At 71.5% G+C, this 57,406-nt stretch carries 51 protein-coding genes (2 of these 51 running past the window's edge); 31 read left to right on the top strand and 20 right to left on the bottom strand.

The window, feature by feature from the left end; all coding sequences use genetic code 11:
* On the bottom strand, positions 1-187 hold the 5' portion of the coding sequence (locus IE180_RS09095) for a glycoside hydrolase family 9 protein (protein ID WP_190156264.1). It extends 1,961 nt beyond the left edge of the window; the window shows 187 of its 2,148 coding nt (coding positions 1-187); it begins with the start codon at positions 185-187; its stop codon lies beyond the left edge, outside the window.
* A gap of 380 nt (positions 188-567) precedes the next feature.
* Between IE180_RS09095 and IE180_RS09090 the strand changes: the two genes are divergently transcribed.
* The 7 genes from IE180_RS09090 (at position 568) to IE180_RS09060 (ending at position 9,001) form a co-directional block, all read left to right on the top strand.
* Positions 568-1,830, top strand: a complete 1,263-nt coding sequence (locus tag IE180_RS09090) for an SLC13 family permease (protein WP_373302709.1) — start codon at positions 568-570, stop codon at positions 1,828-1,830.
* A 3-nt stretch (positions 1,831-1,833) separates the two neighbouring features.
* Positions 1,834-2,352 (top strand): universal stress protein, encoded by a 519-nt coding sequence (locus IE180_RS09085; protein ID WP_190156263.1) that lies wholly within the window; start codon positions 1,834-1,836, stop codon positions 2,350-2,352.
* 738 nt (positions 2,353-3,090) lie between these two features.
* Positions 3,091-4,092, top strand: a complete 1,002-nt coding sequence (locus IE180_RS09080) for an ABC transporter substrate-binding protein (protein ID WP_190156262.1) — start codon at positions 3,091-3,093, stop codon at positions 4,090-4,092.
* Positions 4,093-4,157: 65 nt separating this feature from the next.
* Positions 4,158-5,717 (top strand): sugar ABC transporter ATP-binding protein, encoded by a 1,560-nt coding sequence (locus IE180_RS09075; RefSeq protein ID WP_190156261.1) that lies wholly within the window; start codon positions 4,158-4,160, stop codon positions 5,715-5,717.
* Positions 5,714-6,829, top strand: a complete 1,116-nt coding sequence (locus tag IE180_RS09070) for an ABC transporter permease (protein WP_190156260.1) — start codon at positions 5,714-5,716, stop codon at positions 6,827-6,829. Before IE180_RS09075 ends, IE180_RS09070 begins: the two co-directional genes overlap by 4 nt.
* Positions 6,826-7,833 (top strand): galactofuranose ABC transporter, permease protein YjfF, encoded by a 1,008-nt coding sequence (gene yjfF, locus IE180_RS09065; RefSeq protein WP_190156259.1) that lies wholly within the window; start codon positions 6,826-6,828, stop codon positions 7,831-7,833. The genes IE180_RS09070 and yjfF overlap by 4 nt, the downstream gene beginning before the upstream one ends.
* A 97-nt stretch (positions 7,834-7,930) precedes the next feature.
* Positions 7,931-9,001 (top strand): aldose epimerase family protein, encoded by a 1,071-nt coding sequence (locus IE180_RS09060; protein ID WP_190156258.1) that lies wholly within the window; start codon positions 7,931-7,933, stop codon positions 8,999-9,001.
* Between the two features lie 75 nt (positions 9,002-9,076).
* Here IE180_RS09060 and mmsB read toward each other — a convergent pair whose 3' ends face one another.
* The 3 genes from mmsB to chvE are packed head-to-tail and all read right to left on the bottom strand — an operon-like array spanning position 9,077 to position 13,076.
* Complete coding sequence (gene mmsB, locus IE180_RS09055; RefSeq protein WP_190156257.1) at positions 9,077-10,321, bottom strand: multiple monosaccharide ABC transporter permease; 1,245 nt, start codon at positions 10,319-10,321, stop codon at positions 9,077-9,079.
* Positions 10,318-11,970 carry a multiple monosaccharide ABC transporter ATP-binding protein gene (gene mmsA / locus IE180_RS09050; RefSeq protein ID WP_308434384.1) on the bottom strand — a complete coding sequence of 551 codons (1,653 nt, stop codon included), beginning with the start codon at positions 11,968-11,970 and terminating at the stop codon, positions 10,318-10,320. Before mmsA ends, mmsB begins: the two co-directional genes overlap by 4 nt.
* Positions 11,967-13,076, bottom strand: a complete 1,110-nt coding sequence (chvE, locus tag IE180_RS09045; RefSeq protein ID WP_190156256.1) for a multiple monosaccharide ABC transporter substrate-binding protein — start codon at positions 13,074-13,076, stop codon at positions 11,967-11,969. Before chvE ends, mmsA begins: the two co-directional genes overlap by 4 nt.
* A 262-nt stretch (positions 13,077-13,338) precedes the next feature.
* Here chvE and IE180_RS09040 point away from each other — a divergent pair, with 262 nt between their 5' ends.
* The 4 genes from IE180_RS09040 to araD all read left to right on the top strand — a co-directional run bounded on the left by IE180_RS09040 (position 13,339) and on the right by araD (position 19,137).
* Complete coding sequence (locus IE180_RS09040) at positions 13,339-14,349, top strand: LacI family DNA-binding transcriptional regulator (RefSeq protein ID WP_190156372.1); 1,011 nt, start codon at positions 13,339-13,341, stop codon at positions 14,347-14,349.
* 536 nt (positions 14,350-14,885) lie between these two features.
* Complete coding sequence (gene araB, locus IE180_RS09035) at positions 14,886-16,592, top strand: ribulokinase (protein ID WP_190156255.1); 1,707 nt, start codon at positions 14,886-14,888, stop codon at positions 16,590-16,592.
* Positions 16,593-16,855: 263 nt separating this feature from the next.
* Entirely contained in the window at positions 16,856-18,364 is a 1,509-nt protein-coding gene (araA, locus tag IE180_RS09030; RefSeq protein WP_190156254.1) for an L-arabinose isomerase, read from the top strand.
* Positions 18,365-18,423: 59 nt separating this feature from the next.
* The gene (gene araD / locus IE180_RS09025; RefSeq protein WP_190156253.1) at positions 18,424-19,137 is read left to right on the top strand and encodes an L-ribulose-5-phosphate 4-epimerase AraD; all 714 of its coding nucleotides are present in this window, start codon (positions 18,424-18,426) and stop codon (positions 19,135-19,137) included.
* Positions 19,138-19,223: 86 nt separating this feature from the next.
* Here the strand turns inward: araD and IE180_RS09020 are convergent, their stop codons facing one another.
* The 4 genes from IE180_RS09020 to IE180_RS09005 form a co-directional block, all read right to left on the bottom strand.
* Positions 19,224-20,663: an endo-1,4-beta-xylanase gene (locus IE180_RS09020; RefSeq protein ID WP_190156252.1), complete on the bottom strand. Its 1,440-nt coding sequence runs from the start codon at positions 20,661-20,663 to the stop codon at positions 19,224-19,226.
* A 283-nt stretch (positions 20,664-20,946) separates the two neighbouring features.
* Complete coding sequence (locus IE180_RS09015; RefSeq protein WP_190156251.1) at positions 20,947-22,386, bottom strand: glycoside hydrolase family 43 protein; 1,440 nt, start codon at positions 22,384-22,386, stop codon at positions 20,947-20,949.
* Complete coding sequence (locus tag IE180_RS09010) at positions 22,383-24,602, bottom strand: beta-glucosidase (RefSeq protein WP_190156250.1); 2,220 nt, start codon at positions 24,600-24,602, stop codon at positions 22,383-22,385. The genes IE180_RS09015 and IE180_RS09010 overlap by 4 nt, the downstream gene beginning before the upstream one ends.
* A 10-nt stretch (positions 24,603-24,612) precedes the next feature.
* Entirely contained in the window at positions 24,613-25,626 is a 1,014-nt protein-coding gene (locus IE180_RS09005; protein WP_190156249.1) for a LacI family DNA-binding transcriptional regulator, read from the bottom strand.
* Between the two features lie 245 nt (positions 25,627-25,871).
* Between IE180_RS09005 and IE180_RS09000 the strand changes: the two genes are divergently transcribed.
* The 9 genes from IE180_RS09000 to IE180_RS08960 are packed head-to-tail and all read left to right on the top strand — an operon-like array spanning position 25,872 to position 35,711.
* The gene (locus IE180_RS09000) at positions 25,872-27,164 is read left to right on the top strand and encodes an extracellular solute-binding protein (protein WP_190156248.1); all 1,293 of its coding nucleotides are present in this window, start codon (positions 25,872-25,874) and stop codon (positions 27,162-27,164) included.
* A 4-nt stretch (positions 27,165-27,168) separates the two neighbouring features.
* Positions 27,169-28,146 carry a carbohydrate ABC transporter permease gene (locus IE180_RS08995; RefSeq protein WP_373302699.1) on the top strand — a complete coding sequence of 326 codons (978 nt, stop codon included), beginning with the start codon at positions 27,169-27,171 and terminating at the stop codon, positions 28,144-28,146.
* Complete coding sequence (locus IE180_RS08990; protein WP_190156246.1) at positions 28,143-28,973, top strand: carbohydrate ABC transporter permease; 831 nt, start codon at positions 28,143-28,145, stop codon at positions 28,971-28,973. Before IE180_RS08995 ends, IE180_RS08990 begins: the two co-directional genes overlap by 4 nt.
* Before the next feature lie 36 nt (positions 28,974-29,009).
* Entirely contained in the window at positions 29,010-30,428 is a 1,419-nt protein-coding gene (locus IE180_RS08985) for a glycoside hydrolase family 30 protein (protein WP_190156245.1), read from the top strand.
* A gap of 43 nt (positions 30,429-30,471) precedes the next feature.
* Entirely contained in the window at positions 30,472-31,512 is a 1,041-nt protein-coding gene (locus IE180_RS08980; protein ID WP_190156244.1) for a glycoside hydrolase family 10 protein, read from the top strand.
* Positions 31,509-32,555: a Gfo/Idh/MocA family protein gene (locus IE180_RS08975; protein WP_190156243.1), complete on the top strand. Its 1,047-nt coding sequence runs from the start codon at positions 31,509-31,511 to the stop codon at positions 32,553-32,555. The genes IE180_RS08980 and IE180_RS08975 overlap by 4 nt, the downstream gene beginning before the upstream one ends.
* Positions 32,552-33,502, top strand: coding sequence for a DUF6807 domain-containing protein (locus IE180_RS08970; protein ID WP_190156242.1), 951 nt, complete (start codon positions 32,552-32,554; stop codon positions 33,500-33,502). Before IE180_RS08975 ends, IE180_RS08970 begins: the two co-directional genes overlap by 4 nt.
* A complete protein-coding gene (locus IE180_RS08965) occupies positions 33,499-34,242 on the top strand; it encodes a cupin domain-containing protein (protein WP_190156371.1) in 744 nt (247 codons plus the stop codon). Before IE180_RS08970 ends, IE180_RS08965 begins: the two co-directional genes overlap by 4 nt.
* A complete protein-coding gene (locus tag IE180_RS08960; protein ID WP_190156241.1) occupies positions 34,239-35,711 on the top strand; it encodes a non-reducing end alpha-L-arabinofuranosidase family hydrolase in 1,473 nt (490 codons plus the stop codon). Before IE180_RS08965 ends, IE180_RS08960 begins: the two co-directional genes overlap by 4 nt.
* Before the next feature lie 138 nt (positions 35,712-35,849).
* On the opposite strand, the gene IE180_RS08955 is transcribed toward IE180_RS08960, so the two are convergent.
* Together IE180_RS08955 and IE180_RS08950 are read right to left on the bottom strand one after the other, a co-directional pair.
* Positions 35,850-36,128, bottom strand: a complete 279-nt coding sequence (locus IE180_RS08955) for a hypothetical protein (RefSeq protein WP_190156240.1) — start codon at positions 36,126-36,128, stop codon at positions 35,850-35,852.
* Positions 36,129-36,294: 166 nt separating this feature from the next.
* A complete protein-coding gene (locus IE180_RS08950) occupies positions 36,295-37,095 on the bottom strand; it encodes an SDR family NAD(P)-dependent oxidoreductase (protein WP_190156239.1) in 801 nt (266 codons plus the stop codon).
* Positions 37,096-37,841: 746 nt separating this feature from the next.
* On the opposite strand from IE180_RS08950, the gene IE180_RS08945 reads away from it, so the two are divergent.
* The 3 genes from IE180_RS08945 to IE180_RS08935 all read left to right on the top strand — a co-directional run bounded on the left by IE180_RS08945 (position 37,842) and on the right by IE180_RS08935 (position 40,791).
* Complete coding sequence (locus IE180_RS08945; RefSeq protein WP_190156238.1) at positions 37,842-38,066, top strand: DUF5133 domain-containing protein; 225 nt, start codon at positions 37,842-37,844, stop codon at positions 38,064-38,066.
* A 115-nt stretch (positions 38,067-38,181) separates the two neighbouring features.
* Positions 38,182-39,351 carry a polysaccharide pyruvyl transferase family protein gene (locus IE180_RS08940; protein WP_190156237.1) on the top strand — a complete coding sequence of 390 codons (1,170 nt, stop codon included), beginning with the start codon at positions 38,182-38,184 and terminating at the stop codon, positions 39,349-39,351.
* Between the two features lie 30 nt (positions 39,352-39,381).
* Positions 39,382-40,791, top strand: coding sequence for an FAD-dependent oxidoreductase (locus IE180_RS08935; RefSeq protein WP_190156236.1), 1,410 nt, complete (start codon positions 39,382-39,384; stop codon positions 40,789-40,791).
* 341 nt (positions 40,792-41,132) lie between these two features.
* Here the strand turns inward: IE180_RS08935 and IE180_RS08930 are convergent, their stop codons facing one another.
* On the bottom strand, positions 41,133-41,468 hold the full coding sequence (locus IE180_RS08930) for a helix-turn-helix transcriptional regulator (protein WP_190156235.1): 336 nt from the start codon (positions 41,466-41,468) through the stop codon (positions 41,133-41,135).
* Positions 41,469-41,580: 112 nt separating this feature from the next.
* On the opposite strand from IE180_RS08930, the gene IE180_RS08925 reads away from it, so the two are divergent.
* The 4 genes from IE180_RS08925 to IE180_RS08910 all read left to right on the top strand — a co-directional run bounded on the left by IE180_RS08925 (position 41,581) and on the right by IE180_RS08910 (position 45,304).
* Positions 41,581-41,985, top strand: a complete 405-nt coding sequence (locus tag IE180_RS08925) for an STAS domain-containing protein (protein ID WP_190156234.1) — start codon at positions 41,581-41,583, stop codon at positions 41,983-41,985.
* The gene (locus IE180_RS08920; protein ID WP_190156233.1) at positions 41,982-42,176 is read left to right on the top strand and encodes a hypothetical protein; all 195 of its coding nucleotides are present in this window, start codon (positions 41,982-41,984) and stop codon (positions 42,174-42,176) included. The genes IE180_RS08925 and IE180_RS08920 overlap by 4 nt, the downstream gene beginning before the upstream one ends.
* A gap of 178 nt (positions 42,177-42,354) precedes the next feature.
* Positions 42,355-44,076, top strand: coding sequence for an aa3-type cytochrome oxidase subunit I (gene ctaD, locus IE180_RS08915; protein ID WP_190156232.1), 1,722 nt, complete (start codon positions 42,355-42,357; stop codon positions 44,074-44,076).
* Positions 44,077-44,488: 412 nt separating this feature from the next.
* On the top strand, positions 44,489-45,304 hold the full coding sequence (locus IE180_RS08910; protein ID WP_190156231.1) for a hypothetical protein: 816 nt from the start codon (positions 44,489-44,491) through the stop codon (positions 45,302-45,304).
* On the opposite strand, the gene IE180_RS08905 is transcribed toward IE180_RS08910, so the two are convergent.
* From IE180_RS08905 to rpmB, 3 genes are all read right to left on the bottom strand, one after another.
* Positions 45,264-46,100, bottom strand: coding sequence for an alpha/beta fold hydrolase (locus IE180_RS08905; protein ID WP_190156230.1), 837 nt, complete (start codon positions 46,098-46,100; stop codon positions 45,264-45,266). The genes IE180_RS08910 and IE180_RS08905 overlap by 41 nt on opposite strands.
* A 455-nt stretch (positions 46,101-46,555) precedes the next feature.
* A complete protein-coding gene (gene rpsN / locus IE180_RS08900) occupies positions 46,556-46,861 on the bottom strand; it encodes a 30S ribosomal protein S14 (protein ID WP_190156229.1) in 306 nt (101 codons plus the stop codon).
* The gene (gene rpmB, locus IE180_RS08895) at positions 46,861-47,097 is read right to left on the bottom strand and encodes a 50S ribosomal protein L28 (protein ID WP_190156228.1); all 237 of its coding nucleotides are present in this window, start codon (positions 47,095-47,097) and stop codon (positions 46,861-46,863) included. The genes rpsN and rpmB overlap by 1 nt, the downstream gene beginning before the upstream one ends.
* Positions 47,098-47,183: 86 nt before the next feature.
* On the opposite strand from rpmB, the gene rpmG reads away from it, so the two are divergent.
* The 4 genes from rpmG to rpsR are packed head-to-tail and all read left to right on the top strand — an operon-like array spanning position 47,184 to position 49,063.
* A complete protein-coding gene (rpmG, locus tag IE180_RS08890) occupies positions 47,184-47,348 on the top strand; it encodes a 50S ribosomal protein L33 (protein ID WP_190156227.1) in 165 nt (54 codons plus the stop codon).
* Between the two features lie 37 nt (positions 47,349-47,385).
* The gene (locus IE180_RS08885; protein ID WP_190156226.1) at positions 47,386-47,631 is read left to right on the top strand and encodes a type B 50S ribosomal protein L31; all 246 of its coding nucleotides are present in this window, start codon (positions 47,386-47,388) and stop codon (positions 47,629-47,631) included.
* Positions 47,631-48,782 (top strand): CobW family GTP-binding protein, encoded by a 1,152-nt coding sequence (locus IE180_RS08880; RefSeq protein ID WP_190156225.1) that lies wholly within the window; start codon positions 47,631-47,633, stop codon positions 48,780-48,782. Before IE180_RS08885 ends, IE180_RS08880 begins: the two co-directional genes overlap by 1 nt.
* Before the next feature lie 44 nt (positions 48,783-48,826).
* Positions 48,827-49,063, top strand: coding sequence for a 30S ribosomal protein S18 (gene rpsR / locus IE180_RS08875; protein ID WP_190156224.1), 237 nt, complete (start codon positions 48,827-48,829; stop codon positions 49,061-49,063).
* A gap of 209 nt (positions 49,064-49,272) precedes the next feature.
* Here the strand turns inward: rpsR and IE180_RS08870 are convergent, their stop codons facing one another.
* The 6 genes from IE180_RS08870 to IE180_RS08845 form a co-directional block, all read right to left on the bottom strand.
* On the bottom strand, positions 49,273-50,196 hold the full coding sequence (locus IE180_RS08870) for a serine hydrolase (RefSeq protein ID WP_190156223.1): 924 nt from the start codon (positions 50,194-50,196) through the stop codon (positions 49,273-49,275).
* 174 nt (positions 50,197-50,370) lie between these two features.
* Entirely contained in the window at positions 50,371-51,252 is an 882-nt protein-coding gene (locus tag IE180_RS08865) for a DUF4436 family protein (RefSeq protein WP_190156222.1), read from the bottom strand.
* A gap of 170 nt (positions 51,253-51,422) precedes the next feature.
* Positions 51,423-54,653, bottom strand: coding sequence for a fused isobutyryl-CoA mutase/GTPase IcmF (gene icmF, locus IE180_RS08860; RefSeq protein ID WP_190156221.1), 3,231 nt, complete (start codon positions 54,651-54,653; stop codon positions 51,423-51,425).
* Positions 54,654-54,995: 342 nt separating this feature from the next.
* Entirely contained in the window at positions 54,996-55,826 is an 831-nt protein-coding gene (locus tag IE180_RS08855; RefSeq protein WP_190156220.1) for a glycoside hydrolase domain-containing protein, read from the bottom strand.
* 142 nt (positions 55,827-55,968) lie between these two features.
* Entirely contained in the window at positions 55,969-56,754 is a 786-nt protein-coding gene (locus tag IE180_RS08850; RefSeq protein ID WP_190156219.1) for an ABC transporter permease, read from the bottom strand.
* Positions 56,751-57,406 carry the 3' portion of an ATP-binding cassette domain-containing protein gene (locus tag IE180_RS08845; protein WP_190156218.1) on the bottom strand. Its footprint extends 346 nt past the window's final position, so 656 of the gene's 1,002 nt are visible here — the last part of the coding sequence; the start codon falls outside the window, past its right edge — the gene reads right to left on this strand; the stop codon is at positions 56,751-56,753. The genes IE180_RS08850 and IE180_RS08845 overlap by 4 nt, the downstream gene beginning before the upstream one ends.

Raw genomic sequence — 57,406 nt, 5'->3', positions numbered from 1 at the left:
CCGTGGTGACGACGGTGGCGCGCTTGGGCCCGTCGGGCAGGTAGCCGACCTGGTTGACGCGTACGGCCGTGGTGGCCGCCGTCGCGGCGGTGGCGCTCGCCACGGCCGGCGCGGTCGTGAGGCCGCCGAGGAGGAGGGCGCCCGTCAGCAGGGCGGTGGAGAGGCGTAAGGGGCGAGAGGGCGGCATGTGCGGCTCCTGGGTGTCGTCGGGGGAATCGGCGGGGCGGGCCGGTCCGCGCGGGCAGGCCCGTCCGCCAGGAGGCGGAGGCGGTCGCCTCCGGCCGGCCGGGACGGCGCTGGGGGACCGCGCTCAAGCGAAGTGGGCATGTCAAACAATCCCTCTTCGCCTCCTGTGCGTGGGAGCGCTCCCAAACGAGGGTGCGTCGAACAGCGGTCGAGGGGGACGGAGATCTGAGCGCAGGTTAGTGAGGCCCGCCGCGCACCGTCAACGGGATCGACGCGGTGGCGCGAAGTCGACCGTCCGGCCGGTCCGCGGGAGGTGACGCCCGTGCGGGTAGCGTTCGGCACGATGGCGCAGGCGGTCGACCGCCGTTACGGAAGGACCCGATTCTGAACGCTCAGCTCGCGGAGGCCCTGTCCGCGACCCTGCTCGTCCTCGTGCTGGCCTGTGCGGTCGTCCGTCCCTTCGGGTGGCCGGAGGCGGTCGTGGCCGTCCCGGCCGCGGTCCTGGTGATCGCCACCGGGGCCCTCTCCCTCGACGACGCCCTGGCCGAGGCGGAACGGCTCGGACCGGTGATCGGCTTCCTGGCGGCCGTCCTGGTGCTGGCTCAGCTCTGCGACGACGAAGGGCTGTTCCAGGCCTGCGGGGCGTGGATGGCGCGTACGGCGGCGGGCCGGCCGCGTCGGCTGCTCGCCCAGGTGTTCCTGGCCGCGTCGGCGATCACGGCCGTGCTCAGCCTGGACGCCACGGTCGTGCTGCTGACCCCCGTGGTGTTCGCCACCGCGGCCCGCATCGGGGCCCGTCCCAAACCGCACGTGTACGCCTGCACCCACCTGTCGAACACCGCCTCCCTGCTGCTGCCCGTCTCCAACCTCACCAACCTGCTCGCCTTCACGGCCAGCGGGTTGAGCTTCACCCGGTTCGCCGCGCTGATGGCCCTGCCGTGGGCGGCGGCGATCGGCGTCGAGTACCTGGTCTTCCGGCGCTTCTTCGCCACCGACCTGGACGCCGGGGCACGGGCCCCCGCCGCCGTCGAACCGCCGCCGCTGCCCCTGTTCGCCCTGGTGACCGTGGGATGCACGCTCGCGGGCTTCGTGCTGACCTCGGCGGTCGGCGTCGACCCGGCGTGGGCCGCCCTGGCAGGGGCGCTCGCCCTCGCCGTACGGGCCCTCGTCCGCCGCCGCACCACTCCCCGCGCACTGGTCCGTGCCGCCTCCGTTCCCTTCCTGGCCTTCGTCCTGGCCCTCGGGATCGTGGTCCTGGCGGTGGTGGACAACGGTCTCGACGACGCCCTGGGGCACCTCGTCCCCGACGGCACCGGCCTGCCGGAACTCCTCGCCCTCGCCGGACTGGCCGCCGTCCTCGCGAACGTCATCAACAACCTGCCCGCCGTCCTGGTGCTCCTGCCGCTGACCGCCCCCTCGGGCCCCGGCGCCGTCCTCGCCGTCCTGCTCGGGGTGAACATCGGCCCCAACCTCACCTACGCCGGTTCGCTGGCCACCCTGCTGTGGCGGCGCATCGTCCACGCCCACGACGGGGAGGTGGAGCTGAAGGAGTTCACCCGCCTCGGCGTGTACGCGGTGCCCGCGAGCCTGGCCGCCGCAGTCCTGGCACTGTGGCTCTCACTGACCGTCACCGGAGGAGGCTGACCCATGGCCGTGGTCGTCTGGATCGTCGAGGGCACCTGGCCCGCCTGCGTGGACGCCGCCCGGGCCCACACGCCCGCGGATGCCGACATCGTCCTCCTGCACGTCACCCCCGCCGACGTCCCGGGCGCCGCGCACGGCGCCTTCGCCGGACTCCTCGGCCGCGGCCACCCCGGGGCGCACCGCCCGGCCGAAGGATGGGGGAGGGACCCCGGCACGCGCCTGGAACACGTCGCCGCCGCCTCCGCGCGGCAGTTGCTCCAGGACGCCGCCGACCGCCTGGGCCGCCCCTGCGCGCGCACCGAGCGCACCGGCCGCGTCGAGCGCGAGGTCGTCGCCGCGGCCGAGGGCGGCGACCTGCTGATCCTGGCCCGGGACGGCGACCGCACCCACCTCGGACCGCACAGTCTCGGCCCCGCCGCGCGCTTCGTCGTCGACCACGCTCCCTGTCCGGTGCTGCTGGTGTGGCCCGAGCCCGCGCCGGGGCTCCCCGCCCCGCCCCCTCCACCGGGTCACACCGACTGACGGGCGGCGAAGAACCGCGTCCCGGGCACCGGCGGAGAGGACGCCGTCGGCCGGCGGCGGGGGCGGGGCCGGATGCGCGCGGCCTGCTCCCTCGCGAGCCCGGCCATGGGCCGAGAGGCCTCCCGTGGCCGGACGGGGGCGGGGACGGGGCGGGGACGGGGGCGGGGACGCGATGCCGGCGCCGGACCTCGACCCGTGCTCGCCGGGCTCCGACCCGCGCCCGCCGGACCTCGACCCGTGCCCGCCGAGGGCCGACGACTTCACCGGGCCCAGCGGGCCCCACGGGCGGCACCTGTGGTGAGGGAGCCGGTTTCCGGGGGAAGGAAATGATCATGATTGTTAACGCTCACAACTTTCGGGTCGACGCCCTGGGTCGAGTGGTCGCATCGGGTCTGCGGGCGGGGGAGGGGCCCTTGGGTCCGGCCCAGGTCGCACGGGGGCGCCGGGAGGGCCGTACTTCCTCGGCAACTGCACGCCCCTGCGGGCTTCCGGGTCTCTCCGCGCCCCATCGCCGGCCGGCCCCTGCGCGTCAAGAACGGGTAACGGCCGTACGAGCCCTTGAGTTACGGCTCTGTTAGCGCTCACAATGTGTCGCGTTCGCCAGCTCGCCGGTCGTCGGGGCCGACGTTTCGTCCTGCCCCGCCCGGCTCGACCACCCCTGCGCAGCCACGCCTTCACGGTGCCCCTCGCCTTCAGGGCCCCGCCTGGTACGACGCACGTCCCGAGAGGAACCACGACATGGCCCACAGAGCCCTCCGCGTCATCGCCGCCGCCGCCCTGGTCGGCAGCGCGCTGACCGCCTGCACCACCGAGCCCGCGACCACCGGCAGCCCCGGCGGCACCGGCAAGGGCGCCTCCGACGGCAAGCTGGTGCTCGGGTTCGCCCAGGTGGGAGCCGAGAGCGGCTGGCGCACCGCCAACACCAGGTCCGTCCGCGAGGCGGCCGAGAAGGCCGGCATCACGCTGAAGTTCTCCGACGCGCAGCAGAAGCAGGAGAACCAGATCAAGGCGATCCGCACCTTCATCCAGCAGAAGGTGGACGTCATCGCCTTCTCGCCGGTGGTGGAGTCCGGCTGGGACACCGTCCTGAAGGAGGCCAAGAACGCCGGCATCCCCGTGATCCTCACCGACCGCGCCGTCGACTCGCAGGACACCTCCCTCTACCGGACCTTCCTCGGCTCCGACTTCGTCAAGGAGGGCCGGGAGGCCGGCGAGTGGCTCGTGAAGGAGTACGAGGGCACCTCGGCGCCGGTCAACCTCGTCGAGCTCCAGGGCACCACCGGCTCCGCCCCCGCCAACGACCGCAAGGCCGGCTTCGCCGACGTCATCAAGGGGGACCCCAAGTTCAAGGTCGTCGCCTCTCAGACCGGGGACTTCACCCGCGCCAAGGGCAAGGAGGTCATGCAGGCCTTCCTCAAGTCCCACGAGGACATCGACGTCCTGTACGCCCACAACGACGACATGGCCCTGGGAGCCATCCAGGCCATCGAAGAAGCGGGCAAGAAGCCGGGCGTCGACATCAAGGTGATCTCCGTCGACGGCATCAAGGACGCCTTCGTCGCCATGCGGGAGAAGAAGATCAACGTGGTGGTCGAGTGCAACCCGCTCCTCGGCGACCAGCTCATGGAACTCGCCAAGAAGGTCGCGGCGGGGGAGAGCGTCCCGCGACGGGTCGAGGTCAAGGAAGGCGTCTACACCCAGGACCAGGCCGCGGCCGCGCTTCCCGGTCGCCAGTACTGACCTTCCGCCCGCACCCGGTCGGGGCGGCCCTCGTGCCGCCCCGACCCCTCAGGAGAGGAGGGCGGATGGCAGCCCCACCCACCCCTCGCACGCCCACCCGCACCGGCCGGCCCGTCCTGGAGGCCCACGGCATCCGCAAGGCCTTCCCCGGCGTCCTCGCCCTCGACGGCGTGGACCTGCGCCTCTTCCCGGGCGAGGTCCACGCGCTGATGGGCGAGAACGGCGCCGGCAAGTCGACCCTCATCAAGGTGCTCACCGGGGTCCACCCGCCCGACGCGGGAACGGTCTCCGTCGACGGCGCTCCCCAGCGGTTCGCCGAACCGCTGGAAGCACAGCACGCCGGAATCAGCACGGTCTACCAGGAGGTGAACCTGTGCCCCAACCTCTCCGTCGCCGAGAACATCCTCATCGGCCGTGAACCCCGACGCCTGGGACTCGTCCACTGGTCGGCCCTCCACCGGCGCGCGGCACGGCTCATCACCGAGCTGGAACTCGACCTCGACGTCCGCCTGCCGCTGAGCGCGCACTCCCTCGCCGTCCAGCAGCTCGTCGCGATCGTGCGTGCCGTGGACGTCCGGGCGAAGGTGCTCGTCCTGGACGAGCCCACCTCCAGCCTCGACCGGGACGAAGTCGCCCAACTGTTCGCCCTGGTGCGCCGGCTGCGCGACCGGGGCGTCGCGATCCTCTTCGTCACCCACTTCCTCGACCAGGTCTTCGACCTGTGCGACCGGGTGACCGTCCTGCGGAACGGCCGGCTGGAAGGCGAGCACCGGATCGACGAACTGACCCCCGTCACCCTCGTGCACCGCATGGTCGGCGGCGAACTGCGCACCCTCGACGAACTCGCGGAGACGTCGCACACCGGCACCGCCGCCCCCGTCCCCGCGGACACCCCCTTCCTGAGCGCCCGCGGACTCGCCCGGGCCGGTGCCGTCCAGCCGTACGACCTGGACATCCACCGCGGCGAGGTCATCGGCCTGGCAGGACTCCTCGGATCCGGACGCACCGAGGCGGCCCGGCTGCTCTTCGGCGCCGACCACGCCGACGGGGGCGAGCTGCGGATCGACGGCGAGCGCGCCGTCCTGCGCTCGCCGCGCGCCGCGATCGCCCGCAAGATCGCCTTCTGCTCGGAGAACCGCAAGGCGGAGGGCCTGATCGGCGAACTCACGGTCCGCGAGAACATCGTGATGGCCCTGCAAGCCGCACGCGGCTGGACCAAGCCCCTCTCCCGCACCCGGCAGGACGAGATCGCCGCCCGCTGGACCGAGGTCCTCGACATCCGCCCGGCCGACCCCGAGGCGCAGGTCCGCAACCTCAGCGGGGGCAACCAGCAGAAGGTGCTCCTCGCCCGGTGGCTGCTCACCGACCCCCGGCTGCTGATCCTGGACGAGCCCACCCGGGGCATCGACATCGGCGCCAAGACGGAGATCCAGAAACTGGTCACCCGCCTGGCCGCGGAGGGCACCGCCGTCCTCTTCATCTCCGCGGAACTCGAGGAAGTGCTGCGGCTGAGCCACCGGGTCGGCGTGCTGCGCGACCACCGGCTCGTCGCCACCCTCCCCAACGACACGTCCCTGACGCCCGACCGGATCCTGGGCGCCATCGCCACCGGAGCCACCTCATGACACCACCTGACGACACCGGCTCCGGGGGGCGTCCGGCCCGGACGCCCGGCGTCCGGCGGCTCGCCGAGCACCGCCTGTTCTGGCCCGCCGCCGTCCTGGCCGCCCTCCTGCTGGGGAACGTCGCGCTCACCCACGACTTCTTCGCCGTCCGCGTCCAGAACGGGCACCTGTACGGCAGCCTGATCGACATCCTCCAGTTCGGCGCCCCCCTGGTCCTGGTGTCGCTCGGCATGACGCTGGTCATCGCCACCCGGGGCATCGACCTGTCGGTCGGCTCGACGGTCGCCATCGCCGGAGCCCTCGCGTGCGAGCACATCGCCACCGCGAAGGACCCCGGAAGTCCGCCCACCGTCCTGTCGGCGGTCGTGGTGGCGGTCGGCGTGGCCGCCGCGATCGGACTGCTGAACGGCTTCCTCGTCGCCCGGCTCGGCGTCCAGCCCATCGTCGCCACGCTGGTCCTCATGGTCGCGGGGCGGGGCGTGGCCCAGCTGATCACCGACGGCCAGATCATCAGCGTGTCCAGCGGCGCCTACAAGATGATCGGCGGCGGCTACTGGCTTACCCTCCCGTTCGCCGTCCTGCTGGCCGCGGCCCTCGTCGCGGTGACCTCCCTCGTCACCCGGCGGACCGCGCTCGGCATGCTGATCGAATCGGTGGGCGGCAACCCGGTCGCGAGCCGGCTCGTCGGGATCCGGGCGGCCGGGCTCCTGGTCACGGTCTACGTCGTGAGCGCCGTGTGCGCCGCGGTGGCCGGCCTGATGATCAGCTCCAACGTCTCCAGCGCCGACGGCAACAACGCGGGCCTGTGGATCGAGCTGGACGCCATCCTCGCCGTGGTCATCGGCGGCACCGCCCTCACGGGCGGTCGTTTCTCCCTCGGCGGGACGGTCCTGGGCGCGCTGGTCATCCAGACCCTCTCGACCACGATCTACACCCTCGGCGTACCGCCGGAGACCACCCTCGTCTTCAAGGCCCTGGTCGTCATCGTCGTGTGTCTCGTCCAGTCGCCCGCGTTCCGCGCGCGGCTCTCGCGCCGTCGCCGACCGGCCGCCCCGGGCCCGGCCCCCGCGACCGGCGACGTGGCGGCCCGCCGTCAGGAGGTCCACCCGTGAGCACCGCCCTCAGCTCCCTCACCGGGCCGCTCCAGCGGTTCTCGGCACGGCACGCCACCCGTCTGCCGCTCGTGGTGACGGCCACCCTGCTGGTCGCGATGTTCTCGATCGGCTCCCTGCGGTACGAAGGCTTCTTCTCCGCGCAGGTCCTGCTCAACGTCCTGATCGACAACGGCTTCCTGCTCGTCGTGGCGATCGGCATGACGTTCGTCGTCCTCGCCGGGGGGATCGATCTGTCCGTCGGCTCCATGGTGGCCCTGTCGACCATGCTGACGGCCTGGCTCGTCGAACGGAACGGCGTGCCGCTCGCCCTGGCGGTGCCGCTGGTCCTGCTGGTGGGAGCAGGAGGCGGCGCCCTCATGGGCTGGGTGATCCACGCCTTCGAGATCCAGCCCTTCATCGTCACCCTCGCGGGCATGTTCCTCGCCCGGGGCCTCTGCTACACGATCAGCACGGAGTCCATCCCCCTCACCGACCCGACGGCCACGCGGATCGCCCAGACGCGGGTGCTCCTGCCCGGGGGGCTGTTCGTCTCACCCGCCGTGGTCATCGCCCTGACCGTGCTGGCGCTCGCCTTCGTCGTCCTCCACCACACCCGCTTCGGCCGCACCGTCTACGCCCTGGGCGGCAACGAGTCCTCGGCCCGTCTCATGGGCCTGCCCGTGGGACGCACCAAGATCGCGGTGTACGCCGTGAGCGGCCTGTGCTCCGCCCTCGGCGGTCTGCTGATGACCTTCTACATGCTGTCCGGCTACGCCCTGCACGCCGTCGGCATGGAACTCGACGCCATCGCGGCCGCCGTCATCGGGGGGACGCTGCTGACCGGGGGCTCCGGCTTCGTCCTGGGGACCGCGCTGGGCGTGACGGTCCTCGGCCTGATCCAGACCGTCGTCAGCTTCCAGGGCACGCTCAGCTCGTGGTGGACGCGCATCGTCATCGGCGGCCTGTTGTTCGTCTTCATCCTCCTCCAACGGCTCTTCGGCGGTTCCCGCCCGGCGGAATGACCTCCCGGCCGAACCCGCCCGCGTACGTCCGTCCCCGGGAGGGGCAGGGTCCCCCCTGCCCCTCCCGGGCGTACCCCACTCCGGACAAGGAACTCCCATGAACCCTTCCCCGCCCCCCTTCTCCGGCGGTCCGCCGGTCCGCCGCCCCGGCAGGGGTGCCGGGCACCGATGGACCTTCGGCTTTCCCGGCGGACTCACGGCGGAGGTGGACACCCGCGGCGCCCGCCTCCACGGACTGTGGGTGCCGGACCGGCACGGCATCCCGGCCGACGTCGTCCTCGCTCCCCGCGACCCGGCTCAGACGGCCGCAGCCGCCCGGTACTTCGGAGCCACCGTCGGCCGCTACGCCAACCGCATCGCACGAGGCCGGTTCTCCCTGGACGGGAAGACGTACCGGCTGACCGCCCAGGAGAACGGCCACTGCCTGCACGGCGGGACCGACGGCTTCGACACCCGGCTCTGGGAAGCCGAAAGCGTGCACACCCCGGAGTGGACCGGTGTGCTCCTGCACCTCCGCAGCCCCGACGGCGACCAGGGGTTCCCGGGAAACCTGGACGTCACCGTCAGCTGCCTCGTCGGCCGCGGAAACGAACTCTCCTTCTCGTACGCCGCGGTCACCGACGCGCCCACCGTGGTCAACCTGACCAACCACGCCTACTTCAACCTCGAAGGCGAGGACGCCGGCGACGTCCTCGGCCACGAGCTGGCCGTCGACGCCGACCACTACACGCCGGTCGACGGGGAACTCATCCCCTGCGGGGACCACCGCCCCGTCTCCGGCACCGCGTTCGACCTCCGCCGGCCGCTCGGGATCGCCGAGGCCCAGGCCCGGCCCGGGGCGGGCGGCGGGTACGACCACAACTTCGTCCTGGGCCCGTACGACGACGACGACACGCTCCGCCGGGCCGCCGTCCTCCACGCACCGTCCACGGGCCGCCGCATGGAGGTGCTGACCACGGAGCCCGGGCTCCAGGTCTACACCGCGGGGCAGTTCGACGGGACGGTCCTCGGCAAGAGCGGTACGCCCTACCGGGCGGGCGCAGGCATCGCGCTGGAGACCCAGCACTTCCCCGACGCCCCGAACCGGCCCGGTGACCCGTCCGCGGTGCTGCGCCCCGGCGAGGAGTACCGGTCGAGGACGGTCCTGCGGTTCGGCACCCGCGGCTGACCGCGTACGAACACGCCGACACGGCTGTGCCCGCCGGTGGGGGAACCGGCGGGCACAGCCGTGTCCGGAGCGGCGTCAGGCGCCCGCCCTGCGCTTGTTCCACACGTCGAAGCCGACCGCCGCGAGCAGCACCAGGCCCTTGATGACCTGCTGCCAGTCGGTGCCCACCCCGACCAGGTTCATGCCGTTGTTGAGCACGCCGAGGACCAGGCCGCCGATGATGGCTCCCAGGACGGTCCCGACGCCACCGCTCATCGACGCCCCGCCGATGAACGCGGCGGCGATGGCCTCCAGTTCGAAGTTCACGCCCGCCTTCGGCGAGGCCGCGTTGAAGCGCGCCGCGAAGACGAGTCCGGCGAGCGCCGCGAGCATCCCCATGTTGAGGAAGACCGCGAAGGTCACCTTCCTGTCCTTGACCCCGGACAGCTTGGCGGCGGGCAGGTTGCCCCCGATCGCGTACACGTGGCGGCCGATCACCGCGTTGCGCATCACGTAGCCGAAGCCGACCAGCAGCGCGGCCAGGATCAGGAGGACCACGGGGGCGCCCTTGTAGCTGGCGAGCAGCAGGGTCGTGACCAGGACCGCGGCGACCAGCGCCGTCACCTTCAGCGCGAACAGGCCCGTGGGGAGCGGCTCCAGGGCGAACTCCCGCTGCCGACGGCGGTCCCGCACCTCCTGGTACACCACGTAGGCGATCAGTCCCAGGCCGAGGACCAGGGTCAGGTTGTGGTAGTTGGTCCGCGGGCCCACCTCCGGCAGGAAGCCGTTGGCGACCTTCTGCAGTCCGTCCGGGAACGGGCCGAGGGTCTGTCCCTTGAGGAAGATCTCCGTGAGTCCGCGGAACAGGAGCATGCCCGCGAGGGTCACGATGAACGACGGTATGCCGACGTACGCGATGAAGAACCCCTGGAGCGCGCCGGCGACGGCTCCGAGGAGCAGGGTGAGGAGCACCGCCACGGGCCAGGAGACGTGGTGCTCGACCATGAGCACCGCCCCGATGCCACCCACCAGGGCCATCAGGGAGCCCACCGACAGGTCGATGTGCCCGGAGATGATGACGATCATCATGCCGATGGCCAGGATGAGGATGTAGCTGTTCTGCAGCACCAGGTTGGAGACGTTGCGCGGCAGCAGGAGGTCGCCGCCCGTCCAGATCTGGAACAGGAGCACGATCAGGCCGAGTGCGAAGAGCATCCCGTACTGGCGCATGTTCCGCCGGACGCCGTCCAGGAGGACCCGGGCCATCGACGTCCCGGCGGACGGGGACCCGTCGCCCGGGGGTGCGGGGGTGGTCGTCTTCGTGCTGACGTCGGTGCTCATGCCTGGTGTCCTTCGCTGGAGGCGGTGCCTGCGGTGCCTGCGGTGGCCGCCGGTGGTGCGGGGGAGTCCTGCGTCATGTGCCGCATCAGCACTTCCTGCGTGGCGTCCTCGCGGGTGACCTCGCCGGTCAGCCGTCCGGCGGCCATGGTGTAGATGCGGTCGCACATGCCGAGCAGTTCGGGCAGCTCGGAGGAGATGAGGAGGATCGCCTTGCCCTCGGCGGCGAGCCGGTCGATCACGGTGTAGATCTCGAACTTGGCTCCCACGTCGACCCCACGTGTGGGCTCGTCGAGGATGAGGACGTCCGGTCCGGCGAGGATCCACTTGCTGAGGACGACCTTCTGCTGGTTGCCGCCGGACAGGCGGCCGACCGGTTCGAGGACGTTCGGAGCCTTGATGTTCATGGTCCGCCGGTACCGCTCGGCCACCTTCCGCTCCTCGTGCCCGTCGACGATTCCGCGGCGGGCGAGGGAGCCGAGGGAGGCGAGCGAGATGTTCCGGCTCACGGAGTCGCCGAGGTCGAGCCCGTAGTGCTTGCGGTCCTCGGTGACGTACGCGATGCCGTGGGCGACCGCCTCGGGAACCGTGCGCGTCCGCACCTCGCGGCCGTCCTTGAACACGGTGCCCCGCTCGTACCGGCCGTAGGAACGGCCGAAGACGCTCATGGCGAGTTCGGTCCGGCCGGCCCCCATGAGCCCCGCCACGCCGACGATCTCGCCGCGGCGGACCTGGAGCGAGACGCCGTCGACCACCTTGCGGCCGCGGTCGAGCGGATGGCGTACGGTCCAGTCCCGGATCCTCAGGACCGGGTCGGCGTCGGCCGGCCCCCCGTACGGCGTGCGGTCGGGGAAGCGGCTGTCGAGGTCCCGCCCCACCATGCCGCGGATGATGCGCTCTTCGGTGGTGGCCGGGTCCCTGACGTCGAGGGTCTCGATGGAGCGGCCGTCGCGCAGGATGGTGACGGAGTCGGCGATCCGGGCGATCTCGTTCAGCTTGTGCGAGATGATGATCGACGTGATGCCCTGGTCCTTCAGCTCTCGCATCAGCCGCAGCAGTTTCGCGCTGTCCTCGTCGTTGAGCGCCGCGGTGGGCTCGTCGAGGATCAGCAGGCGGACGTCCTTCGCCAGCGCCTTCGCGATCTCCACGAGCTGCTGCTTGCCGACACCGATGTCGGCGACCCGGGTCTCCGGGTGTTCGTCGAGCCCGACCCGCCTGAGCAGTTCGGAGGCACGGCGCAGCGCCTCGTGCCAGTCGATGATCCCGTGCCGGGACGGCTCGTTGCCGAGGAAGACGTTCTCGGCGATCGACAGGTGGGGAACGAGCGCGAGCTCCTGGTGGATGATGACGATGCCGCGCTGCTCGCTGGCCCTGATGTCCTTGAAGCGGCACGGCTCGCCGTCCAGGAGGATCTCGCCCCCGTAGCTCCCGTGCGGGTGGACGCCGGACAGGACCTTCATGAGGGTCGACTTTCCCGCGCCGTTCTCTCCGCACAGGGCGTGCACCTCCCCGCGCTCCACGGACAGGGTCACCTCGGAGAGTGCCCTGACCCCGGAAAAGGTCTTGGTGATGGACCGCATCTCCAGGACGGGGCCGGCCGGGGGCGGGGCGGAGAGGGGAGTCCGGGGGGAGCGGGCCGGGACAGGGGTCACCGGAGCTCCTCGGCGTCGATGTAGCCGGAGTCGACCAGGACCTTCCGGTAGTTCGACCGGTCGACGCTGACCGGGTCGAGGAGGAAGGCGGGGACCACCTTCTTGCCGTTGTCGTAGGTGGTGTCGTCGTTGATCTCGGGCTTCTTGCCGGCGAGGACGGCGGTCACCATGTCGGCGGCGACCTGCGCGAGCGCGCGCGTGTCCTTGTAGACGGTCTGCGTCTGCTGGCCCGCGATGATCGACTTCACGGAGGCGACCTCCGCGTCCTGGCCGGTGACGACCGGCAGCGGCTTGGCGGCGCTGCCGTAGTCGTCGGACTTCAGGGCGGACAGGATGCCGATGGAGATGCCGTCGTAGGGGGAGAGCACGGCGTCGACCCGGGCCGTGGAGTACGAGGAGGTCAGCAGGTCGTCCATGCGCTTCTGCGCGGTCCCTCCGTCCCAGCGCAGCGTGGTGACCTGGTTGAGCTGGGTCTGCCGGGAGCGCACGACGAGCTGCTTCTTGTCGAGGTAGGGCTTCAGCACCTTCATGGCGCCGTTGAAGAAGTACTTGGTGTTGTTGTCGTCGTTGGACCCGGCGAACAGCTCGATGTTGAACGGGCCCTTCTTCGAGCCGGCCTTCAGACCCAGTTTCTCGACGATGTACGTGGCCTGGAGCTCGCCGACCTTCTCGTTGTCGAAGGAGGCGTAGTAGTCGACGTGCGGGGAGCCCAGGATCAGCCGGTCGTAGGAGATGACCGGGATGTGGGCGTCCGCCGCCTGCTGCAGGACGTTGGACAGGGCCTCGCCGTTGATGGCGGCCACGACCAGGGCGTCGACGCCCTGGGTGATCATGTTCTCGATCTGGGCGACCTGCTGGTCGGGGTCGTCCTCGCCGTACTGCAGGGTCGTGGAGAAGCCCGCCTTCTTCAGGCTCGCGGTCATGTTCCGGCCGTCGGCGATCCACCTCTCGGAGGACTTGGTGGGCATGGCGATGCCGATGGTGAGGTCCTTCTTGTCCTTCGACTCCTGGCTGCCGCCCTCGCTGTTCTGCCCGCAGGCGGTCAGGAGCAGGGCGCAGCCGGTGGTCACGGCCAGGAGGGCGGATGCGGATCGGAACTTCTTCATGGGCGTTACCTGGCAATCCCGTCGTCGAGGGCGGCTCCGACCGGGACGGGCCGGGCGGCGGCGCGTGTCCTCGCACCACCGGGACGACACCGTTCCGGCTGGGTGGCCAGGGCGTCGGCGCCCCGGTCGAGGTAGATTGTTAGCGCTCACAACAGCGTGATACAAGAGGCGCTAAGGTTTTTCTCGCATCGATACACAGCCGTAAGCAGGGAGAAGGGAGGCGAACGTGGTGCATCCCGCGGAAGACGTCCGCCCGCCGACGATGGCCGATGTCGCACGAGAGGCGGGGGTCTCCCACCAGACCGTCTCCCGGGTGCTGAGCGGTCATCCCAACGTGCGCGCGGCCACCCGCGAGCAGGTCACCCTGGCCATCGAGCGGCTGGGCTACCGACGCAACTCCGCCGCGCGCGCCCTGGTGACGCGCCGTACGAGGACGCTGGGCGTCATCGCCGTCAACACCGCCCTGTACGGGCCCGCCAGCACCCTGACCGGTCTGGAGGAGGCGGCCAGGGAGGAGGGCTACCTCGTCTCGACCGTCAGTCTGCGCACCGGAGAGGCGCAGGGGCTCAAGGACGCCATCGACCACCTCGCGTCCTGGGGCGTGGAGGGCGTCGTCGCCATCACCCCGCAACGCTCGCACGTGCAGGCGCTCGCCGAGCTGGACGCGCCCTTCCCCGTGGTCACCGTGGAGGGCGGCCATCAGCTCGACCTGCCCGGCGTCTCCCTCGACCAGGAACTCGGCGCCCGCATGGTCACGGAGCACCTGCTCGCGGCCGGGCACGGCACCGTCTGGCACGTGGCGGGTCCCGAGGACTGGCTGGAGAGCGAGGCCCGCACCGCGGGCTGGCGCGCCGTCCTGGAGGAGAGCGGCATCCGGCCCCCGCGCGTACTGACGGGGGACTGGAGCCCGTTGTCCGGGTACCGGGCGGGGCAGGAACTCGCGGGACTCGCCCTGGCCCGCCGCGGGACGACACCGGTCACGGCCGTCTTCGTCGCCAACGACCAGATGGCTCTCGGCGTCCTGCGGGCGCTGCGCGAGGGCGGGATCCGCACCCCCGCTCAGGTGGCCGTCGCCGGTTTCGACGACATCCCGGAGGCCGAGTACTTCCCTCCGCCGCTGACGACGGTCCGTCAGGACTTCGCCGCCATCGGGCGCCGGAGCATCGGGCTCCTGGTGGACCACATCGAGGGTCGCGCCCGGACGGCCGAGCACCTCCTGGTGGAGCCGCAGCTCATCATGCGCGCGAGCACGCGCCCCCCGCACGAGGCCTGAGGCGGCGGACGGCTCTCACCGCCACCTCCTGGCCGCCGGTGGCGGGCCTTCCGCCCGCGGTCCGGGGGCGGGAGCGCCCCGGCCCCCGCGCAAGGGCCCCGTCGGCGGTCACCCCCCCCACCGGCCGTTCCGCTCTCCCTGTCGGCCGTCCCCCCACCGCCCGCTCCGCTCTCCCTGCCGGCCCTCACCCCCACCGCCCGCTCCGCCCGCCCCGCCGGTCGTCACCCCGCCCCGTCGGCCGCCCCCCCGCCGGCCGTTCCGCCCTTCCGCCGGCCCTCGCCCCCCACCAGTCGCTCGGCTCTCCCGCCGGCCCTCGCCCCCCACCAGCCGCTCGGCTCTCCCGCCGGCCACCCCGCCCCCCGTCGGGCCGGTCGTGACGGCGAGGCCACCTCTGGCACGCGTGAGCGCTCACTTCACAGGCTTCATTTCTTGCCGATGTTCGACAGAACTGCACCCAGCTCTTGTCCCACGTAATTGTGAGCGTTAACAATCAGGGTGCTCCTCCGGCCCCTGCTCCTGACGAGAGAGATCGCATCGTGACCACACACGCCCCTTCCGACCTCGCGGCCCGTCACCATCCCGAGGCCTGCACCATCGGAGTCGACTTCGGCACCCTCTCCGGGCGCGCCGTCGTGGTCAGGGTCCGGGACGGCGCCGAACTCGGTTCGTCGGTCCACGAGTACCGTCACGCCGTCATCGAGGACCGCCTTCCCTCCACCGGAGCCCCCCTGCCCCCCGACTGGGCCCTGCAGCACCCCGAGGACTGGCGCGACGTCCTGCGCACCGCCGTTCCGGCGGCGCTCGCCGACGCCGGGGTCGACCCCGCGCGCGTCATCGGCATCGCCACCGACTTCACCGCCTGCACGGTCCTGCCGACCACCCCGGACGGCACCCCGCTCGCCCTGACGCCCGAGTGGGCCGACCGCCCGCACGCCTGGCCCAAACTGTGGAAGCACCACGCGGCCCAGGAGCAGGCCGACCGCATCAACGCCCTCGCCCACGCCCGCGGGGAGAAGTGGATCGCGCGGTACGGAGGCAGGATCTCGTCCGAGTGGCAGTACGCGAAGGCCCTGCAGGTCCTGGAGGAGGACCCCGCCGTCTACGCCGCCTGCGCCCGCTGGATCGAGGCGGCCGACTGGATCGTCTGGCAGCTGACCGGCAGCGAGTCCCGCAACACCTGCACCGCCGGCTACAAGGGCATCCACCAGGACGGCGCCTACCCCTCGCCCGGCTTCCTCGCCGCGCTCCACCCGGAATTCGCCGACTTCCCCGCCACGCGCCTGGAGCACCCGCTGTCACCCCTGGGCTCCCGTGCCGGCGGGCTGAGCGGCCGGGCCGCGCACTGGACCGGCCTCCCCGAGGGCATCGCCGTCGCCGTCGGCAACGTCGACGCCCACGTGGCCGCGCCGGCGGCGGGCGCCGTCGAGAACGGCCGGATGCTCGCCATCATGGGCACCTCCACCTGCCACGTCCTCAACGGCGCCGCCCTCGCCGAAGTCCCCGGCATCTGCGGGGTCGTCGACGGAGGCGTCGTGGAGGGCGCCTACGGCTACGAGGCCGGCCAGAGCGCGGTCGGCGACATCTTCGCCTGGTGGCTCCGGCAGGGCGTACCGGAGCACTACCGTGCCGAGGCGGAGGCCTCGGGCGAGGACCTGCACCGGCTCCTGACCCGCAAGGCCGCCGACCAGCCGGTCGGCGCGCACGGCCTGGTCGCCCTGGACTGGATGAACGGCAACCGTTCCCCCCTGGTCGACCACCACCTCTCCGGGATCATCGTCGGCCTCACCCTCGACACCCGGCCCGAGGACGTCTACCGGGCCCTGCTCGAATCCACCGCCTACGGCACCCGGATGATCGTCGAGGCCTTCGAGGACGGCGGGATCCCTGTCGAGGAGTTCATCGTCACCGGAGGCCTGAAGAAGAACGCGCTGCTCATGCAGATCTACGCCGACGTGCTCCGCCGTCCCGTCTCCCTCGGCACATCCGAACAGGGACCGGCGCTCGGCTCGGCCATCCACGCCGCCGTCGCCGCGGGCGCCCACCCCGACGTCCGCTCCGCCGCCTCCGTCATGGGAGGCGTCCAGCGCCACGCGTACGTGCCGGATCCCGCACGGGCGGACGCCTACGACGCGCTGTTCGGCGAGTACCGCGCCCTGCACGAGCACTTCGGCACCGGCGCGGACCTCCTCTTGCACCGCCTGCGACGGATCCGCAACACCGCACGCGTCGCGGCCACCGGCTGACCGGGCCGCCTCCCGGCCCTTCCCGCCGCCACCCGGCCGACCGACCGCCCCCGGCCCTCCCGCCGCCACCGGCCGACCGGACCGCCCCCGACCCCTCAGCCGCCACCCGGCCGACCGGACCGCCCCCGGCCCTTCCCGCCGCCACCCGGCCGACCGGACCGCCCCCGGCCCTCCAGCCGCCACCCGGCCGACCGGACCGCCCCCCGCCCCGGCCTCCATCGGTCCGCCCCACCGCCCCAGCACCTCCGAGGAGCACACCCGACATGACGCCCGCCCAGCCCGACCGCGAGATCTGGTTTCTCACCGGCAGCCAGGCCCTCTACGGCGACGACACCCTGGCCCAGGTCGCCGACCAGTCCCGCGCCATCTGCGCGACCCTCGCCGACCAGCCCCAGATGACCGTCCGCCTCGTGTGGAAGCCGGTCCTCACCGACGCGGCCGCCATCCGCGCGGTCTGCCTGGAGGCCAACGCCGACGACCGCTGCATCGGCCTGATCGCCTGGATGCACACCTTCTCCCCGGCCAAGATGTGGATCGCCGGCCTCGACGCCCTGAGCAAGCCCCTGCTGCACCTGCACACCCAGGCCAACCGCCGACTGCCCTGGTCCACCATCGACATGGACTTCATGAACCTGAACCAGGCCGCCCACGGCGACCGCGAGTTCGGCTTCGTCCAGACCCGCCTCGGCGTCCCGCGCAAGACCGTGGCCGGCCACGTCTCCACCCCCGACGTCGTCGACCGCATCGCCGGGTGGGCCCGCGCCGCCGTCGGCCGGTCCGAACTCACCACCCTCAGGCTCGCCCGGTTCGGCGACAACATGCGCGACGTCGCCGTCACCGAAGGCGACAAGGTCGAGGCGCAGCTGCGGTTCGGGGTCTCGGTCAACACCTACGGCGTCAACGACCTCGTCGCCGCGGTCGACGCCGCCCCCGAGGACACCGTCACCGCCCTCGTCAAGGAGTACCAGGACCTCTACGCCCTCGCGCCCGAGCTGAGGCCCGGCGGCGAGCGCCACGACTCCCTGCGCTACGCCGCGCGCATCGAAGCCGGCCTGCGCACCTTCCTCACGGAAGGCGGGTTCCGCGCCTTCACCACCAACTTCGAGGACCTCGGAGGCCTGCGCCAGCTGCCCGGCCTCGCCGTGCAGCGCCTGATGGCGGACGGTTACGGCTTCGGCGGCGAAGGCGACTGGAAGACCTCCACGCTGCTGCGCACCCTGAAGGCGATGGCCCACGGACTGCCCGGCGGCACCTCCTTCATGGAGGACTACACCTACGACCTCACGCCCGGCCAGGAACTCATCCTCGGCGCCCACATGCTCGAGGTCTGCCCCTCCCTCACGACGGCCGCGCCCACCTGCGAGATCCACCCGCTCGGCATCGGCGGACGCGAGGACCCGGTCCGCCTCGTCTTCGACGCGGATCCCGGTCCGGCCGTCGTCGTCGGTCTCGCCGACATGGGGGACCGGTTCCGCCTCGTCGCCAACCACATCGACGTGGTCGCCCCGCCCGAGCCGCTGCCCCGACTGCCCGTGGCCCGCGCCGTCTGGCGCCCCCGCCCCGACCTCCGTACCTCGACCGAGGCGTGGCTGACGGCCGGAGCGCCGCACCACACCGTCCTGACCACCGCTCTCGGCGGCGAGGAACTCGACGACCTCGCCGAGATGCTGCGGACCGAACTCGCCGTCATCGACGAGGACACCACCATCCGGCGCTTCTCGCGCGAGCTGCGCTGGAACCAGGCCTACCACCGTCTGGCCCAGAGCCTGTGAGCACCCCCGCCTCGGCCCCGCGGCGCGCCGTGACCGCCTCCACCAGGACGGAGCCCTCCGTGACCACCACCGTTTCCGAGGAACTGCGCCGAGAGGTGCTGGAAGCCAACCTCCGCATCCCCAGAGCCGGGCTCGCCACCCTCACCTGGGGCAACGTGAGCGGTGTGGACCGACGGGCCGGCGTCTTCGTCATCAAGCCCTCGGGCGTGGCCTACGACGTACTGAGCGAGGAGGACCTGGTCGTCGTCTCCCTGGCCGACGGGAGCGTCGTCGAAGGCCACCTGCGACCGTCCACCGACACGGAGACGCACCGGAGCCTCTACCTGGCCTTCCCCTCCATCGGAGGCGTGACCCACACGCACTCCACCCACGCCGTCGCCTTCGCCCAGGCGCGGCGTCCGATACCGGTGCTCGGCACGACCCACGCGGACACCTTCAACGGTCCCGTCCCCGTCACCGACGTCCTCACCCCCGAGCAGTGCGCCACGGACTACGAGTACAACACCGGGCAGGTCATCGTGGACCTGCTGGGCCGCGACGACACCCGGGCCAGGGAGGTCCCCGGCGCCCTGGTCGCCCACCACGGCCCCTTCACCTGGGGCGCCGACGCCACCACGTCCCTGGAGCACGCCGTGATCTGCGAGGCGGTGGCCGAGATGGCCCTGCACACCATCGCCCTGGGCACGGTCGAGCCCCCGCAGCACGTCCTGGACCGCCACTTCACACGCAAGCACGGCCCGGACGCCTACTACGGGAACCCCTCGTCCGTCTGACCGCACGGTCCCGGCCGCGGCGTGCGGGGAGGGGAGCCAGGATCATCCTGGCTCCCCTCCGGGGTGCGGGGCGTCACCGCATCAGGTCAGGTGCGGGTCCAGCGCTGGTTGCTTCCGTTCCAGCAGGAGTAGAGCTGGATCGGGGTGCCGTTGGCGGTGCCGTTGGCGGCGGCGTCGAGGCAGAGGCCGGACTGGACGCCGACGATGGAACCGTCGGAGTCGAGGCGCCACTTCTGGTTGTCGCCACCCCAGCAGCCGTAGATCTGGACCTTGGCGCCGTTGCCGGTGCCGGCGGCGTCCAGGCACTTGTCGCCGTAGACCCGGAGCTCACCCGCGGCGGTGTAGGTCCACTGCTGGTTGGTGCGGCCGTTGCAGTCCCACAGCTGGAGCTGGGTGCCGTCGGTGGTGGCGGCGCCCGGCACGTCCAGGCAGCGGCCCGAGGCGACTCCCTTGATCTGTCCGGAGCCGGGGGAGGGGGTCGGCGTGGGGGTGGGGGAGGCGGCGTTGAGCGCGCCGAGGACGAAGGTGTAGGCGGGCTTCTTGCTGCCGTCGCCGTTGAACAGCAGCGGCGTCTGATCCGCTCGCCAGGAGTCGGTGTCGCGCACGCCCCAGACGGTGATGCCGAGGCAGCGAGGGACGGCCAGGCAGTCGTCGGTCACGTTGGCGTAGGTCGTGCCCGAGGCGCCCTGGATGTCGAGTTCGGTGACGGCCACGTCGACGCCGAGGGCGGCGAAGCTCTGCAGGGTGGTGCGGAAGTTGCTGTTGTACGGGCTGTCGCTGTTGAAGTGCGACTGGAAGCCGACGCAGTCGATGGGCACGCCGCGCTGCTTGAAGTCCTTGACCATGGCGTACACGGCCTGGGTCTTGGCCCAGGTCCAGTTCTCGATGTTGTAGTCGTTGTAGCAGAGCTTGGCGGCCGGGTCGGCGGCGCGCGCGGTGCGGAAGGCGACCTCGATCCAGTCGTTGCCGGTCCGCTGCAGGTTGGAGTCGCGGCGGGCTCCGGAACTTCCGTCGGCGAAGGCCTCGTTCACGACGTCCCACTGGGCGATCCTGCCCTTGTAGTGGGCCATCACGCCGTTGATGTGGTTGGTCATGGCCTGGCGCAGCGCGCTGCCGCTGAGGCTCTGCATCCAGCCGGGCTGCTGGGAGTGCCAGGCCAGGGTGTGCCCGCGTACCTGCTTGCCGTTCTGCACCGCCCAGTTGTAGACGCGGTCGCCGGCGGTGAAGTCGAACCGGCCCTGCTGGGGTTCGGTGGCGTCGATCTTCATCTCGTTCTCGGGCGTCACCGAGTTGAACTCGCGGGCCGCGATCGTCGTGTACGCCGAGTCGTTGAGCCTCCCCGAGGCGATGGCGGTGCCGAAGTACCGGCCGCTCTGCGCCGCCGCGGCGCCGAGCGTGCTCTCGGCGGCCTGAGAGGCCGGCGCCGCCAGCAGGGTGGCGGACCCGAGGGCGCCGGCGAGGAGCGCCGCGATCAAGCCGCCTCTTTTTCGACGGACTGTGGGCGGGGCAATGGCGTGAGAACGCATGGGTGGACCTCCGATAAGGGAAATCGCGGGTGGGGGGAGAGCGCGCGGCGGAAGGAATCCGCAGCGGCAATGTCCGCATCCGGGAAGCGGACTGCGGAAAGCGGCGGTGACGCCTCTGGAATCAGTCTGGAAATATGGCATGATCCTGTCAATAGTTTCGGAGATGTTTCGGAGACATCGGATTTCGGCCAGGACCGCCACGGCATTTCACTGAAACCAAGGAGAAGCGGTCCCTGCCGAAAATGTTTCGGCAGGGACCGCTTCTCTGTGAATGGGCTCTCGGTCAGTTCGGATAGGTGATGTCGAACCACGGGAAAAGGGCCTGGTTCGAGGACGGGCGCCCGCTGGAGGTGGCGTACAGACCGAGCTGGACGCTGGTGAACAGCGGCCTGAGGAAGCCGGCCTCGACGGTGGTCAGTTCCTGCCAGGGGCCGTCGGGCGTCGCGTGGACGAAGGAGTGGCCGAAGCCGCGGACGCGGACCCCCAGGCGGACGGGGCCAGGGGGGACGGCGACGCGGGCCAGGACGTCCGGACCCCGGCGGAGTTCGAGGCCCTCCGCGGTGCGCAGCAGAAGCAGGTGCTTCTCGTCGTCGACGACGACGGCGAGTCCGGCCTCCTCGCCCGGGCCGTCCGGGGTGAAGTGCAGCTCCGTGGACACGTCGCAGTCGGGTTGTTCCTGGGGTCGGACCAGGAGGGACGGGACGACGGGTTCGCCGAGCCGCTCGGGACGGAGCCGGAGGCGGAGCCCGTCGCCGGTGGTCCAGAACGGCGTACGGGGGGTGCGCAGGGTGCTCCAGTCGGCGGCGAGGGTGGCGAAATCGTCGTGCAAGGGGCGGGAAAGGCCGGCGTGGGCGACGGGGGAGAAGCCCGGGACGCCGTCGTCCCAGGTGACCCGGCTGAGGAAGGTCTCACGACCGAGGGCGGAGCCCGGCCGGACGCCCAGGAGGACGGCACGCCAGTCGCCGTACGCCGTCTGCACGAGGTCGGCGTGTCCGGTACAGGTGACCGGCCCCTTCGGGACGGGAGGCAGGACCGGGTTGCCGGGGACGCCCTCGTACGGGCCGGTCACGCTGTCGGCGCGGGCGGCGACCACACTGTGGTCCACGTCGGTGCCGCCCTCGGCGGTGAGCAGGACGTGGACGCCGTCGACCCTGTACAGATGCGGGGCCTCCGACCAGCGGGCCTCCGGGTGGCTCCCCGACCACAGGACGTACTCCGGCCCCGTGAGCCGTCGCTCGCCGGGCACGTACTCGCGCATCCAGATCTCGGTGTGGCCGGCTGCCTCGTCGCGTACGCGGGCGGCCGTGAACCAGGCCCGGCCGTCGCCGTCCGGCCCGTCGTCGAAGAACAGCGACGGGTCGAAGCCCTCGCCCTCCAGCCAGTGCGGTTCCGACCACGGCCCCGCCGGGTCGGTCGCCGTGACGACGAAATGGCCGGGGCCGTCCATCAGCGTGCAGACGAGGTGGAAGACCCCGTCGTGGTGCCGGATCGTCGGTGCGAACAGGCCGCGTGAGGGCTCGCACCCGTCGAGGTCGAGCTGGGACGGGCGGTCGAGCGCGGAGCCGAGGCGCCGCCAGTTCACGAGGTCGCGGCTGTGGAACACGGGAAGACCCGGGAACCATTCGAAGCTGGACGTCACCAGGTAGTAGTCCGCCCCCACCCGGCACACGGACGGATCGGGCCGGAAGCCGGGCAGCACGGGATCACCGAACGGCGTGCTCATGAGACGGGAACGATCTCGACCGGCACGGACAGCACGCGGTCGGCCCCCGGATGGCGCACGGGGCCGTGCAGGGTGAAGGATCCCCGGAGCGGGAGATCGCCGCTGGACCGTCCGACGGCCACGCCGATCTCCCCGGGCTCCACTCTTCTCCGCAGGTCGATCCCGGTGAACGAGGTCCGGTCGGCGTGGACGGAGAACGTGATCCGGGCGGCCTCGCCCGGCTGCAGCTCGACCCTGCCGAATCCGGCGAGCCACCTCTCCGGCCGGACGACGGACGCTTCGGGGTCCGAGAGGTACAGCTGGACCACCTCGGTCCCGGCCACCTCTCCGACGTTGCGCACGGTGACCGAGACGGTGACGGTTCCGTCCGTCGCGGCGACGGGATCCACCGAGAGATCCGAGTGGGCGAAGCGGGTCCAGCTCAGCCCGTGTCCGAAGGGGAACAGCGGGGTCGGGTCCACCGAGCTCCAGTCGGTGCGCCCGCCGAGCCCGGAACGCAGGTAGGTGCCGGGCTGGCCGCCGGCTCGGCGGGGGACGGAGACGGGCAGCCGCCCGGAGGGTTCCGCGGCCCCGCTGATGATCCGGGCCAGTGCCGTCCCGCCCTCCTCGCCGGGGAAGAACGCCTGGACCACGGCCGATGCGCGCTCGGCCAGCGAGCCGAGCGCGTAGGGCCGTCCGGAGACGATGACCAGGACGGTCGGCACTCCGGAGTCCAGAACGGCGGAGGCGAGTGCGGCCTGGTCGCCGGGCAGGGCGAGGGTCTCGGCGTCGCAGCCCTCGCCCGAGGTGCCCCGGCCGAACATGCCGGCCCGGTCGCCGAGCACCAGCACGTTCACCTCCGGGTCCTCCTCGGTGACCGTGAACCCGGCGGCGGCGAGCGCTTCGCCGAGCGTCGGGATCTCCACCCCGGGATCGCCGGGCAGCGCGACGTGGTTGGGGAAGGAGTAGCAGCCGAGGAAGGCGTGCGGATCGTCCGCGTACGGCCCGGTGACCGCGACCCGGCACGGCCGCAGCGGCAGGATGCCGTCGTTGGCGAGCAGCACCGTGGACCGTTCGGCCAGGATCCTGGCCAGCGCCCGGTTCTCCGGCGGGTCGAGGTCGATCGGCTCGGGCTTGACGGGTTCCCAGTCGGGGGCGAGCAGGCCGAGCTCGGCCTTCTGCAGCAGCACCCGCTCCACGGCCCGGTCGACGAGGGCCTCGGACAGGTCCCCCGACCGTACGAGTGCGGTCAGCGGCTCGCCGTAACAGCGGGCCGTGGGCAGTTCGACGTCGATTCCGGCGGTCAGCGCCAGCGCGCCGGCCGCACCCCGCGATCCGGCGACGCCGTGCCGGGACTCCAGGAAGGAGACCGAGTAGTAGTCGGCGACGACGGTGCCGTCGAAGCCGAGCTCGTTCCTGAGGAGCCCGGTGAGGAGCCGCTCGTCGGCAGCGACGGGGACGCCGTCCACATCGGTGTAACTGTTCATCACCGACCGGGCGCCGCCCTCGCGCAGCGCCCGGACGAAGGGCTCGACCAGCACGTCGGCGAACTCGCGCGGCCCCACGGCGACCGGGGCCATGTTCCGGCCGCCGCGCGAGGACGAGTACCCGGCGAAGTGCTTGAGCGTCGCCACGATGCCCGCCCCTTCCAGACCCTGGACGTACGCGGTGCCGATTGCGCCGACGAGGTACGGGTCCTCGCCCACGCACTCCTCGGTACGACCCCACCGGTAGTCGCGGACCACGTCGAGCACCGGAGCGAGCCCCTGGTGGACGCCGACCCTTCGCATCCCGTCGCCGATGGCGGCGGCCATCCGCTGCACGAGGCCGGGGTCGAAGGACGCGCCCCAGGCGAGCGGCCCGGGGAAGACCGTGGCCCCGAGCGTCATGAACCCGGTCAGGCACTCCTCGTGAACGAGGGCCGGAATGCCGAACCGGCCGGCCTCCGTCACCTGCGCCTGGAGCGCGGCGAGCCGCTCCATGCCGGTCTCCGCGGCGATCGGCGCCGTCCCGTACACCCGGGTGAGCTGGCCGAGACCCTGCCCGATGATGTCGTCGAGGCCGGGCGCCGGTTCGCCGGAATCGTCCTCCATCGGCGCCACCGGCGCTCCGGGATCGGACGGCAGGGCCCAGAAGCCGGCGAGTTGCCCCGCCTTCTCCTCCAGCGTCATCCGACTCAGCAGATCGGCGACCCGGACGGCAGCGGGCAGGAGGGGGTCACGCCAAGGCTCGGTCACGGGGGTACTCCTAAGAACGGGGCGGGGCGGTGGAGACGCGGACCTTGAGTTCGGTCGAGAGCTCCATCCGGGGGCTGACCAGGGGCTGGCCGTCCAGAAGCTGGAACAGTGTGCGGGCGGCGACCCGGCCCATCTCCTCCAGCGGCTGGCGCACCGTCGTCAGCGGCGGTGACAGCCAGTCGCACATCGGCAGGTCGTCGAAGCCGACCACGCTGAGGTCCTGAGGGATGCTCAGGCCGGCCTGCCGGGCGGCCTCGTAGACGCCCATCGCCTGCTGGTCGCTGCCGGCGAAGACGGCCGTCGGCGGGTCGGGGAGGGCGAGCAGCTCCTGGGCGCACCGGAATCCGCCCTCGTGCTGGAAGTCGCCGAACCGGATCAGGTCGCGGTCGACCTCGATCCCGGCCCGCTCCAGGGCGGCCCGGTACCCGTCGATGCGGGCCTGGCTGCAGAGCATCTCCCTGCGTCCGCCGATCGTGGCGATCCTGCGGTGCCCCAGTTCCAGCAGGTGCTCGGTGGCGGCGAGGCCACCGGCCCAGTTGGTCGCTCCGACGCTCGGCACGCCGTTGCCCGGCAGGTCGATCGGGTCGATGACGACCAGCGCCACCCCGGCCCGTTCGACCTGGGCGCGCTGGGCGCGGGTGACCGACTCGGTGACGAGGATGACGCCGTCGCTGTGGTGCAGGACCGGCAGCGCGGTCCAGCTGGACGGTGTGGCCTCGCCCGGCGGGACGAGCGACACGACGGTGCCGACGCTCCGCTGGGCGCACTCGGCCTCGACGCCGCGCAGGATCTCCACCGCCCACGCGCTGTCCAGACCGCCGATGATCAGGTCGACCAGGCCCGATCTGCGGGCTCTGCCCTGCCTGCCGGGCGGGAGGTAGTGGTGGGCTTGCAGCAGGCCCTCGATCCGTTCGCGTGTCGAGGGTGCGACGTCGGAGCGGCCGTTGATCACCTTGGACACGGTGGCCTGGGAGACCCCCGCCTCCGCGGCGATGACGGCCAGGGTCGGGCGCTGCTCACTCAACTTCTCTCCTCTGCGCGGACGCCTTCAGCCCGGCGATAGGTATCGCAAACTTTCGATGAGTTTCCGGGCGGTCGGAGCAGCTTGTCAACCCTGCGAACAGCCGTTGTCCGTAGGTGAGTCAGATAAATTGACGCGAGGTCTTGACCGGGAAGCCGCGCGTTCCTAGTTTGTGGCAGCGCAGAATTTCGAGAGTATTTCGAAAAATTTTCGGGCGCGAAACCGGCATTTCCCACCCCGGAGGTCCCATGGCCAGCACTCTCCCGAGCCGTCGCAGCTTCCTGACGCTCGCGGGCATGACCACCCTGTCCGCCGCACTCGCCACGGCCTGCGGGTCCGGCGGGTCGGGCGGCGACCCGTCGGCCGACGGCAAGGTGACGTTCGAGTGGTGGAACATCGCCACCACGGAGCCGGGTAAGTCCCTCTTCCCGGAGATCTCCACGGCGTACACGAAGGCCCACCCGAAGATCGCGATCAACACGACCTCGCTGGAGAACGAGGCGTTCAAGTCCAAGCTGACCGCCACCACGTCCTCGGGCAAGCTCCCCGACGTCTACCAGACCTGGGGCGGCGGCGTGCTCCAGCAGCAGGTCGACGCGGGGCTCGTCGAGGACCTCACCGACCTCATGGACTGGTCGTCGCAGCTCACCCCGGTCTCGCTCTCGGCCTACCGGATCGACGGCCGCGTCTACGGAGTCCCGTACGACATCGGCATGGTCGGCTTCTGGTACAACAAGAAGCTCTTCGCCAAGGCCGGCATCACCACTCCGCCGACCACCTGGGCCGCGTTCCTCGCCGACGTGAAGAAGCTCAAGGCCGCGGGCATCACCCCGATCGCCCTCGCCGGCAAGGAGAAGTGGCCCGGCCACTACTACTGGGCCTACCTCGCGATGCGCGTCGCCGGCCTCCCCGCCCTGCAGAAGGCCGCGACCACCAAGGACTTCACCGACCCCGGCTTCGTCAAGGCGGGCGTCCACCTCAAGGAGCTCGTCGATCTCCAGCCGTTCCAGCCCGGCTTCCTCGGCGCCGGCTACGCCACCCCGGGCGGCCAGGCCGCGACCGTGGGCAACGGCAAGGCCGCCATGGAGCTGATGGGGCAGTGGGGACCGTCGGTGCAGAAGGACGCGGGCGCCGACCTCGGGGCGGACCTGGGCTTCTTCCCCTTCCCGACGGTCGACGGCGGCGTGGGGCAGGCGACCGAGGTCTTCGGAGGTGGCGGCGGCTTCGCGCTGCGCAAGGGCGCCCCGAAGGAGGCCCTGGACTTCCTGAGGTTCTTCGTCCTGGACAACGAGTCCAAGCTGCTCGCCTCCAACGGCTACCTGCCGGTGGTCAAGGGCGCGGAGAGCCGGCTCACCGACGCCAACAAGAAGGTGGTGGCCGAGAGCCTCGTCAAGGCCACGGGCTTCCAGCTCTTCCTCGACCAGGCCTACCCGCCGGCGGTCGGCCAGGAGGTCAACGACAGCGTCGCCGACCTCATAGCGGGCAAGAAGACCCCCGAGCAGGTCACGGCGTCGATCACCGAGGCCGCGAAGAGTGCCTAGCTCCGTGTCCGCCCTGACCGAGGAACGGACGGAGGAGTCCGTGGCGACGCCCGCGCCGCCTGCCGCCCGTTCACGCCTGAGCCGGTGGGGTGCCTGGGCGTCGGTCGCCTGGTTCCTCGTACCGGCCCTGGTCCTCTTCCTCGTCTTCGTCCTCGCCCCGATCGTCGTCGCCGTCTGGACCGGCTTCTTCAAATGGGGCGGCATCGGTCCCGTGGACGACTTCGTCGGCTTCGGGAACTACACCAAGCTCTTCGACGACCAGGTCTTCCTCGGCGACCTGGGGCGCGGGCTGTACCTGATCCTCATGTCGGTCCTGGTGCAGCTGCCGTTCGCCCTGTTCACCGCGGTCCTGCTCAACCAGAGGCTCCGCGGCCGGGCCGTCTACCGGATGCTGTTCTTCGCGCCGTACATCCTCTCCGAGGTCGTCACGGCGGTCCTCTTCACGATGATCTTCCTCCCCGGCGCCGGCATGGCCGACCACATCGCCGGCTTCTTCGGACTCGAGGGCCTCCGGGGCAAGTGGCTCGCCGATCCCTCGACGGTCGTGCCGACCCTGTTCGTCGTCATGATCTGGAAGTACTTCGGCTTCCACATGATGCTCTTCCTCGCCGGGCTGCAGAGCATCCCGTCCGAGATCCTCGAAGCCGCCTCCATCGACGGAGCCGGCGCCTGGCGGCGCTTCCGGCACATCACGCTGCCGCTGCTCGGGCCGACGATCCGGATCAGCGTCTTCCTGTCGATCATCGGGTCCATCCAGCTCTTCGACCTCGTCTGGGTCATGACGGCCGGCGGGCCCAACCACTCCTCCGAGACGATGGCCATCGCGATGTTCCAGTTCGGGTTCAAGCGGTACCAGGTCGGCTACGCCAGCGCGATCAGCGTGGTGCTGTTCATGATCAGCCTCGTCTTCTCCCTCTTCTACCAGCGGTACGTGCTCCGCCGTGACCTGAGCGGCGCCGTCACCTCGGGAGGTGACCGATGAACGCCCGTCGGACGGTACGCGGCCTCTCGCTGCACGCCGTGGTCTGGCTGATCGCCGCGTTCGTCGCCGTACCGCTGCTCTATGCGGTCATCTCCGGTTTCAAGAGCACCGCGGAACTGACGAACAATCCGTTCGGGCTGCCCGAGCGGTGGAAAATCTCCAACTACACCGGAATTCTCGGCGACGGCATGTTCTGGCGGCAGATCGCCAACAGCGCGGGCATCGCGATAGGCACGACGGTCTGCACCGTGGCGGCCTCCGCGATGGCGGCGTTCGTGCTGGCCCGATACGCCTTCCGCGGACGGGAGTTGTTCTATACGCTCTTCACCATCGGGCTGATGTTCCCGTTCGCTGTGGCCGTTCTGCCGCTCTTCCTCATGCTGCGCACCTTCGGCCTGCTCGACAACCCGCTCGGAGTGATCCTCCCGCAGGCGGCTTTCGGGCTCCCCATGACGATCGTGATCCTGCGCGGTTTCTTCCGGACCGTCCCGGCGGAGATCGAGGAGGCCGCCACCATGGACGGCTGCGGCAAGTTCCGCTTCTTCTGGCAGATCCTGCTGCCGATGGCGCGTCCGGCACTCGGCACGGTCTCCGTCCTCGCGGTCGTCGCGAGCTGGAACAACTTCTTCCTGCCGCTGTTGGTGTTCAACGACCCGAAATGGCAGACGATCCCGGTCGGCGTCCAGCAGTTCCAGGGTCAGTACTCGACCGACTACGCGCTCGTCCTCGCCTACATCGTGCTCGCCATGGTCCCCGCCCTCGCCTTCTACGCCGTCGCCGAGCGCCAGCTGATCGGCGGCCTCACCGCGGGCGCGACCAAGGGCTGACCCGTCCCGCGCGACCTCCACCCCCGAGGAGACTCCGTGAAACGCCTGACCGCTCTGACGGCCATCATGATGTTAGCGCTCACATCACCAGTCGCGGCCGACCCGACGCAAGCCGCGGCCGACCCGACGCGATCCCCGGCCGGTCCCGTGCGCGCCGGCATCGACTTCCGCGCCGAACTCCAGCCCATCGACGGATTCGGCTTCTCCATGGCCTTCCAGCGGGCCGACCTGCTGCACGGCGCGCGCGACCTCGGCCCGGCCAAACGGCGCGAGGTGCTCGACCTGCTGTTCAGCAAGGACAAGGGCGCGGGCCTGTCGATCCTGCGCCTGGGCATCGGGTCGTCGACCGACCGGGTCTACGACCACATGCCGACGATCCTGCCGACCGATCCCGGCGGCCCGGACGCCCTCCCGAAGTACGTCTGGGACGGCTGGGACGGAGGCCAGGTCTGGCTCGCCGGGGAGGCCAAGGCCTACGGCGTCGAACGCTTCTACGCCGACGCCTGGAGCGCCCCGGCCTTCATGAAGACCAACGGCAGCGAGAACGGCGGCGGCGAGCTCCTGCCCGCATGGCGTCAGGCCTACGCGAACTACCTCGTCCAGTACGCGAAGTTCTACCAGAGGGAAGGCATCAGGATCACCGACCTGGGATTCACCAACGAACCCGACTGGACGGCGACCTATGCCTCGATGCGCTTCACCCCGAAACAGGCCGTCGACTTCCTCAAGGTGCTCGGGCCGACCGTCCGCGCCTCCGGCCTGAGGACGGGGCTGGTCTGCTGCGACGTCGCCGGCTGGGACCGCCAGGTCGCCTACACCGAGGCCGTCGAGGCGGATCCCGCGGCCGACCAGGCCGTGCGGACCGTCACCGGCCACCGCTACAGCGGTCCGACCACGGTCCCGCAGCCCACCGACAAGCACGTGTGGATGTCGGAGTGGTCGCCGGACGGCGCCACCTGGAACGAGAACTGGGACGACGGCAGCGGCTACGACGGTCTCGCCGTCGCGGCCGACATCCAGAACACCCTGACCGTCGGCAACGCCAACGCCTACGTCTACTGGACCGGCGCGTCCCTCGGCGCGACCCGGGGGCTCATCCGGCTCGCCGACCCCGGTGACGACTACCGGGTGTCCAAGCGGTACTGGGCACTGGCCGCCTTCAGCCGGTTCATCCGCCCCGGCGCCGTCCGCGTGCCGGTCACGAACGCCGACCCGGCACTGCGGATCACGGCCTTCCGCAACACCGACGGCAGCCGGGTGATCGAGATCCTCAACACCGCGGCCACCGAGACCTCCGCCGCCTTCACCCTCCACGGCGGACACGACCGGCACCCCGACGCCTACGTCACCGACGGGACCCGCTCGATCACCCCGGCCGACATCGCCTCCACGCACGGCACGGCCCTCACGGCGAAGCTCGCCCCGCGCGCGCTGACCACGATCGTCCTCGACTGAACGCTCGTCCTCGACCGAACCGACCAGCACCGAGGAGTCATCCATGCCCACGTCCCGGCACCTCGTCGCCCTGTCCGCCGCCGTCTGCCTCGCGGCCGGCCTCGCCGCCGCGCCCGCGACCGCCGAGCCCCGCCCCAGGACGCTCGCCGAACTGGCGAAGAAGCACCACAAGTACTTCGGCTCGGCCACCGACAACCCCGAGTTCGCCGACGCCGCCTATCTGAAGCTCCTCGGCAGCGAGTTCGGGCAGACCACCCCCGGCAACGCCATGAAGTGGGAGACCACGGAACCCCGGCGCGGCGTCTTCGACTTCACCGCCGCCGAAGAGGTCATGGCCTTCGCCGAGGACCACCACCAGAAGGTCCGCGGCCACACCCTCGTCTGGCACAGCCAGCTCCCCGCCTGGCTCACCGGGCGCAGCTGGACCGCCGCCGAACTGCGCGCCGTCCTCAAGAACCACATCCAGACGGAGGTCCGGCACTTCAAGGGCCGGGTGATCCACTGGGACGTCGTCAACGAGGCCTTCAACGAGGACGGCACCTACCGCGAGTCGCTCTTCTACAAGACGCTCGGCCCCGGCTACATCGCCGACGCCCTGCGCTGGGCCCACGAGATCGACCCGCACGCCAAGCTGTACCTGAACGACTACAACGTCGACGGCATCAACGCCAAGAGCGACGCCTACTACAAGCTCGTCAAGCAGCTGAAGGCCGATGGCGTCCCGGTGGAGGGCTTCGGCCTCCAGGGCCACCTGGCACTCCAGTACGGCTTCCCCGCCGGCGTCCGGGAGAACATCCAGCGCTTCGCCGACCTCGGGGTCGAGGTCGCCGTCACCGAGCTCGACATCCGGATGAACCTCCCGGCGACCCCCGAGAAGCTCGCCACCCAGGCCACCTGGTACGCCGACTACGTCAAGGCCTGCCTGGCGGTCAGGAAATGCGTCGGCGTCACCATCTGGGACTACACGGACAAGTACTCGTGGATCCCCGGAGTCTTCCCCGAGGAGGGCGCCGCACTGCCCTACGACGAGAACCTGACGCCCAAGCCCGCCTACCATGCGATCAGGAAGGTGCTGGGCGGATGATCAGGACGGCGATCGTCGGAACGGGCGGGATCGCCGGCATCTGCCACGTCCCCGCCCTCCGGGCGCAGGCCCACCGGGCCGTGATCGTGGCGGCCGTCGACGTGGACGCCGCGCGCGCCGAGGCGTTCGCGGCCGAACACGGCGTTCCCGCCACCTATACCGACCTGCACGCGATGCTCGGGGAGCAGCGTCCGGACGTCGTGCACCTGTGCACGCCGCCGTACCTGCACGCCGAACAGGCCGTGGCGTGCCTGGAGTCGGGGGCGTGGGTGTGGTGCGAGAAGCCGGTGGCCCTGTCGCTGGCCGAGCTCGACCGGATCCGGGCCGCCGAGGGACCCGCCGCCGCGGGCGCGGTGTTCCAGCACAGGTACGGCTCGGGCGCCCGGTACCTGCGCGACCGGATCGCGGCCGGAACGCTGGGCCGTCCGCTGGTCGCCCAGTGCGTCACGGCGTGGTACCGCGACGACGCCTACTACGACGTCCCCTGGCGCGGCACCTGGCAGAGCGAGGGCGGCGGCCCGACGCTGGGGCACGGCATCCACCAGATGGACCTGATGCTCCAGGTGCTCGGCGAATGGGCCGAGGTGCGCGCGATGGCCGGCCGCCTCGACCGCGACGTCCAGACCGAGGACGTGTCCGCGGCCCTGGTCCGCTTCGAGAGCGGAACCGTCGCGACGGTCGTCAACAGCGTCCTCTCCCCCCGCGAGGAGAGCTACCTGCGCTTCGACCTCACCGACGCCACGGTCGAGCTGCGGCACCTGTACGGCTACTCCAACGCGGACTGGACGTTCACCGCCGGATCGGCCGACGCGACGTGGGAGCCGCCGGACGACCTGCCCAGCTCGCACACCGCCCAGCTCGCGGACTTCCTGGACGGCTACGAGGCGGGGATCCGCCCCGACCTCGGCAGGCCCACCATGGAACTGGTCACCGCCCTGTACAAGGCCGCGATCACCGGCCTGCCGGTCCGACGAGGGGAGATCGACGCGGACGACCCGTTCCACGGCTCGCTCCACGGGGGGCACCCGGAGGTGTTCCGATGACGTCCGAACCGCTCGGGAACTTCGAACTCACCGAGAGCTCCGAACCGCTCGAGAGCTCCGAACCGCTCGAGAGCTCCGAACCGCTCGAGAGCTTCGAACTCGTCGAGAGCGAGGACTCGTTGACGGCCCGGGCGCGCGGCGTCGACCTCTTCCGCTACGTGCACCGGCCCGTCATGGACCCCTTCGAGGCGCCGAAGCCCTACCTGCATCCGGTGCGCACGCTCGCCGGCGACGTGGTCACCGGATACCGGCCGCACGACCACCGCTGGCACAAGGGCGTCCAGTTCACGGCGTCGTGGGTGTCGGGGCAGAACTTCTGGGGCGGCGGCACCTACCTGCGCGGCCGGGGCTACGTCGACCTCCCGAACCTCGGCACGATGCGCAGCCTCACCGTGTCCGCCGGGACGGGCCACGGCCGCGCCGTGATCACCGAGGACCTGGCCTGGCACACGGGGGCGGGGGAGCACTGGATCGACGAGCGCCGCACGCTGACCGCACGCGACGTCGAGACCGACTCCTGGACCCTGGAGGTCACCACCGCGCTGACCAACGTCCACGACACCGCCCTGATGTTCGGCAGTCCGGGCACACAGGGCAGAGAGCTCGCCGGATACTCCGGACTGTTCTGGCGCGGGCCGCGCGACTTCACCGGCGGAGAGGTGATCGGCCCCGGGATGGGGGAGAAGGGCGACTGGCTGGCCTTCGTCGGCACGCACGACGAGGTCGACCGCTCCTCCACGCTCCTGTTCCTGGACGATCCGGACGCCCCCGGCCACTGGTTCGTCCGCAGCGAGCCCATCCCCGCCGTCAACCCGTCCCTGGCGTTCGACGAGGAACTGCCGCTGGCCCCGGGCGACACCCTGTCGCGCCGCTACCGGATCGTCGTGGCCGACGGCGCGTGGACCCCCGAGCGCCTGTCCCGCCACGTCGAGGAACACCCGTGGTGACCCCGCTCCCCGGCGGCATCGGGATCTCCGGGCTGACCGTGTACGACTGGGAGGCCGCCGACGGGCTGTGCGGGGGCACGCCCCACATGCACCTCGTCTGCTCGGAGGCCTACGTCGTCATCGACGGCGAGGGCAGCGTCCAGACCCTCACCACCACCGGCTTCGCCGACACCCCGCTGCGCCCCGGCGACGTCGTCTGGTTCACCCCCGGAACGATCCACCGCCTCGTCAACGCCGGCGGCCTGCGCCTCGTGGTGCTCATGCAGAACAGCGGACTCCCCGAGGCGGGCGACGCCGTCTTCACCTTCCCCGCTCCCGTACTGGCCGACCCCGACGCCTACCGGGCGGCGGCCGTCCTGACCGGCGACCACGCCGCGGCGGCGCGTCACCGCCGCGACCTGGCACTCCAGGGGTTCCTGGCCCTGCGTGAAGGCGGGCTGCGGGAGTTCCACACCGCGGCCCACCGCCTGAAGGGCGATCTCCTCGACGCCTGGTGGATCCGTTGGCGCGACGGTCCGCTGGCAGCCGCCCTCACGACCGGCTGCCAACTGGAAGCGCTGAGGAACGGAGACCTCTCGCACCTCGACGACGGCGAAGTGTCGCGACTCCAGCGCCCGGAGGACCCGCTCTTCGGCATGTGCGGCCTTCTCCGGCCCTATCCCGTCCCCCTCCTCCCGACGCGGCCGCCACGCGGTGCGTCGGAGTCACCTCACCCCCCTCACCGGAAGGAGCCCTCATGAGATTTCGCCGACCACCCCTGGTCCTGAGTCTCGTCCTCGCCGTCCTGTCGTCCCTGCTGCTCGGGTCCGCTCTCCTCAGTGCCCCGCCCGCCGCCGCGGCGACCGTCGACACCAACGCCTGGTACGTGCTGGTCAACCGCAACAGCGGCAAGGCCCTGGACGTCTACAACCTGGCGACCGGCGACGGCGCCCGCATCACCCAGTGGACCAGGAACGACCAGAACCAGCAGCAGTGGCAGTTCGTCGACTCCGGCGGCGGCTACTTCCGCGTCAAGTCCCGCCACTCCGGCAAGGTCCTGGACGTCCGCGACGGGTCCACCGCCAACGGCGGCGCGATCGTCCAGTGGACCGACCTGAACGCCACCAACCAGCAGTGGCGACTGGCCGACAGCGCGGACGGCCACGTGCGGCTCATCGCCCGCCACAGCGGCAAGGCCCTCGAAGTGCAGGGCGCCTCCACCGCCGACAACGCGAACGTCGTCCAGTACGACGACTGGGGCGGCGCCAACCAGCAGTGGCAGCTCGTCAAGGTCGCCGGCGGCACCACCGGCACCTGCGCCCTCCCCTCGACGTACCGTTGGTCGTCGACGGGCGCGCTGGCGCAGCCCAAGACGGGATGGGCCTCGCTCAAGGACTTCACCGTCGTCCCCTACAACGGCAGACAACTCGTCTACGCGACGACGCACGGCGCCGCGGGGACGGGAGCGGGCTGGGGTTCGATGAACTTCACCCCGTTCACCAGCTGGTCGGACATGGCCTCGGCCGGCCAGAACACGATGTCGAACAACGCCGTCGCGCCCACGCTCTTCTACTTCGCGCCGAAGAACCTCTGGGTGCTCGCCTACCAGTGGGGCAGGACCGCCTTCTCCTACCGGACGTCGACCGACCCCGCCAACCCGAACGGCTGGTCGGCGGAGCAGGAGCTCTTCTCCGGAAGCATCGCCGACTCCGGAACGGGCCCCATCGACCAGACGCTCATCGCTGACGGGACGAACATGTACCTGTTCTTCGCCGGCGACAACGGCAAGATCTACCGGGCCGGCATGCCGATCGGGAACTTCCCGGGCAGCTTCGGCACGACCTCGACCGTGGTCATGAGCGATACGACGAACAACCTGTTCGAAGCCCCGCAGGTCTACAAGCTCCAGGGCCAGGACCGTTACCTCATGATCGTCGAGGCGATCGGTTCGCAGGGCCGCTACTTCCGCTCGTTCACGGCCACCAGCCTGAACGGCTCATGGACGCCCCAGGCCGCGACCGAGAGCAACCCCTTCGCCGGCAAGGCCAACAGCGGCGCCACCTGGACCAACGACATCAGCCACGGCGAGCTGATCCGCACCGGCCCCGACCAGACCATGACCGTCGATCCCTGCAACCTGCGGTTCCTCTACCAGGGGCGCGATCCCGCCTCCGGCGGCGACTACGGTCAGTGGCCCTACCGGCCGGGTCTGCTGACGCTGCAGCGCTGACGGCGCGACACCGGTCCGGCTCCGGCGAGGAGCCGCCGTGGAGGGCTCGGCGGACGGCCGAGCCCTCCACGAAGACGTCCCCCTTCTCGTCCACGTCCCGCGACGCGTGGCCGGACGTGACAGCGCATTCGCCGCCGGTCACGCCGCCGCAGGCGCGACCGGCGGGGCGAGAGGCGCGGGACCGACGACGGTCAGGAGCGCGCCGAGGTGTTCGCACAGGCGTCGAGTGCGAGCAAGGACGCTGAGTGACGGGGCGGAGGGGTCGGCCGTGGGCAACTGCATCCGTACCCGCTGCGGCCGATGGGTGAGCAGGAGCGCCTCGATCTCCAGGGCGGCGGCCGCACGGTCGGCGACACCGAGGTCGTGCGGGAACGACAGGTGCAGAACGCCGTCTTCGACCGAGTGCCTGATGACCATGTCAGTCACCTCCGTCTTCGGGACGGAGCCTCCTGCTGCAGGACGCTCGAAAGGGGGTGTGGCAGGAGGCTGCCCACATCGTCATCGGCACGAACATGCCCCATGCGCCCCCTCGCGCCGATCGCCTGCACAGGAGCGCTGACCGGCGCGGCACCGACAGGTGTTCCTATCCTTCGTCGCCGGAGCCGGGCTCGGCCACCCTCCGGTGCGCCTCCGCCTTCAGGCTGTCGGGAAGCACCTTGCCGGCGACGGCCTGCGCCTTGGTCCTGACCGAGCCCGCGACGACCTTTCCCTTGCCGGCGAAGAGGGCGTCCAGGCCCTGCCGCGCGACCTGGGCGGGGTCGTCCTTGTCCTGCCGGCCGATCTTGGTGTCGTCCATGTCGGCGCGGTGGAAGAAGGCGGTCTCGGTCGGGCCGGGCATCAGGGAGGTCAGGGTGACGCCCGTGTCCTCGAATTCGTTCCGCAGGGCCTCGGTGAAGGACTGCAGGAAGGACTTGGACGCGTTGTACACGGCCTGGAAGGGCCCGGGCGTCGTCGAGGCGATGGACGAGGTGACCAGGACGCGGCCCTCGTCGCGGGCGGCCATGTCGCGGAGGACCAGCTTGGCGAGGTGCACGGTGGAGCGGACGTTGAGGTCGATGATCTCCAGCTCGTCCGCCAGGTCGGTGTCGACGAACGCGCCGCCCTGCCCGACACCCGCGTTCAGGGCGACGACGTCGAGCGGCCGGCCGAGGGCGGTGGCCGCGGCGAAGAGGCGCTCGGTCTGCTCGGGGTCGCGCAGGTCGGCCCGGACGGCCTCCACCCGCGCCCCCGCCGTCCGGAGCCGCTGGACCGCCTGCTGGAGCGGGGTGTCGTCCTCGGCGTTGACGACGAGGTCGTAGCCGCGTTCGGCCAGCTGCCTGGCCAGCTCGAAGCCGATGCCGCTGGAGGCGCCGGTGACGAGGGCGAGGGGCTCGGTGTCGTTCATGGGTGATCGCTTTCGGTTCGGGCGCCGGAAGGACGGAGCCGGCACCGGCTCCGCTCGTGAGAGGGGACGGACACGAAGGGGGTGCGGACGGTGGTGGACGTCACCGGGCAGCGGTCCTGGGCCCGGGCGGCCGACTCCGGCCAGGGGCCGGTGGGGCGTGCGGGTGCTGACCACCGGCAACCGCAACGCCGACCCTCGTCACCGGAAGGTGGCGGAGGCCGTTGCCGCGCACCACGTCGAGGCGCCGCTCGCCGTCCCGGGCCGCGGGCCGGTCAGCCGTACGACGCCGTCGGCGGCCCGCGCTCCGATGGTCGTACAACTCCCTCGTCCGTGCCTCCTGTGACGCCGAACGGCCGAACACCGGCGGAAATCCTCAACTCCCCCCGGGCGCGGTCACGGGTGAGAACAGGGGCATCGCCGCGCGTCCGGTCCGTGACGGGATCGGAGCCGGTGGTGGTCATCGGTACGGACGGCCACAGGAGGGAAATCCCGCGCACCACGGCCGCGACGAGGTCCGGCATCTCCCCGTGCTGGACGGGCCGGACCTGTGGTGGGCGTGGTCTCCCGGACCGGCACAGCCCGCGCGCCGCCCCGCTCGAAGGGCGACACTCTGTCTCGGGCCCCGTCCACCGGCTGGAAGCCGTTGTTCCAGTTCCTGACCCGAACCACGCGATTGCCGTCGCACGACCTGGGGCAGACGGGCGGCACGAGGCGCATGTCACCCATGTGGAGCAAGGAGACGGCTGATGCTGATGGCACACCCCGCGGTGCTGAAGAACCTCATCGAGCGGTACGAGACGCTCCTCCGGCACGCAGAGGAGGGTTCCGCCGAAGCGCGCCGGCGGCTGGAGGACGTCACCTACACCCTGTGCGTGTCCACCGGGACCCGGGACATCGACACCGCGCTGGCCACCGCCCGCCGTCAGCTGTCCGGCACCGGCTCCGAGAGCGGTTTCGCACTCGTCGGCTGACGGAGGGGCCCGCGGGGCGGCCACGAGCCGAGCGAGCCGCCCCGAGATGCGTACGTCTCCCGATGGGGTGAACTGGTGGGAACAACCTCACTCGCTGGAGACCACGAGGGGCGTCATGCGCGACGGCAAGGGTGTGACCGTAGGAGTCCTGGGATCCTACGGCGGCAAGAACGTGGGCGACGAGGCGATCCTCACCGCCATGCTGGACCGCCTGCAGGGCGCGCGGCCGGACGCCCGCATCGTGGTCTTCTCCCGCGACCCGGACTACAGCCGCGGCGTCCGCCCGGACGTCGAGGTGGTCGGCTGGGAGGGCGTGACGCGGGAGCGGACCTCCGAACACCTGCGCCGGCTCGACGTCCTCGTCCTCGGCGGCGGGGGCATCCTGTACGACACGGAAGCCCGCCGGTACCTGCGGCTGGTGCGCACCGCCCAGGCCCACGGCGTACCCGTCTTCACGTACGCCGTGGGCGCCGGCCCGCTCGCCGACGAGGTCGACCGCGAGTGGGTCCGCTCGACCCTCACCGACGCGGCCGCGGTGACGGTCCGCGACGAGGAGTCCAAGCTCGTCCTGGAGGAGGCCGGCCTCGAGCGTCCCATCACGGTGACCGCCGATCCCGCCCTGCTGCTGCGGCCCGGCGACAGCGGGGAGGACCTGCTGAGGGCCGAGGCCGTGCCGCGCGGGGTGCGTCTGGTGGGCATGAGCGTGCGCGAACCGGGCCGGGCCGCCTCGCACCTCGACGAACAGGGCTACCACCAGCTCCTCGCCCACGTCGGCGACTTCCTCGTCAACCGGCTGGACGCCCACGTCGTCTTCGTCCCCATGGAACGCGACGACATCCGGCACGCGCACGCCGTGGCGTCCCACATGGCCGACGCGGGCGCCTGCACGGTGCTGCGCGGCGCCTCACGTCCGCAGCAGGTCCTCGACATCGTCAAGCAACTGGACCTGGCCATCGGGATGCGGCTGCACTTCCTCGTCTTCGCCGCGCTGGCCGGCGTCCCCCTGCTGCCCCTGCCGTACGCGGGGAAGGTCTTCGACTTCGCCCAGCAGATCGGCGCGCCCGCCCTGCGCGGGGTGGCGAGGGAGAACGTCGGCCTGCTGCTCGCCGAGGTGGACCGGCTCTGGGACGAGCGGCCCGCACGACTGGCCGAGACCGCCGCCCGGACGGCTGCCATGCGGGCGCGGGCCGACCGGACCGCCGAGCGCTTCCTGGCCTATCTGGAGACCATCGCCCCGCCGCCCGTGCTGCCCGGCCTGCCGACGACCGCGGCCCGCGTCGGCTGAGCCCCGACCGCCCCGGCCCCAGGAGGACCCGTGACCTACTTGATCGCGCCCCGCGTACCCCGGCACGTGGAGCTGCCCCCACGGCAAGCCCTGCACGGAGGCAGCACGCAGGTCCTGGTCGTCGGCGGCGGGCCGGCCGGCATCGGGGCGGCCATCGGCGCCGCCAACGCGGGCGCCCAGGTCATCCTCGTGGAGCGGTACGGGTTCCTCGGCGGCAATGCCACCGCCGCGCTCGTCATGCCGCTCATGAGTTTCCACAACGAGGTCAAGCAGGCCGTCGCGGGGGACACCTCCCGCCTGCTGCCGCCCGACCACGGGGAGGGCGAACCGGTCGTCGGAGGCGTCCTGTGGATGCTGCTCGACCAGTTGGTGCACGCCGGAGCGGCGATCCGCCCGTCGGTCGAGACCGGCTACACGGTGCCGTTCGACGCGGAGCTGTTCAAGCTGGTCGTGTACGACCTGCTGGAGAAGCACGAGGTGCGCACCCTGCTGCACGCCTTCGCCTCCGGCGTCGCCCCGCACCCCGAGCGCGCCCGCGCGGTGTTCGAGACGAAGTCGGGGCCGGTCGTCATCGACGCCGACGTGATCGTCGACTGCACCGGCGACGGCGACATCGCCGCCGCGGCCGGGGCGGCGTACGAGGTCGGCCGCCCCGAGGACGGCTGGACGCAGCCCATGACGCTGATGTTCCGGATGGTGCGTTTCGACCAGGAGGAGTTCGCCGGGTACGCCCGCGCCCACCCGGACCAGTGGAAGGGCGTGCACGGCCTGTGGGACCTCGTCCGCGCCGCCACCGACGCCGGCGAGCTGGATCTGCCCCGTGAGGACATCCTCTTCTTCGCCACCCCGAACGACGGCGAGATCGCGGTCAACTCCACCCGCGTCACCGAGGTGCTGGGAACCAGCGTGTGGGACCTCACCCGTGCCGAGTTCACCGCCCACCGCCAGATGGAGCAGATCTCCCGCTTCCTGCGGAGCCGCGTGCCCGGTTTCGAGCGGTCGTACGTCGTGCAGAGCGGCGTGCAGGTCGGGGTCCGCGAAACCCGCCGGATCGTGGGCGAGTACGAGCTCACGGGCGAGGACGTGCTGGGCGCGCGCAAGTTCGACGACGTCATCGCCCGGGGCGCCTATCCGGTGGACATCCACAACCCGAGCGGTCGCGGCACCCTGCTGCGGCGGCTGCCGCGCGGAGAGTCGTACGACATCCCGCTGCGGTGTCTGATGCCCCGGGGCCTGGACAGGATCCTGGTCGCCGGCCGGTGCATCTCCGGCGACCACGTGGCCCACTCCTCGTACCGCGTGATGCCCATCTCGGTCGCCACCGGGCAGGCCGCCGGTGTCTGCGCGGCCCTCGCGTCGGCCCGGGGCGGCCTGCCCCGTGACGTCCCGGTCCGCGCGGTCCAGCAGGAACTGCGCGCACAGGGCGCCAGCCTGGGATGAGGCCACCGGCGGCCGTGCACGAGAACCTGCCGGCCGGGGCCCCGCTCTCTCGCACACGGCGGCACGCGGTGGCGCACAAGACCTCGCTGCCCCTGTCCCCGGAACGTCGACGCGGCGCCGGGCGGGGCGGCGGTGTCGGCGAGCGGGTCGCCGCGGACCAGGAGGCCGGCGAGGACGAGTCCGCCCGCCTGCCCACGGACGTCCGGCGGATGTCCGGCCCTGCCGTCCTGGACGCCTTCAGGCGGACCGCTCCGGCAACCGCTTCGTCGGTCGCCGGAGCGATCCGCCCTCCCGGTCGGCCGCGGCCCCTCGGTCCGGCCCCGTGAGGCCGGCCCGGGCCGTCAGTGGAGGACCGGCTGCTGTTGGCCGGTGCGTTCGGACTCGTCCTGTACGAGGAGGGACAGCAGGGAGGCCAGGGGGAGGCCGGCTTCGGCGGGGTGGCGCAGCACCTTGCCCGGTTCTATGCGGTACGTGTTCGTGCGGCCCTCTCGCGTGTGGGAGAGGTAGCCGTCCTGTTCGAGGTCGGCGATGATCCGCGAGACGGCGCGCTCGGTGAGCCGGCAGTGGGCGGCGATGTCACGGATGCGAACGTTCGGGTTGTCCGCGATGGCGGCCAGTACGCGCGCGTGGTTCGTGATGAACGTCCATCCGATGTGAGATTCAGGGGATCCAACCATGCTCCGGATTTTACGGGACCCCGTTTGCCGGAACAAAAATGCATGACATAGTTTTCCTGCATCTGATGTCGTGCCTTCCCTCCCGTGGAGGGACCCCGGAGGGAGTTCGAGAATGTCCTGGGACGAGACCGCCACGTCCGCGCTCCTGACCGCGCCCGGCGGAAAGCTGGTGCCGGAGCAGGTCACCGGAGACGAGTCGCAGCAGAGCATGGTGGTCCGGTACGAGTGCCGCGGGGCGCAGGTCGTCGAGGCCAGCGGCGATTACGACATGCACTCCGTCGGGCCCTTGGCCGACGCGCTGAAGACCGCGACCGAGACGCATCCGAAGGTGGTCCTGGACGCGTCGGGGGTCACCTTCGCGGACTCGACCTTCCTGAACCTGGTGATCCTCACCCACCAGACGGGAAAGCTGCGCGTGGCGGCGCCGTCGGAGCGGGTCCGGCGACTCTGCGCGATCACCGGCGTGGACGACGTTCTGCAGATCTGGGAAACGGTCGACGACGCCATCGCCTCGTGAGCACGCGCGACAGGCGCCGGGGCGGTCGGGCGGCGGTGCCCGAGGAAAGGGCCGGGACGGCCGCGGGTGCGGCCGGCACCGCCTCCGGAACGGCGCTGGTCACCCGCGTGCCGAGCGCCTCGCTCGTCCCCGTTCCCGGAACGGACGTCGGGCTCGCCGAGCAGAGCCTCTCCGGGGCGTGCGCCGGCTGACGTCCCGCGTCCGCCGAACGGAGGCTTTCGCCGCGGCGGGAGAGCAGATCCGCAGGCCGGCACCGGTGTGATGAAGGGACTGATCCCGAGCGCCCGTGTCGGGGCGGCCGCCGGGAGGGGCGGGGCCTAGGGTCGCACCGCCCGCCCGCGTTCCCTTTGAGCCCGTCACGGAGTCCCCATGGCCACGTCCACGGAGCCGCCCACCCTCGTACCCGTGAAGAGGAAGAGGCGGGGGAGGGCCGTCGTGGACTGGCTGACGACGACGGACCACAAGAAGATCGGGCACCTCTACCTGGTCACGTCGTTCGTCTTCTTCCTGCTCGGTGGAACGCTCGCCCTGGTGATCCGTGCGGAACTGGCGCGGCCGGGTCTGCAGATCGTCTCTCCCGAGCAGTACAACCAGGCGTTCACCCTGCACGGCACGGTGATGCTGCTGCTCTTCGCGACTCCGACCTTCGCCGGCTTCGCCAACGCGATCATGCCGTTGCAGATCGGGTCCCCCGATGTGGCGTTCCCGCGGCTGAACATGCTGGCGTACTGGCTGTTCCTCTTCGGCGGCCTGATCGCCTTCTGCGGCGTCTTCACCAGCCAGGGCACCGCGGACTTCGGCTGGACCGCCTACACGCCGCTCAGCGGCGGAGAGCACACCCCGTACGTCGGCGGCGACATGTGGATCATGGGGCTCGCGCTCGGCGGCTTCGGGACGATCCTGGGCTCGGTCAACTTCATCACCACGATCGTCTGCATGCGCGCTCCGGGCATGACGATGTTCCGGATGCCGATCTTCACGTGGAACGTGCTGCTGACGTCCGTGCTCGTACTGTTCGCGTTCCCCGTGCTGGCGGCGGCGCTGCTGGCGCTCGAGGCGGACCGGCAGTTCGGCGCGCACGTCTACGATCCGGCCAACGGCGGCGCACTGTTGTGGCAGCACCTGTTCTGGTTCTTCGGGCATCCCGAGGTCTACATCATCGCGCTGCCGTTCTTCGGCATCGTCACCGAGATCCTGCCCGTCTTCTCCCGCAAGCCGATCTTCGGCTACGTGGGCCTCATCGGGGCCACGATCGCCATCGCCGGTCTGTCGGTGACCGTCTGGGCGCACCACATGTTCGCCACCGGCGCGGTGCTGCTGCCGTTCTTCTCCTTCATGACCTTCCTGATCGCGGTGCCGACGGGGGTGAAGTTCTTCAACTGGATCGGCACGATGTGGAACGGGTCGGTCTCGTTCGAGACCCCGATGCTGTGGTCCATCGGATTCCTCGTCACCTTCCTGTTCGGCGGGCTCACCGGGGTCATCCTGGCCTCGCCGCCCATGGACTTCCACGTCACCGACAGCTACTTCGTCGTCGCCCACTTCCACTACGTGGTCTTCGGGACGGTCGTCTTCGCGATGTTCGCCGGTTTCTACTTCTGGTGGCCCAAGATGACCGGCACCATGCTCGACGAACGCCTCGGCAAGATCCATTTCTGGACGCTGTTCGTCGGCTTCCACGGCACGTTCCTCGTCCAGCACTGGCTGGGCGCCGAGGGGATGCCCCGCCGCTACGCCGACTACCTCCAGGCCGACGGGTTCACCACCCTCAACACGATCTCCTCCATCGGGGCCTTCCTGCTGGGCACGTCGACCCTGCCGTTCCTCTACAACGTCTGGAAGACCGCCAGGACCGCCCCCCGGGTCACCGTGGACGACCCCTGGGGCTTCGGCCGCTCCCTGGAATGGGCGACGTCCTGCCCCCCGCCCCGCCACAACTTCCTCGCGCTCCCGCGCATCCGCTCCGAATCCCCGGCCTTCGACCTGAACTTCCCGGAACTGGCGGCCCTCGACCACGGCCGGGGAGACAAACGGGACGTCATCGACGAACCCGGTGCCGCCCAGGGCCCCGGAGCCGACCGGGAGGCATGACCTGCCCAGCGGTGGGGAGCCGTACGGCTCCACGAGCCACGGGGACGGCAGCTCCCCGGGCCGGAGCCCCTGCCGGGAACCGGGGCCCCGAGCCGGAGGGGACGTCCGGCGTGCGAGGGGCCGGCGCCGGCCTCCGGAGGCGACCCCCTTCCTCCCCGCCGACCTGGTCACCGGCGGCGAGGCGACGTACGTGGACGACTGCCCCGTCACCTCCTGCGGACCGGGCCTGCCGACCGGCCGACCGCCTCCCGGGGGCGCGCCGCCGTTCCCGGCGCGGGCGGCGAGGGCGGGCGTGCTCAGGTCGTCGTTCGGGTGCGCGGCGATGGAGGAGGCGAGGACGCGGACGGTGTCCTCGCGAGGCGGCGGTGCCGCGGTGAACACGCTCATCCGGCGCTGATCGCGCGGACGTTGCATGGGGACGACGAGGTGCCGGGCCACCTGGCGCGCCGGCTCCGGGCCGTGGTCCTCCTCGATGAAGGCCGGGGTCAGGTCCGGCGCGCTGGTGATGCCGGCCGGCGTGTACACGTTGCCGTCGCGGATCCACAGGGGCGCCGGGTCCACCCGCACATCCGGGTGGCCGTTCGCCGGCTGCGGGGCGAACGGCCAGTGGGGGGTGGCCCGTCGGCCGTCGAGGAGACCTGCCGCGGCCAGCACGGCCGCGCCCGTCCGCTTCCTCGTCCACCGCGGGCCGACCCGGCTCGCCCTCGCCCTCGCGACCTTCGCCGACGGGCTCCCGACCGCGTCCTTCCTCGCCGCCCTCCTCGTGGTCATGCCGCTGTGTTACCTGGCCCTCGGGGCCGTACGCGGCGAACTCGGCGACCGGCGGACGCTCGCCGTCCAGGCCGCCGGTCTCGTCGTCTTCCGCGCGTGGGCCGCGGTCGCCCTCCTCCTGGACGGGAGGACCGCACTGTACGCCGTGGCCGTCGGCTGGTTCGCCCACGCCCTCTGGGACCTCTCGCACCACCGCACCGGCCGGGGCGTCCCGCGCGCCTGGTCCGAAGGGTGCGGCGTCGTCGACGCGTCGGGCGTGCTGGCGGTCGTCCTGCTGGTCCGACCGCGCCCCCACGGCACCGGTACCGCGTGTGGACGCCCGAGCGCGGCGGGCGTCACCGGGTGGGTCCGGCCGACGGGGAGCGGCCGAGGTGGGAGGCCGTGCGGGACGACCGTCCCCGCGCGGGCGGCGTCGATCACCCCGCGGCCCGGGCGAAGGCGCGCAGGTCGTCGTTGAGACGGTCCGCGTGGGTCGCGAAAAGCCCGTGCCCCGCGTGCGCGTACACGCGCAGCTCCGCTCCGGGGATCAGGTCGGCCGCGCGGCGCCCCGTGAGGGCCAGGGGCGCGGAGGCGTCGTCGGACCCGTGGACGACGAGGACCGGGCAGTCGATCTTCACCATCTCCGGGACGAGGTTCAGGGAGGGGAGGAGGTCCCACAGGGCGGTGGCGGCGCGGGCCGTCGCCCCGTGGCAGCGGCCCACCATGTACGCCACGTACTCGTCCGACACCTGCGGGCCGGGCAGGTGGCGGGCGAAGAACGCGTCGGCGCCGTCGGCGAAGAACTTCGCCCGGTCCCGGCGGAAGGTCTCCGCGGATCCGCGGATCAGCTCCGGATCCCAGCCCTCCGGGTGGTCCGCGGAGCGGGCCGGTCCCGGCGCGATTCCGCCGACGAGGGCGACGCGCGCCACTCGGTCGGTACCGCGGTGGGTGAGGTGCCGGACGACCTCGGCCGTGCCGAGCGAATGCCCGACCAGGGTGACGTCACGCAGGTCCAGGTGATCGAGCAGCGAGCCCAGATCCCGGGCGAGGGTGTCGAGATCGAAGCCGCCCCACACGTCCTCGGACCTGCCGTGTCCCCTGCGGTCGAAACCCACGCAGCGGAAACCTTCGGCCGCGAGCGGCAGCATCTGGTGCTCCCACATCTCGGTACCGAAGTACGAGCTGCTGACGAAGACGATGACGGGCCCGTCCGAAGGGCCGTAGTCGACGAAGTGGAGGCGGGTGCGGTCGGCGGCAGACTCGAAGTACGGCATGACGGGGTTCCTCCAGGTGGTGACGGCCGGGGACTGCTCGGTACGCCGCCCATCCTGTGCTCCGGGCCCGGTGACGGTCGATTACCTGCGGGGTCATGACAGGGCGGGCGCGCGGCGTGACCAGGTCGGCCACGGACGCGTATGCCATCGCCATCGCCATCGCCATCGCCATCATCACCATCACCGACTGACCGGCGACCGGACCGCGGTGACCCGACCGCACCGGCAACGGGACGGTGGTGCGCGAACCGTCGGACGCGGTGCTGCGCGCGGTGCCCGGGGCGAAGGAGACGCCTCGGCTCCCCGGGGTCCGCGTGCGGCCCTCGGGTCCCCTAGCGACCCCGCAGGTCCACACGCGGACGTGGGCGACCCCCGACGCTCAGGGCGTCCGTTTCCCGCGGACGGCTACGGTTCGCCGCCGGTCGCCGGGGTCGAAGGCGACCTCGAGTACGCGTTCACCAGGAGGACTTGGTCACCCCCGGAAGGAAGCCGGCGTGTGCCTGTCGGCGTGCCTGTACGCGGGAGAGGCCGAACTTGCGCAGGTAGCCGCGGGGGCGGCCGTCCGTGCTGTCGCGGTTGCGCACGCGCGTGGCACTGGCGTCACGCGGCTGCCGGCGCAACTCGGCGGAGGCGGCGTCCCGTTCGGCCGCCGTGGAGGACGGGCGGCGGATGACCTCCTTGAGCTCGGCCCGCCGGGCGGCGTACCGCTCGACGATCTCCTTGCGCTCCTCGTTCTTCGCGATCTTGCTTCGCTTCGCCATCAGACCTTCCCCCCTCGTGCGCGGATGCGCGCCACGGCGGCCTCGACGCCGATCACGTCCACCGTCCGGATCGCCCTGGCGCTCAGGGTGAGCCGGACGTGCCGTCCCTCGCCGGGCAGCCAGTAGCGCTTGCGCTGGACGTTCGGGTCGAAACGGCGCGAGGTGCGCCGGTGGGAGTGGGAGACCGCGTTGCCGAAGCCCGGCTCGGCGCCGGTCAGTTGGCAGTGAGCTGACATGGATGATGCCGCCTTTCCTGCTGGCTGGGGTGAGGTGCTCACTGTAGCGGTATCGGAAATGAAAATCGTTCCCATATACTCGCGGCATGGCACGCAACGAGATCCGCCCGGTCGCCGAGTTCCGCTCCACGGCGGGCACCGGGCTCACCCATGTGACGCGCAGGAACCGGCGCGACGACCCCGACCGCCTCGTGCTGCGCAAGGACGACCCCGTCGTCGGCCGGCACGCCGACTTCCGCGAAGAGCGCTGACCGTCCCGCCCCGCCCCCGTCAACGAAAGGTCCTGCCATGAAGCCCGGAATCCACCCCGCCTACGAGCCCGTCGTCTTCCGCGACTCCGCCTCCGGCACCGCCTTCCTCACCCGGTCGACGATGACCAGCGACAAGACCGTCGCGTGGGAGGACGGCAACGCCTACCCGGTCGTCGACGTGGAGATCTCCTCCGCGAGCCACCCCTTCCACACGGGCACCGCCCGCGTCCTCGACACCGCCGGCCGCGTCGAGAAGTTCCAGCGCCGCTACGGAGCCCGCTGATGGACCACGAACACCGCCTTCCCGTCGTGATCGTCGCCGGGCTCCACGCCGACGCCCGCAAGGAGGTCGTCGAACGACTCCTGCGGGCCGTCCCGGACAGCGTCGCGCTGCACCACGACCTCGGCGGAGGGCCCGACGGCACGGTGCTCCGTCTCGTACGGGACGCCTCCGGCACCCTCTCCTCCGGCGAGACGCCGCTGATCGACGACTGCGCGTGCTGCGCGCTGCGCGAGGACCTCGTCCCGGAGCTGGAACGACTGGCCGACGGCGGTCTGACCCGGCTCGCCGTGGTGGAGTTGTGGGACTCGGTCGAGCCGAAGGCCATGGCGGAGGTCATCGCCGGACACGGCGGAGACCGCCTGGCCGTGACGAACGTGATCACCGCCGTGGACCCCGCGCTCGTCCTGCCCTGCCTGGGCAACGGCGACGACCTGGCCGAGGCCGGCCTGGCCGCCGCCCCGACCGATCGACGGACGGTCGGCGACACCTGGGCCCGCCAGCTGGAGTACGCACCCGTGCTCGCCGTCGTCGACGACGACGGGGCCGACGACGAGGACCGCGCCCTCCTCGCGCAGCTCCATCCCACCGCGCGGCGCGTGGCCGCCGGTTCCGGCGAACTCGTCGCAGCCGCGTTCGCCGGCTTCGACGTCGAGGCCGCGGCCGCCGCACAGCACCCCGCGTGCGCGCTGCTGCCCCAGGACGCCGACGAGGCCGGCGTCACCACCTTCGTCTGGCGCCGCCACCGACCGTTCCATCCGGAACGGCTGTACGAGGCGCTCGAGGACCTGTGCTGCGCGGCGGCCCGCAGCCGCGGCCGGTTCTGGCTCGCCGACCGCCCCGACACGCTGCTCGCCTGGGACGCGGCCGGCGGAGCGTTGTGCGTGGAGAGCGCCGGTCCCTGGCTGGCGTCACTGCCCGACGCCGCCTGGGAGATGGTCCCGCCCGTGCGCCGCGCGGCCGCCGCGCTCGACTGGCATCCCGAGCACGGCGACCGCTGCCAGCACCTCGTCTTCACCTCGCCCGGCCTCGATCGGGACGGGATCGAAGAACTCCTCGACTCCTGCCTGCTCACGGAGGCCGAATACCGGGAGGGACGCGAGGCGTGGAAGCGCCTGCCGACCGCCTTCGACTCCCTCCTCGACGCCGCCTGACCCCGTACGACCCCACTGAGACGCTCCCTCGGAGGAACCGCGACATGGCCCGACGCCCCGACCCCCGCAAGCCCGCGAAGCCCCGCCCCAACCCGCTCGACGCGGCCGGCGTCACGTACATCGACTACAAGGACACCGATCTGCTGCGGAAGTTCATCTCCGACCGCGGCAAGATCCGCAGCCGCCGCGTCACCCGCGTGACCGCGCAGCAGCAGCGGGCGCTCGCCACCGCGATCAAGAACGCCCGGGAGATGGCCCTCCTGCCGTACGCCGGTCGATGACCGTCATCGGCCCGACCCCGTCGCGGCGTTCGCGGGCCTCGCCGTCGAAGCCGGGACGGGGTCGGGCGGCCCGGCGAGCCCCCCCCCGCGAAAACGGCGAGGCCGGGTGGCATGGCGGGGCGAGTCGCCGGTCGCGGAGGTGGCGGAAAGCGCCGTGGAGGGTCCGGTCGGCGCGGTCCCGTCCGCCCGCCTCGTGCGCGATCAGGGCATCAGCCCTGGGGCACCGCGACGTACGCCTCCTTGGGCGTGGTGGTCGGCGTGTAGAGGGACGCGGCGGTCGCGGTCGGGAACAGGTCCCGGTGGATCACCTTGGACACGGCCTGGATCGTGTTCACGCCGTAGGTCATCGTGCTGTTGCCGTCGGTGAGCACGGAGACCGTGTAGTCGTGGCCGCCGCCCTGGAACGTGCCGACGCTGTGCACGCGCCAGCCGCGCGTGGCGCGCTGCAGCCAGCCGTTCTTGACGTGCACGGACACGGAAGAGGGCGCACCGGCGGGGGTTCCCCACCTCTGCGAGGCGATGACGTTTCCCATGAGCTTGAGGATGTAGGTGCGGGAGTTGTCGCTCAGGACGGTGTTCCTGGCGGTGATCAGCGCGAGCAGCCGCTGCTCGTCGGTGACGTCGATCCGGGTGAGTCCCCAGTAGCCGCCGGACCCCGGCACCGTCCGCGTCATGCCGGCAGCCGTCAGGAAGCCCTTCACCTTGGTGACGCCGAGCTGGTTCCACAGGGACGTGGTGGCCGCGTTGTCGGACTTGGTGATCATGGCGGTGGCGAGGTTGGTCTCGCGTGAGGTCAGGTACCGATTGGTCTTCTTGGCGTCCCAGAGCAGCGTGGCGAGGACGGTCACCTTCACGACGCTGGCCGAGTCGTACGAGGTGGTGGCGCGCAGGGTGCAGGTGGTGTTCGTGGCGCGGTCGCGCAGGCCGACGGCGACGGTGCCGGCGCGCGTGGAGAGGGCGGCGGTGATGTCCCTCTGAAGCTTGGCGGCGAGCCCGGCCTTGCCGGACGTGCAGCTGACCTGGGGCGCGGTGGCGGCGGAAGCGGGCGCCGCGCCCGCCACGACGGGCACGAGCAGGCCGGCGGCGGCCACGGCCGGAAGCGCGCGGGCGCGCAGGGATGTGCGGTGAGTCATGCGGGTCCCCCCTGGAAACGAAACGAACACGCATCCGGCGTGCTCGTCCCGTACGACCTCCTGGGCGTACGGATGGTTGTACGAATCCAGAGGAAGAAGGGAGAAGGTTTCGTCGCGGCGTTCGTGGCCGGGCACGTTCCACGCCCGCACGGCCCGTGCCGTCGGCCGCGACCGTCAGGCCCGGTGGGCGTCCTCCGAGCGGATGGCGCCGCGAACGCCGGTGGTGACCACGGTGATCAGGCACAGGGCGATGACGGTCTCGGCCCAGAAGAAGGCGAACCAGTCCATGACGCAGCCGATCGGGGGCGCGCCGGGTGCGGTGTTGCGGAACGCCGCGAGGGCGAACAGCGTGGCGGCCATCCAGGCGAGGGCGGGCCAGGCCACACCCTCGCCACGGGTCGTCAGGTACCAGGCCCCGAGGAGCACGGACGACGCCAGCGCCCACATGACGACCATCATGAAGACCGCGAAGACGAGCAGGCTGGTCGATCGGGACAGCCGCAGCCCGACGACGGCGTCCTGCCCGGAGGCCGGGGGCGCCGCGGAGACGGAGAAGCGCGTGTCGTTGTTGGAGACGGACATCCGGACCGGCACCTCCTTGCCGTCCATCAGCGCCCAGAACTCGATGTCGGTCTCGTAGGTGTCGAACGGGTAGTCACCGATCGATCCACCCGCGATCGCGACCTGCACGTCCTTGGGGGCGAGCCGCTCGTGCGCTTCGAACGCCAGGTCGCCGAGGGTCGCCACGGAGGTCTGGAGGCTGAGGTCGCCCACCGGGGCGGTCCCCTCCTCCTCGCCGAGAGCCCCACGGGGGACGACCCTGACCCGCAGGACGAGCTCTCTTGCCGCGGCGTCGACGCTCTGGACGACGGCCTCCACGTCCACCCGGTCGGCGGCACGGGATCCCGCCGTGCGGACCGTGTCGTTCGCCTGCCGCTCGGTGAACTGCAGCCGGGACCCCACGGACACCGCCACCACGATCAGGACCGCGAGGGGAATCAGGACCGGCAGGAGCGACGCCCCGGAGCGGCGTGGATCGGGCGGGGGCGAGGCCATGGCGACTCCGACGAGGTGAGAAGGGCACGTAGGGGCACCCCTCGATCGCAGACGGCCACTGTAGGCGCTCGGCGACTCGTCGTCGTGGAGGCTCGAACGTTCCCCGGGGTCCGGCCCGGCGGAACACCGCCGGGCCGGACCGCCGCGCCCGCGTACGACGCGGGACCGCGTCAGACGTTGCGGCGGTACTGGCCGCCGACCTCGAAGAACGCCTCGGTGATCTGCTGGAGGGTGCAGACACGGGCGGCGTCCATGAGGACGGCGAAGGCGTTCTCGCCGCTGACCGCGGCCTCCTTGAGGGCGGCCAGGGCCGCGTGGGCCTGGTCGTGGTGGCGGGCCTGGAAGTCCTGCACCCGCTCCAGCTGGGACCGCTTCTCGTGCTCGGTGGCGCGGGCGAGTTCGACGGTGCCGGGCTCGGCGGTGTCCGCGTGGGGGTTGCGGAAGGTGTTGACGCCGATGATGGGCAGGGTGCCGTCGTGCTTGCGCTGCTCGTAGAGCATCGACTCGTCCTGGATGCGGCCGCGCTGGTAACCGGTCTCCATCGCGCCGAGCACGCCGCCGCGCTCGCTGATGCGCTCGAACTCCTGGAGCACGGCCTCCTCGACCAGGTCGGTGAGCTCGTCGATGATGAACGACCCCTGGAGGGGGTTCTCGTTCATCGCCAGGCCCCACTCCCTGTTGATGATGAGCTGGATGGCCAGGGCGCGGCGGACGGATTCCTCGGTGGGGGTGGTGACGGCCTCGTCGTAGGCGTTGGTGTGCAGGCTGTTGCAGTTGTCGTAGATGGCGATGAGCGCCTGGAGGGTGGTGCGGATGTCGTTGAAGTCCATCTCCTGCGCGTGCAGGGAGCGTCCGGAGGTCTGGACGTGGTACTTCAGCTTCTGGGAGCGCTCGTTGGCACCGTACTTCTCCTTCATCGCCACCGCCCAGACGCGGCGGGCGACGCGGCCGAGGACGGAGTACTCGGGGTCCATGCCGTTGGAGAAGAAGAACGACAGGTTCGGGGCGAAGTCGTCGACGTCCATGCCGCGGGCCAGGTAGGTCTCCACGTAGGTGAAGCCGTTGGCGAGCGTGAAGGCGAGCTGGCTGATCGGGTTCGCGCCGGCTTCGGCGATGTGGTAGCCGGAGATGGACACCGAGTAGAAGTTGCGGACCTTGTTCGCGATGAACCACTCCTGGATGTCGGCCATCATCCGCAGCGAGAACTCGGTGGAGAACAGGCAGGTGTTCTGGCCCTGGTCCTCCTTGAGGATGTCGGCCTGGACCGTGCCGCGCACGGTGGCGAGCGCGTGGGCGCGCAGCTCGGCCACCTCGTCGGCGGAGGGCTCGCGGCCCTCGGCGGCGCGGAACTTGTCGACCTGCTGGTCGACGGCCGTGTTGAGGAAGAACGCGAGCACCGTCGGGGCCGGCCCGTTGATCGTCATGGAGACCGAGGTCGTCGGCGCGATCAGGTCGAAGCCGTCGTAGAGCGTCTTCATGTCGTCGAGGGTCGCGACCGACACGCCGGAGGTGCCGACCTTGCCGTAGATGTCGGGGCGCTCGCCGGGGTCGCGGCCGTACAGCGTGACCGAGTCGAAGGCGGTGGAGAGCCGGGTGGCCGGCTGGCCCTCGGACAGCAGCTTGAAACGCCGGTTGGTGCGGAACGGGTCGCCCTCGCCGGCGAACATCCGCGCGGGGTCCTCGCCGTCGCGCTTGAAGGGGAACACCCCGGCGGTGAAGGGGAAGTGACCGGGCAGGTTCTCGCGGCGCCAGAAGCGCACCAGTTCGCCGTGGTCGGTGAACCGGGGCAGGGCCACGCGCGGGATCTTGTTGCCGGACAGCGACTCGCGGGTCAGCTTGGTGCGGATCTCCTTGTCCCGGATCCGCACGACCTGCTCGTCGCCGGAGTACGACTCCACGACGGCCGGCCACTTCTCGATCTGGTCCACGACCTCGTGGGGGAGCCGCTTGCGGGCGTCCGTGAGCAGCGCGTCCACGCCGGCGTCGTCGTACTCGGCCCGGGCGAGCTCGGCCTTGACCGTGTCCAGGCGCTGCACCCGGCGCGCCGCCTCGGCGAGGCGCTCGGTCTCCGCGTGGTACGAGCGGACGGTCTCGCTGATCTCGGTGAGGTAGCGGACCCGGTCGGCGGGCACGACCTGCCGGATGCCGGAGGAGTGGCGCACGTCGACCGGAGCCAGGGTGCCCCGGGCGAGCGTGAGCCCCTTCTCGGCGAGGGCGGTCTTGAGGTGCTGGTGGAGCGCGGTGACGCCGTCGTCGTTGAAGGTGGCCGCCGAGGTGCCGTAGACCGGCATGTCCTCGGGCCGCTTGTCGAACGCCTCGCGGTTGCGGACCAGCTGGCGGGCCACGTCGCGCAGGGCGTCCTTGGCGCCGCGCCGCTCGAACTTGTTGATGGCCACGACGTCGGCGAAGTCGAGCATGTCGATCTTCTCCAGCTGCGAGGCGGCGCCGAACTCCGGCGTCATCACGTACAGCGAGGTGTCGACGAAGGGCACGATCGCCGCGTCGCCCTGGCCGATGCCCGGCGTCTCCACGATCACCAGGTCGAATCCGGCGGCCTTGACGACGTCGATCACATCGGCCAGGTGCTCGGGCAGTTCGTGGCTGCCGCGCGTGGCCAGGCTGCGGAAGAAGATCCGGTCGCCGTCGAGGGAGTTCATCCTGATCCGGTCGCCGAGCAGGGCGCCGCCCCCGCGGCGGCGTGTCGGGTCGACCGCGATCACCGCGATGCGCAGCTTGTCCTGCTGGTCGACGCGGAGCCGGCGGACGAGTTCGTCGGTGAGCGACGACTTGCCGGAGCCGCCGGTGCCGGTGATGCCGAGGACGGGCGTGACGCGCGCCGTCGCGGCGGTGCGCAGCCGGTCCAGGAAGTCGGGGGACAGCTTGCCGAGCTCGGCTCCGGTGATGGCGCGGGCGATCGCGCCCCGGTCGCCCGCGAGGACCGCCGCCGCGTCGGCCGGCCCGCCGTCCCAGAGGTCGAAGTCGCACTGCTCGATCACCGAGTTGATCATCCCGGCGAGGCCCATCCGCTGGCCGTCCTCGGGGGAGAAGATGGTGACTCCGCTGTTGCGGAGCCGGGTGATCTCCTCGGGCACGATGACGCCGCCCCCGCCGCCCACCACGCGGATGTGGTCGGCGCCGCGCTCGCGCAGCGACTGGACCAGGTACTCGAAGTACTCCACGTGCCCGCCCTGGTAGGACGAGACCGCGACGCCGTGGGCGTCCTCCTCGAGCGCCGCGTCCACCACCTCCTGCACGGACCGGTTGTGCCCGAGGTGGATCACTTCGGCGCCTTGGGACTGGAAGATCCGCCGCATGATGTTGATCGAGGCGTCGTGTCCGTCGAAGAGCGCCGAGGCGGTGACCAGACGGACGGGGTGCACGGGCCGGTGCAGAGCGGTCATGTGGACCTTCCCGGGGAGGTGAGGGGACCCCACAGATAGTAGGACGTCCTACTAGTTTGGCAGAAGGCGAGACCGGTGTGACCGGATGCACACCGGTGGGAGTGGGCTCGGGGCGGGCCCCGCCCCGCGCGGGACGGGTGACGGGCCGTGGGACCAGGGAAGACGAGGGGCGCCCGCGAACGGGTGGCGGTCGTCGGCGCCGGTGTCGTACGGGTGCCGGACGGCGTGTCGGACGACGAGGGCGGCCGGGGCGCCGGACGGGCGAGGAGGGTGACCGGGCGCCCCGGCCACCTGATGACGGTGACCGGGCGCCGGGCGGCCGGGAAGGGGGCGGGGCGCCGGTCAGCCGACGAGGGCGACCGGGGCGTCCCAGGCGTTGCGGTCGACGGTGAGGGTGGAGCCGCCGCGGGTCTCCTTGCTGTTCGCCTTGTACTGGTGGCCCCGGCTGTGGTCGGTGTACAGCTTCGGGTCCCAGGGCCAGTCCCCGGTGGTGGTCTCCCGGCCGTTCCACAGGGCGTACCAGAGGTTGCCCGGCAGGTCGGTGCGGTCCTTCGCCGTGGCGACCGCCTTGGCGCTGGAGCTGCTGAAGCCGTAGAGGCCGGCGCGGTAGGTCTTGGCGCGCAGCGTCTTGGTGAAGGACCGGACGTAGGCGAGGGTGGCGTCGTTGCACGCCTTGTCGGCGGTGTCGTACGGCTCCATGTTGAGGTAGACCGGGCTGCCGGGCTTCATGCCGAGCGCCGAGGCCTTGGCGACCGCGTCGTAGGCGTTGCTCGCCCCGACCGAGGCCGCGGTGGCCGCGGTGAACCTCTCCTTGTTCCCGCTCTTCTGGCAGGGCGGCTGGGCGCCGACGTACAGCGGGACGATCCGCCAGCCGAGCGTGTCGACCGACTTCACCCACGACCTGGTCAGAGCGGGCTGGGCGCAGCCGCGGTTCTTCCCGCCGACGTAGACGGCGACGCCGCCGTAGTACGCGTCCTTCTTCCACGCCTTCATCGTGGTGAGCGAAGGCGCCGTGCAGGCGTCGAACACCCGGCCCGTGTACGTCCTCTGCGCCGGCCACGCCGTGGCCGCCATCGAGGTCTGGGCCGCGACCCCGGCGCCCGCCACGACCGCGACGGCCGTCGTCGCCAGCGCCGCGTAGCGGCCTTTCCTGGACAGCCGGTGCTTCGCCATTCCCCACCCCACACGATCCGGCTCCGGTCTTCCGGAGCCCGCCCACTCTACTGGGGCATGATCGGGGCCGAACGGGCGGCGCACACCGACGTGGTGTCGGTGTGCGCCGCCCCGCGGGGCCGGTCCGGTCGGGGCGTCCCGGTCACTCGGGGTCGCGACGGAAGAGCTTCTTGGTCCAGAGGTGGCCGAGGGTGGCGAGGGCGAGGCACCAGGCGAGGGCGAGCCAGCCGTTGTGGCCGATCTCGGTGCCCAGGAGCAGGCCGCGGAGGGTTTCGATGGCGGGGGTGAAGGGCTGGTACTCGGCGATGGGCTGGAACCAGCCGGGCATGGCGTCGATGGGGACGAAGGTGCTGGAGATCAGCGGGAGGAAGATCAGCGGGAGGGCGTTGTTGCTGGCGGCCTCGGCGTTCGGACTGACCATGCCCATCCCGACCGCGATCCAGGTCAGCGCGAGGGCGAACAGGACCAGGAGGCCGAGGGCGGCGAGCCATTCCAGGGCGGTGGCGTCGGTGGAGCGGAAACCGATGGCCACGCCGACCGCGCCGACCAGGACGACGCTGATCACGGACTGCAGGACGCTGCCGATGACGTGGCCGGTGATGACCGAGCCGCGGTGGATGGCCATGGTGCGCAGGCGGGCGATGATGCCCTCGGTCATGTCGTTGGAGACGGAGACGGCGGTGCCGATGGTGGTGGAGCCGATGGTCATCAGCAGCAGGCCGGGCACGAGGTAGGCGATGTAGTCGGAGCGGTCGCCGCCACCCAGGCCCGCGCTCATCGTGTCGCCGAAGATGTAGACGAACAGCAGCAGGAGCATGACCGGGGTGAGCAGCAGGTTCAGGGTCAGGGAGGGGTAGCGGCGGGCGTGCAGGAGGTTGCGCCGCAGCATCGTGGTGGTGTCACGGGCGGCCAGGGACAGGGTGCTCATCGGGCGGACTCCTTCGGCTGGGCGGGGACGGGGGCGGCGGCGGTGAGGGCGAAGAAGACGTCGTCGAGGTCGGGCGTGTGCACGGTCAGTTCGTCCGCCTCGACGCCCGTGGAGTCCAGGCGGTCGAGGACGGAACGCAGCGCGCGCTGGCTTCCGTCGCTGGGCAGTTGCAGGGCCAGGGCCTCGTCGTCGTGTGCGGCGCCGGTCAGGGCCGCGGCGGCGGCGCGGTACGCGGCCGGGTCGGTGAAGCGCAGCCGGACGTGTCCGCCGGGGACCAGGCGCTTGAGTTCCTCGGCCGTGCCCTCGGCGGCGATCTTTCCGTCGTGGAGGACGGCGATGCGGTCGGCGAGCTGGTCGGCCTCCTCCAGGTACTGGGTGGTGAGGAAGACCGTCACCCCGCCCGTGACGAGTTCGCGGATGATGCCCCACATGGTGTGACGGCTCCGCGGGTCCAGGCCGGTGGTCGGCTCGTCGAGGAAGATGATCCGCGGGGCCCCGACCAGTGTCATGGCGATGTCCAGGCGGCGCTTCATGCCCCCGGAGTACGTGGAGGCCGGCTTCTTCGCCGCCTCCGTCAGGTCGAAGCGCTGCAGGAGTTCGGCGGTCACCCGTCGGCCCTCCTGCCGGGAGAGGTGGTGCAGGTCCGCCATCA

It is taken from the genome of Streptomyces litmocidini, from assembly GCF_014649755.1.
Taxonomy (GTDB): domain Bacteria; phylum Actinomycetota; class Actinomycetes; order Streptomycetales; family Streptomycetaceae; genus Streptomyces; species Streptomyces litmocidini.
The sequence above is the reverse complement of the archived record's forward strand: the minus strand, read 5'-3'. Positions and strand labels throughout refer to the sequence as shown.

Coding starts and splice junctions, on each gene's coding strand:
- IE180_RS08930 (WP_190156235.1), bottom strand. CDS start 41,468: ATGGTTGGATCCCCTGAATCTCACATCGGATGGACGTTCATCACGAAC.
- IE180_RS08855 (WP_190156220.1), bottom strand. CDS start 55,826: ATGGCGAAGCACCGGCTGTCCAGGAAAGGCCGCTACGCGGCGCTGGCG.
- IE180_RS08970 (WP_190156242.1), top strand. CDS start 32,552: ATGACGTCCGAACCGCTCGGGAACTTCGAACTCACCGAGAGCTCCGAA.
- IE180_RS09075 (WP_190156261.1), top strand. CDS start 4,158: ATGGCAGCCCCACCCACCCCTCGCACGCCCACCCGCACCGGCCGGCCC.
- chvE (WP_190156256.1), bottom strand. CDS start 13,076: ATGAAGAAGTTCCGATCCGCATCCGCCCTCCTGGCCGTGACCACCGGC.
- IE180_RS09080 (WP_190156262.1), top strand. CDS start 3,091: ATGGCCCACAGAGCCCTCCGCGTCATCGCCGCCGCCGCCCTGGTCGGC.
- icmF (WP_190156221.1), bottom strand. CDS start 54,653: ATGACCGCTCTGCACCGGCCCGTGCACCCCGTCCGTCTGGTCACCGCC.
- IE180_RS09000 (WP_190156248.1), top strand. CDS start 25,872: ATGGCCAGCACTCTCCCGAGCCGTCGCAGCTTCCTGACGCTCGCGGGC.
- IE180_RS08925 (WP_190156234.1), top strand. CDS start 41,581: ATGTCCTGGGACGAGACCGCCACGTCCGCGCTCCTGACCGCGCCCGGC.
- rpmG (WP_190156227.1), top strand. CDS start 47,184: ATGGCACGCAACGAGATCCGCCCGGTCGCCGAGTTCCGCTCCACGGCG.
- rpsN (WP_190156229.1), bottom strand. CDS start 46,861: ATGGCGAAGCGAAGCAAGATCGCGAAGAACGAGGAGCGCAAGGAGATC.
- IE180_RS08865 (WP_190156222.1), bottom strand. CDS start 51,252: ATGGCCTCGCCCCCGCCCGATCCACGCCGCTCCGGGGCGTCGCTCCTG.
- IE180_RS09020 (WP_190156252.1), bottom strand. CDS start 20,663: ATGCGTTCTCACGCCATTGCCCCGCCCACAGTCCGTCGAAAAAGAGGC.
- araA (WP_190156254.1), top strand. CDS start 16,856: ATGACGCCCGCCCAGCCCGACCGCGAGATCTGGTTTCTCACCGGCAGC.
- IE180_RS08955 (WP_190156240.1), bottom strand. CDS start 36,128: ATGGTCATCAGGCACTCGGTCGAAGACGGCGTTCTGCACCTGTCGTTC.
- IE180_RS09040 (WP_190156372.1), top strand. CDS start 13,339: ATGGCCGATGTCGCACGAGAGGCGGGGGTCTCCCACCAGACCGTCTCC.
- IE180_RS08910 (WP_190156231.1), top strand. CDS start 44,489: ATGGGGACGACGAGGTGCCGGGCCACCTGGCGCGCCGGCTCCGGGCCG.
- IE180_RS08945 (WP_190156238.1), top strand. CDS start 37,842: ATGCTGATGGCACACCCCGCGGTGCTGAAGAACCTCATCGAGCGGTAC.
- IE180_RS08975 (WP_190156243.1), top strand. CDS start 31,509: ATGATCAGGACGGCGATCGTCGGAACGGGCGGGATCGCCGGCATCTGC.
- mmsB (WP_190156257.1), bottom strand. CDS start 10,321: ATGAGCACCGACGTCAGCACGAAGACGACCACCCCCGCACCCCCGGGC.
- IE180_RS08870 (WP_190156223.1), bottom strand. CDS start 50,196: ATGACTCACCGCACATCCCTGCGCGCCCGCGCGCTTCCGGCCGTGGCC.
- IE180_RS08980 (WP_190156244.1), top strand. CDS start 30,472: ATGCCCACGTCCCGGCACCTCGTCGCCCTGTCCGCCGCCGTCTGCCTC.
- rpmB (WP_190156228.1), bottom strand. CDS start 47,097: ATGTCAGCTCACTGCCAACTGACCGGCGCCGAGCCGGGCTTCGGCAAC.
- IE180_RS09070 (WP_190156260.1), top strand. CDS start 5,714: ATGACACCACCTGACGACACCGGCTCCGGGGGGCGTCCGGCCCGGACG.
- rpsR (WP_190156224.1), top strand. CDS start 48,827: ATGGCCCGACGCCCCGACCCCCGCAAGCCCGCGAAGCCCCGCCCCAAC.
- ctaD (WP_190156232.1), top strand. CDS start 42,355: ATGGCCACGTCCACGGAGCCGCCCACCCTCGTACCCGTGAAGAGGAAG.
- IE180_RS08950 (WP_190156239.1), bottom strand. CDS start 37,095: ATGAACGACACCGAGCCCCTCGCCCTCGTCACCGGCGCCTCCAGCGGC.
- IE180_RS08880 (WP_190156225.1), top strand. CDS start 47,631: ATGGACCACGAACACCGCCTTCCCGTCGTGATCGTCGCCGGGCTCCAC.
- IE180_RS08960 (WP_190156241.1), top strand. CDS start 34,239: ATGAGATTTCGCCGACCACCCCTGGTCCTGAGTCTCGTCCTCGCCGTC.
- IE180_RS08990 (WP_190156246.1), top strand. CDS start 28,143: ATGAACGCCCGTCGGACGGTACGCGGCCTCTCGCTGCACGCCGTGGTC.
- IE180_RS09015 (WP_190156251.1), bottom strand. CDS start 22,386: ATGAGCACGCCGTTCGGTGATCCCGTGCTGCCCGGCTTCCGGCCCGAT.
- IE180_RS08850 (WP_190156219.1), bottom strand. CDS start 56,754: ATGAGCACCCTGTCCCTGGCCGCCCGTGACACCACCACGATGCTGCGG.
- IE180_RS08885 (WP_190156226.1), top strand. CDS start 47,386: ATGAAGCCCGGAATCCACCCCGCCTACGAGCCCGTCGTCTTCCGCGAC.
- IE180_RS08905 (WP_190156230.1), bottom strand. CDS start 46,100: ATGCCGTACTTCGAGTCTGCCGCCGACCGCACCCGCCTCCACTTCGTC.
- IE180_RS08940 (WP_190156237.1), top strand. CDS start 38,182: ATGCGCGACGGCAAGGGTGTGACCGTAGGAGTCCTGGGATCCTACGGC.
- IE180_RS09085 (WP_190156263.1), top strand. CDS start 1,834: ATGGCCGTGGTCGTCTGGATCGTCGAGGGCACCTGGCCCGCCTGCGTG.
- IE180_RS09060 (WP_190156258.1), top strand. CDS start 7,931: ATGAACCCTTCCCCGCCCCCCTTCTCCGGCGGTCCGCCGGTCCGCCGC.